The organism is Cellulomonas sp. APG4, from assembly GCF_009996735.1.
In the GTDB taxonomy this organism is placed as follows: Bacteria; Actinomycetota; Actinomycetes; order Actinomycetales; family Cellulomonadaceae; genus Actinotalea.
In genome coordinates this window covers 1-54,352 of record NZ_JAACYI010000019.1, presented here as the reverse complement: position 1 = coordinate 54,352, position 54,352 = coordinate 1, and the positions used below count along the sequence as shown (strand labels likewise).

The window sequence follows — 54,352 nt, the reverse complement described above, 5'->3', positions numbered from 1 at the left end:
ACCCGCTCACCCGGTCTCGCGGGGGTACTCGCCGTCATCGCCGCATTCGTGGCCTACCGCGGCGCGACCAGCACGGCGAAGCTCAACGCCGCGGCTAGCCGGGAGGGCAAGCGTCGAGACCGTTGGTGGGCGATGTACTTGTGGTTCCTCGGCGAGCAAAGACATGTCGAGCAGGACCGTGCGACGATGATGCTGGAAGCGTTGGGGAACGACGCGGAGACCGACTTCGAGAAGACGCTGGTCGCAGCAGCGAGCGACGCGTACCTCAAGGAGGACGAGGGTGGCTGACCTGCCGACACCTCCCCGCCGCCCTACGTCTCGGCCGGTCGACGAGTTGCAGGCGTGGGCCGAGCAGCTCGGGGGGTTCCTTAGGATTACCTACGAACCAGAAGCCCCCATCCGCGTCTTCTTCGGGGCAACACGCGAGGCGGAGCGCGATCAGCAACGGATGAACGAGCTGCGGGCGCGGTTCGCCAGCGATCTGCGCCAACTGGTCTCTACTGAGAGTCGACGGCTGGCGCAGCCAGCCCCACTGAGTCCAGACAACCGTGACCGGCTGACCGCGCTCCGTGACCGGTTGGACAGCGAAGTCCGAGAGAGCCTTGAGCGCAGACGGCGCGCGCCGTACGGCAACAAGCCCAACTTGACACCGAAGTGAGCAGCCGCCGCGTGCCGTGGGTGCTGACCATCGTCATCCGGGAGGAGAGCTGAAGGTGCCTGGTCCTTCGTCAGCCTTCATGCTGCTTCGCGGTACTCCGCCCGGTCCGGCATGAAGTCGTTCGCGACCGCGCCGTGCAGAGCGAGGACGCGTAGGAGTTCCGCGCTCTCGCGCAGTTGCACATGCTCCTCGTTGGGCGTCAACGACCGCCAACCCGTGGCCTCGCGAACGTCGCGGCACAGAACCGTCCGCGTGTCGTCCACGGTCCACCCCGTGGCCTCGCTGAGCGCGCGGATCGAGCCGCGGTTCCGGATCGCGAACGTGGTCACGTCTCGCGCCGACAGGCGCCGTGGGGCGCTCATGCTGCGTGCCCGAGTGCGCGGCTGTGCCCCATCGTGGGGTCGTTGAAACCGGTGACGCGGTAGAGGTGCATCCGCGCCGCCACGACGGCCGTGCCAGTCTGTCCGCGCCGGTGCTTCGCGACGATGACGTCCATCTCACCGGCGCGCGGCGTCTCCGGCTCGAAGACCTCCTCGCGGTGCAGAAGCAGGATCACGTCGGCGTCCTGCTCGAAGGTGGACGAGCCGGCCAGGTCGGTCTTCTGCGGCCGCTTGTCGGGTCGATCGGCGTACCTACGGTTCAGCTGTGAGAGCAGCACAATCGGCACCCTGAGGCGACGGGCGAGGATCTTCAACCCACGGGTGAGCGCTGCGAGCTGCGCTCGGGTGTCGTGGCGTGTGTCATCCATGTCGACGATGAGGCCGGCGTAGTCGATGGTGATGAGAGCCAGATCCCCGCCGTGGAGGCGCTTCACGCGTGCCGCCTCTGCGGCGATCTTCCCGAGCGTGACCTCGGTGTCGTCGTTGACGTGCCATGGAGCGTCCACCAGCCGGTCAGCCGCCTTCGCGATCTTGGCCCAGTCGCCCTCGCAGAGGGTCTTCTGGTCGTCGCCGTCGGAGCGGCGCCGGATGGCGGTGAACTTCCGGGAGTTGATCTCTGCGAGGTCCGCGATCATGCGGGTCGTGATCTCGTCACGATCGACCTCTAGGGTGAATGAGAGCACTGGGCGCTTGCACGTGACTGCGGCGTGGCGAACGAACGCCTGGGCGATCACGGTCTTCCCGACGCCCGGAGCCGCGCCCACGATGACGAGCTTGCCCGGGGCAAGCCCACCGATGATGTCGTCAAGCGGCTCCAGGCCGGTCTCAACGCCAGCTGCCTCGTCGGAGTCGAGCCGTTCGAGAGTGCCCTCAAGGGTGTTGCCAATGGCCGGGGAGGCGTCCTCCCCGAAGCCCGCCTGGACGGTGAGCAGGGTGTCGATCGCTGAGGCGATGAGTTCATCCTGCTCAGTAGCAGTCAGCGCCGCTGCACCGGCCTGCGCGAGCTGAGCTCCCAGGCACTCCAGTGCCCAACCTCTGGCGGCCGGGACAAGCTCGCGCGCCTTGAACGCCGCGGCCGAGGCGACGACCGCCGTCTCGAGGCACGTGAACAGGTAGGTCCCGCCGCCGCTCGGGTCGAGCAGGCCCCTTCGCATCAGCTCGGAAGCGACAGCGACCGCGTCAGCCTTCTCGCCCCTGTCTGCAACCGCCAGGATCGCGTCGTAGATCGCCTGGTGCTGGGGCTTGCGGAACTGCAGACCCTCCAGGATTGGGCGGACCTCGTCGATCGCCGCTGCACTCGTCATGCACGCGCCGAGAACGTAGCGCTCGTTCTCCTCGAGCACGTCCCGATCCCACTGGTTGTCGGCTCGCTCGCTCATGACTGGGGCTCCTCTCGGGCTGCTCGGAGGGCGCGGATGTGTGCGAGGACGTCGCTGCGGCCGTACCTCGCTTCCTGGTCGGCTGCAGGTTGGAGGGCCGCAACGCCGACGGCGTCACAGGCTGTCTGCCACGCGTGTGCGGTGTCGGCGCCGTTGAAGATCGCGAGGCGGTACGCCCGCTCCCACGTGATGACACGGGTGGTGTCGTTGGCGATCACGTCCGGGGGTGCTGGCAGGTTCAGGGCGGTTGGGTCGATGCGGCGGCGCTTCTCGGCGACCCAGGCGTCGAGCAGGTCGCGTTGGTTGGTGTCGCGTCGCTTGCCGTCCGCGCCGTACTGCGCGGGGCGCCGCAGCGTGTCCTTGACCCACTGGTACGCCCAGTCGTCGGGTGCGTCGTGCATAAGGTCGGCGAAGACGAGGATGCGGTTCTTGTGGCTGTCGGCGTCGAGCTGCGGCACGAACGAGGCCACCGAGTCGAGAAGTTGGAGGACCTTCGCTGCACCTTCCGGGGTCACTTGACCTCACCTGCCTGTCGGGTGCCATCGAGCCAGGCGTCCACCTCGGTGAGCCGCCAGCGGAGGGAGCCGGCGACCTTGAACGCGGGCGGTCCCTGCCGGTGGGCGCGCCAGCCGCGGACGGTTTCGACGGAGACGTTCAAATAGGCGGCGAGGTCGTCGATCGTCATCAGGGGATCGGGCTGTCGGGTCTGACGCATCGTGCTGTCCTTCGGGTTGTGTGCGGCGGGGTGCCGCGTCTGTCTATAGAAGACCTTGTATAGACACCAGGGTCAATGGCTAACGGTCGAGATCGACCAAGATTCCGATAGCACACACGGATGGGTGTGCCCGGAGGAGGGTTCAGAGCGCCGGCTAGGCCGTCTCGCCCAGGCCCGCGAGAAAGGACGGGTCGCTGTAGAGCGACGCCGACGTGATCGGGCGCGCGGCACCGACGCGCCCGGAACGCTTCGTCCCGGACCCCGTGACAGGCGCGGCGACGTCCGCCTTGTCGGGCACCTTCCTCACGGTCCGCTGCGCCGAATCAGGCGACAGACGCATCCGGCTCGGCAGGCGACGCAGCGCCGGCATCAACTGGTCCATCTCCTCGGTGATCACCGGGCGACCCCCGCGCCACTGCACGGCAGGCGCTGGTGTCGGCACCACGGGCGTGCCGCTAAGCTCACCAGCCGCGTCCAGCAAGAGGACGGCGGTCTCGACGTCGACCGGCCACCAGTGCGGCCGCGCCGCGCCGCCATAGTCGGCGACGTACTCGAGCCGCACCTTGCGGAGCAGCAGCCGCGCCGTCTCTGCAGGCGTGGCAGGCTCGTGGTGCTCAACCGTCCGGGCATAAGCACCTGTGGCCCGGTCCAGCATCTTCGCGTCAGGCATGACCCCGTCGATGTCGATGACTGGGATCCGGTAGTGGGCGACGTGCTTGGTCACGTCCTGTACCGCGCGCGCAAGAGCAAGGGCCCCCTCAAGCATCTTCGCGAGGGTGTCGTACGCCCACTTCTTCGGTCCTGTGCCGTCGGCCTCGAACTTGGCCGTCGCGCAACCCCACGCACGGGCGCACTCCCGGTGCAGGTCGAACCGCTTCAGCGCGGCCTTCCACTCCCGCTCGGTGTACCAGCCACGCTCGGCGTGAGGTGCGCCCGACCGCACTGCGCTTACGTCCGCGGGGTCCTCGACCGGGCGGTAGCGGGCGAACTCCCAGACCATGGTCGACCGCGGGAAGGGGCAGCGGTACCGGGAATCGTGGATGAGGTCGATGCTCTTGACCGGGTCGCCACCCGGGTGGGGGAACGCGGTGTCGTACTCGTGCACCCACTCAGCGAACGCTGTGACGTAGTCGTGACCGCTGCGCGGCATCTCGGGACGGATGAGCGGGCTGAGATGCAGGAGGGCGTGGGCGAGTTGGCTGCTCATGCTAGGGTTGCTCCAGTCATTGTTGGTGGAGCGACTGCCCGGCCTGCCAGGGTCGTAGGGGCAGTCGCTTCGCTGTTTCTCACGCCGCGTCGCGTCGTGCGGTGTGCGCCTTGAGGACGCGCACGACCCATTGCCGGGTGCATCCGGCTGCTCGCGCGATCTCGGTGCGGGGGATCCCAGCAAGACCGGCACGGATCATGAGGTGCCGGTGTGCGGCATCGGCCTGCGCCTTCGCTTCGGTGGCGCGGTGGAGCCTGCCCAGGAGGTCCTCGCGGATCTCGTGCGCGTACAGCCGGTCAACGATGCCGTCGAAGTGGGCGTCGAGGTCGGTGACGAGCTCGTCGACGGTCTTGCCCCGCTCGCTGGCAAGGGTCTCGAGGCGGCGTGCCAGCGCTTGCGCGGACGCGGTTCCCATCGGCCTGTCCTTCGCTCGGTGATGTGTACGGCACCACACTACCCTCCTGTATAGACAGCCCGGACGGGAACCACAGTCCCCGCGCGTGAACCTGAGTGGTCGCCCTCCCCAAGCTTGGGGAGGCGAGTCCCCAAAGTCGGGGAGGCAAGTCCCCAAACTTGGGGAGCCGAGTCCACAAGTTCGGGGAGCTAAGAGTCTGCAAGAGAGTCTTTGTAGAGGCTGATGAGAGGTGGCGGCGGCTGAGTGGGCGGAACTCACACCTCGAGCGGTTCTCACCGGCGTGCTGACGCACGCAACATCACTGTCATCCTTGAAGGACACGCAGGCGTGCACGTCCGGGAGGCACGGGGCCGTGCCTTCGAGCGTGGAGGCGCCAGGCGCTTCCTGACTTTGGGAGTGCGGGGACACCGGTGTCAGCCAGAAACTCTGGGTGCACCCTTCAGGGCGGGCGGACCCAACTCCCGTCTGGAGCGCAACTAAGGGGACGCCCAGTTTCAGTCGTCGGCGGTGACGCGCTCACCCGTAGCGAGGTCGACCTCGATGGCCTTGGGCACCCGGCGGGGCGGGATGGCGCGCAGCCTCGAGCCCGGAACCGAATCCGCGTACTCCCGCAGGGCGTCCTCGATGACCGAGGTGACGGTGCGTCCCTCCATCTCGGCCTTCGCCCGGACGCGCATGAGGAGTCGGGCCGGTAGCCGGTGCGCGGACTGGATGCGGGTGTCCGGGGCGGGGAGTTCGGTGGGAGCACTGAGGGAGGTGAGTCGCCGCCCGTGGGCGACCTGGACGCGGGCGAGGCGGCGGGCGACGCCGAGGGCTTCGTCGTCGGTGATGGGTGCGCCGCCGCGGCGCATGGGGAGGGGGCCGTCCTCGCCTGGCAGCTGGCTGCTGGTGGTGGTGTCGGCGCTCATGCCAGCGATCATACGCTGTGTAGACACGGACGGGGCCCGCCGTTCGGGTGGCCAGCGCCAACGTGGCCTCTGCGGTCGCGGCTCGTAGAGACGATTCGCCCGCAGGCAGGGGTTTCAGGGTGCGTGGGCACGCGAAAGTGCGTCAGAGCGGCCAGGACGGGCTGTGGCGGCCCGTTTCGAGGCTGGGGAGTGGCGCTCAGAGCGAGCGGCGCAGCGCGAGCAACTGCGGGTCCAGCCAGGTCCGCATGCCCACCATCAAGCCGGCCGCGTCGATGATGTCGGCGAGGTCGTCAGGGTGCGCTCCGCCACGGCGGAGCTCCATCACGCACTCGATGATGGTGGTCGCAGTCGCTGTGTGGGCGTCGACCTCGTGGAGGGCGCACCAGCTGAGCCACGTGCCGGCCGCGGACTGCACCCGTGCCCGTAGTGGTTCAGGGAGTGGTGTGGGCGGGGTGGTCACGCCACGACCGTAGCGTGGGGTGGGGACGTCACAGGGGAGCGTGCCTCTTTGCCTCATCATGGGGCGAGCCAGGGTGAACCCATTACGTAACGTGGCTTGTCGGCGACTAACGGGCGTCCCCGCCAGGTGTGGTCAGAGAGGCGCCGACCCCGCGTCACCCCGGCCGGCCTGGTCGACGCGGAGCTGGGCCATCACCGCGAGCACCGTCGCGCGGATCGCCTCCACGTCCGGCACGGCACCAGCACGCTCGAGCCCGTCGGGCGTGTGTGCGCCTCCCACGCGGCGGTCGCGTCAACCAGGCGCAGGTACACGGCGGCTTCGCGCGGGTCGCGCAGCCAGGCAGCAGCCGCTTCGGCGACGCGCTGGGCGAGCACGTCAGAGCGGGCGTCCCTGGTCATGGTCGCACCGTAGCGGCCTGCTGCCCTTCGGACCTCAGGCGGCCGGGGACGCGGACTTCTCGTAGTAGTCCAGCCAAACCTTGCGCATGGCCGCAGGCGCGTCTGCGATGACCTTCTGCCGCTCGATCGTGAGCCGCAGCAGGCGCGGCACGTCCTCGGGGTCCAGGCCGTCCAGGCGCACGGGCAGCTCCGGTTCGGGCGTGGTGGTGACAGGCTCCGACGGCGGCGTGGGCGGTTGTGGGGCTGCGGGCGGCGCTGCACTGGTTACCGGCGGAGCGGCGGGCCGGTGCGGAGGCTGGGGGGGTGCCACGGGTGGCACAGGTGCGGCCAGCTTCACGACGGGCCGCTTGGGCCGTGGGGTCCCGTTCGTGCGGGGTCGCTCGAGCTTCGCGGCCGCGGCGACGGCGGCCGAGGTGTCTCGCACCTTCCACGCTCGTGCCATCTCGTCGTCCGGGACGACCTCCGCGCGCATCTGCAGGGGCGGTGCCGTCGAGGTCATGAGGTGCTTGCGTTCGGAGGCGGGCAGGGCCACGAGGTCGCCGATCTGCGCGCGCTCACTGGTGACGCGCTGCAGGTACACCGCGCCGCGGGGCATCGCCCCGGCCCGCTTGGGCGCCCACGCATAGGTGTCGTCCGGGCCGCCGTGCTGCCACGTGGCGCCGTCGCGCTCGGCGGCGTCGATGATGCGTTCCCACGCCCTCGGGTTGCTGATGATCCACGCTTGGTCGATTTCGGCGGCCCGGTAGGCCGAGATCACGGCGTGATAGGTGGCAACAGGCTTGCATGCCCGCTCGACTTCGAGGACCAGTTCGTACCCGCCCCGGATGAGGACGCCGTCGGGGTAGTGCGCGCGGCGCAAGTTTGCCTTGGTGTCCTCCTCGAGGATCACGGACCACCATCGGTCGGCGGGGGTGGTCCGGTACCGCTTGCCGGTTTCGTCGGTGCGGTAGATCCGCTCATCCGCACGTTCGGTCGCTCTGACCTCGCGCTCCGTGTGGTACATCCAGCCCCAGCGAGCTGCCCAGGTATAGACCCCGGCGCACGCCAGGGTGTGATCGACCCGACCCATACCCTCGACGGGGGCGAGCTGGGGCTGCCTGCCCGATCCCGGCATCGCTGGAATGACCCGGTCGATGAACTTGTGCCCTGCCTGGGTGGTGTACCAGACGACCGAGGGGGCGGCGACGTCGGGGGTGCCGTCACGGCCGATGCCGCGCACGGTGACCGGCTCCGAGGCCGCCCACTCCCGCTTCGCCAGCTTGGACATCGTGCTCGCGAGGTACTTGGGCGATGCACCGGTGGCGAGCTGGATGTGGTGCATCCGCGCGTACCCGGCGCGGGCGAGGTACAGCAGGATCGTGCGCTCGAGTGCGTTGGGTCCGGGTGTGGGGCTGGTGGTGCGCATCGGTGTGCTCCTCGAGGTCGCAGACGGTCACGATCTAGTCGCTGTCTATACAGTCTACGTACTGCGGTGCACAGTGGAAGAGGAGCCCACCGAGGGGCCGACGAAGGTACCGACAGAGGTCACACAGAGGGGCTCGCCCCCTCTGTCGGGCCCTCCGTGCGCGCCCGAGAACGCCCCCCGCCACCCCAGCGAACTCCCCCTTTCGTAGACCTTCTGTTGGGGAGAGGGCCTTCAGTCGGTACGGGGCTACCTCGCCGGGGTGCGTGACGTTGCGTTGCGTGTCGCGCGGCTCGGGCGTCTCGTTCCGGGTCGGGTTGTGTGGGTGGGGTCGGTCGGCCCAAGGCCGGAACCACCCGCCTCGCTGCGCTCGGCGTATGGCCGCCGGCCAAGGGCCTCCCTTGCTGGGGTGGTGGGTCCGGTCGCCAACGGTCGAACCACCCGCCTCGCTGGCGCTCGGCGTATGGCCGCGACCGAAGGCTCCCTGCCGTTCGGGGTGGTCGGGTTGGTGCGGTAGATGGCGCTAGCTCTCCCTGTGCTGGGGTTGGGTAACCGTGCCGGGTGGGCGAGGGGCGTTCCGTGGCGTCGTGGTCCGGTCAGGGGTGGCGGGTGCCGTACCGCGAGGGGCGTAGGTGACCCCGACGCGCGGCGCGTGACCACCCGGCGTGCCGGTGGCTTGTCGGGTGCACTTCGGTGAGCCGCCCTACGGTCGGGTTGGGCTACGGGAAATGCGGGGCCGGCACTGCCCGCCCTGCCGCAGTCGAGCGGTCAAGGTTGCGTCGCAGGCCCGCCAGGGCCGTCGCGATGTAACCGACCGCGGAGGTGACATGACCGAAGAACCCAGCCATGAGTCGTAGACCCAGCCATGCACGAGCAGGGCAGGTGACCGAGGTCAGGCGCCCTAGCGCCTAGACCGAGGGCACCGCCCGCGACCGCACCCGTTCTCGCAGAACCCGGCCACGGTCCACGACCCCAACCTGCCCTTCCAGCAGAGCGAGGCGAACCCCTCCACGACAGCGCCCCCTGGGGCGCGACTCGTGGAGGGGTGAGACTCGCGGGCCCAACCCCCTGCTCGACCCGTCCGCGTCGTTCGATGCGGTGCGAACCGCCGGCCCGTAGCGATGCGGCGACGGCACCCGTAGGGGTACAGCAATCAGCTGCCGGAAGACCCGCGGACCTCGGTCAACCAGCCACCCCACGGGACACTGCGATGCGGCGGGCAGCAAATCTGGGGTACTTGGTCTTCCGCCGAACAACCATGCCCAAGCCCACCACGACAGCTGGGACGTCGCTGCAAGAGAACGCGGCGCCGGCTCACCCGCCAACGCAACCCAGCACCTAGGCCGACGCTGGGCCGGGGGCGGGGCGGCCGCTGCAGTCGGTCCGCCCGCCGCGCCGCTGTCCGGCCGCCCGCTCGGGCCTCCCCCAGCCCCGGGTGGACTGCCGTCATGACGGCACCCTTGGGGACGCCCGATTCTCCGGCCCCGTGCCGTCGTCCACCCCTCTTCGAACCGTCGCGATGATGGTCACCATGAGCACCCAGCAGAACGCCGACGCCGCCGCCCTTCTCGACGCCCTCGCCCGGCTCCTCGAACACCCTGCCCTCCCCCACGAGCTCGTTACTGACCTCGCTGAGGCCCTCGGTGACACCGGCGGCGCCCGATACGGCCTCGTCGACGGGGTACCGCTCGGGGCGCACCACGTCGCCGAGCTCGCACGGGAGCATGCCGCCCGCCTCCGGGGTAGTGGCTGGGTTGAACGAGCCCGTGAGGACGCCGGGGCAGCGTCCGACGAGGACCTGAACGCCGCCGCCGACGCCTGGTGACGACGAGAAGGGACACGGAAACCCCCAGGTCAGGCGCGCGCGACGCCACACGCACCGCGCTACCGTCACTCCCATGACCGACCCGTGGGAGCCAGGGAGCGCCGCTGAGGTAGCTGCGGCGGCCGCCGAACTCGGAGCAACCGCGGCCCAGGAGCTCGACGCGTTCCCCTGGGTGATCGCCGGGAACGTCGACGGCGCCAGCTGGTCGTTACGGGAACGCGCCGGCATCTACGAGATCCACCTCGAGCTCGGGGATGGCGACCAGGTACTCCTGCGCACCGGCAGCGAGGTCGAGCTGCCCACCCCGAGGGCTGCTGTGCGCCTCGCGATCGCGACCGTCCGCACGCACCTACGCCAAGCCGCCTGCACCCATGACGGGGTGCCCGCGGGCGCGTTGTGGTGCCCGTGGTGCGGGACGCCCACGACCGACCCCGCCCTGCCCGTCTGAGCTACGGGCATGCGCGCCGGCCTGCTCTGGGTGAGCTCGACTGCGACAGGCGCGCGCAGGCGTCCAGGGCGCCGTGACTCGGCTGCGCACCCCTGCTCATGCGCACTTCCTCGGCGAGCACCCGCGCACCCGCCCACGGCCGCTCGTTGAGCACCCGGTCAGGCTGCGCGCCCCGGTGCTCTGAGCGGCCCGTGTGCGCACCCGGCTGCCCCCCGTGAGCACGCCGCGCTGCGCACCGGCCGCACCGCACACCCGCCCTGTGCGCACCGTCACCTGCTGCGCAGCGTGCGTGTGCGCACCCCGGTGAGCGGTCCCACGCTGCTCGTTGAGCACCCCGCCGCCCGCTCACGTGAGCAGTACGCGCACCCCTGCGTGAGCGGCCCGGTGAGCAGGTGTGAGCACCCGTGATGAGCGGGCGTGCGCACCGTGGTGAGCGGCCCTTGAGCGGGCCGGTGAGCACCCGTGGTGAGCGGGGTTGAGCGGGGTTGGTGAGCACCCGCGGGCGGGGACCGGTGCGCTGTGCATCTCTGCCGGTAGCGTCGACACCAGTCATACAGAACTGTTGGACGTTTCTAGAGAGGGGGCCGCGATGAGCGCCGCCCAGACACCCGCCCCAGCCAAGCTCAACCCCGACACCCGCCGCGGCGTGTGGCTCGCGCTCGTGCTCCTCGCCGTCGTCGTCACCCCGAGCTTCGCGATGAGCGCCGAGGCGCTCGTTGCGACTGCCCGCGAGTTCGCCCACCCGACCCTCGCGTGGGGCGCGTTCATCGCGTACGACGTCGCGCTCGTAGCGTTCAGCTTCGTCGCGTCGATCTACCGCCAGCGGGGTGAGCGGGCCCTCGTCGTCCTCGCCTGGCTCGGCATCGCTGTCCTGACCGGCCTGTCCGTGTGGGTGAACCACGCGCACGCGGTCGCGACCGGAGCGTCCGTCGCCGCAGCGGTCATGGCCGCGTCTTTCCCTTCCCTGGTGCTGTTCGGCACGTTCCTGACCGAGCGGGTTCTCATCGCGTCACCCGCCCAGGTCGCCGCCGCCGCCACACGTGCCGCCGAGCACGAAGCAGCCGAAGCCGCCGCTCACCGCCAGCGGCAGCAGGCGCTCCTTGATGACGCCGCCGCTGCACGGGTCGCCCAGGCGAAGGCGGACGCTGAGGCCGAGGCGGCGATCGCGCGCATCCGCGCGCGGGCTGACGCGGAGTCCGAGCTCGCCGCTCTGGAAGCCGCGGCACGGGTCGCCGAGCGCCGCGCAGCCGCGCAGGACGCGATCACCGAGCACACCTCGGCCGAGAACCCTGCCCCGCAGCCCGTTCCAGCGCCTGTGGCCGCACCGGCCGCCGTGGGGGCACCGGCCGCACCCCCGACACCCCCAGGGCCTCCTACGGCCCCTGTGGTCGATGACGCGGCCCGTGATGCGGAGGTGCTCCGGCTCGTCGAGCAGGGCATGACGGACTCGGCGATCAGCCGGCTACCGGGGATGCCGAGTCGTGCGACCGTCGGGCGTGTCCGCGCGCGCGCCGCGGCTGCCGCTGAGGCCCCGACCGGTGGGGACGCCCAGGCAACGCTTGAGCTGGTGTCGGCATGAGCCCCGCCGCGAAGAGCACCCCGAACCCGAACGTCGAGCCCGGCCCGGGCGGGCTCTACACGATCAGGATGCTGGCGGAGCGCCTTGGCCTGAGCGTCAGCACGATGCGCGGATACGTGCACGCCCACCCGCGCCCGGCCTGGCTGCCCGAACCCGAGCGGGTCGGCACCCAGCTGGTGTGGACGGCGGAAGCGCTCGAGCAGGCGCGGATCGACACCGCGCGTCCTCGCCCGGGTCGCCCCAGCCGCACGAAGGCGCCCACCACCCCCTGAACAGCCAGCGCGGGGCCCTGCTGCACCCGGAAACCGGACCGGGGGCCATCCCCTGACCGGGGTCTCGCGCTGGCGCTGGCACGCGTGTCGAGCTGGGCGAGCGAGTTCGGGCGTCCCTGGGCGCCGTTCCTGTGCGGCAGTCCGGCGGCTCTTGCCGCCACCGGCGGTTCTGTACCTGCCTTCACCTAGGCTGTGTCTATACAAGCCCTGAGAGGAAGAGGTGCCCCGTGACTCCCCTCGCCGCCCGGATCTACAGCTGCCTCGCCGTCCTCGCGATCGCCGTCCCCGGCATGGTCGCCGCCGCCGCCCACCACCTCAGCGCCAGGATCGACGAGCACCACGCAGCGTCATGGTTCGACCCATGCATCACCGCGATCGCGGACGATGTCCTCAGCCACCTCAACCTGTCGGGCATCGAGGTACGCGTCAGTGAACTCGAAGCTGGTACAGGCGGGTCCGTGCGGGCCACCCAGCCGCGCGTCATCGTCATGAGCGCGACTTCGGCTTCCGGGTGCGCACACCCCGACACGACCGTCGGCGACATCGACGAACAGATGCGCCCGTACAGGGACTTCCTCGCGTCGACGCTCGCCCACGAGGCCGCGCACGTCGCCCAGAATGACCTGGTCGGGCGCCCCGAGGCCCCTGTCCGGCAGCTGCTGTTCGCCCCTGTTGTCGATCGGCGGGTCGAGCGTCTCGCCAGGGCCCTTGGCGGTACGCGCACCAACACCGCGGGTGTCTCGGTCAGCGCGCTCGAGCGCAGCGCGGACTGCGCCGCCGAGGCGTACGGGTACGCGACGTTCCCCGGCCTGGGCTACGACGTCGAGTGCACTGACGCCGACCTCGCCGCGACGGTCGCCGTGATCGAGGGTCGCTGGCCCACCACCCCTTGACCGCCGTCGGCGGCAGCGTATGGGCCGTCACTTACCATGTGTATAGACACAATCGAAGGAGCTGACATGGCAACGACCGCAACGACCGCAACGACCGCAACGACCGCAACGACCGCAACGACCGCAACGGCCGCAACGACCGCAACCCTGCTCACCGAGGACCTCGACGCCCTCACCGACCTCAACAGCCGGTACCGCACCGCGCAGGCGCACGCTGACCAGCTCCGCCTCGAACGTGGCGCCCTTCTCGCCCGCTTGCGTGAGGACCGGCGCTACACGCTCGAGGCCCTCGCCGACGCGGTCGGTGAACCGCTCACCACGGCGCGCCGGCACATGCGAACCGCCACCCGCGTCATGACCCCCCAGCCCTAACACCCATCCCCACCCTCGACTCGCCCCACCCACCACCTCCGGGGGCACGACCCAGCCGCACAGACGACCCGAGAGGTGCCCCATGACCCCCCAGAACATCCGCTCCCGCCTCCAGCGCCACGCCGCTGACGACCGTGGCGTCACGATGGTCGAGGTCCTGGTCGCGGCCGTGATCCTGATGCCGGTCCTGATCGGCATCGGCATCGGCATCTACCACTTCGCGAACAGCCAGTACGACTTCGCCGGCGACCGTGAAGAGGTCTACACCGGGCTGCAGTCAGCGAACAGCACGATCCGGCGCGACGTCGAGGACGGCGTGGCCATCCGCGTCGCAGAGGCTCAGAGTCTGACGGTCAGCGTGGTCCGCGACGGCACATGCCGCTTGCGCGCTTACGAAGCGACCGGCGGCGAGCTCATCCTGACCGAAACCTTCTACGACGCCGAATCGTGCTCCGGTGGAAGTCGCGACACCGCCCGGACCGTCGTCCCGAACTACACGGCGACCGAAACCTTCACCTACTTCAACGCCGACAACAAGGTCATCCCCACCCCGGTGCAGGACACCCGCAACATCAAGCGAGTCGCGTGGGCACTCGAGGGCACCCCGACCGACCAGCAGCCGATCGACCTCCCCTCCTCGGCCGCTTTCGACGGGCTCGGCGAAAGGGCCGGCACCGGAACTGACGACCTCCAGGCGACCGCGCCGCTGCTCAGCGTGATCACCCCCGTGGTCGGTGCGGGCCAGCCGGTCCTCGAATGGGAGGACCTGACGCCCACGCTGACGGCGTCGTGGGTGGTGTACCGCACCATGGGGCCTGAGGGCGGGACGATGAGCTCTCCTGAGCCGGTCGCCCTCCTGGACGCCACCGTCACGACCTGGACTGACAACGTCGGCTCCGCCCGCCTGCCCGCTGGGTACACCGCCGTGTACTCGGTGCGCGCCGGGCTGCGCGACGGCACCCCTGGCCCGGGCTCGAACGCGGTCGTCACTGGTCTGCGCCCCTCTGTCGTGACGGGGGTCGTCGCGACTGGTGCGCCGACGAGCATCGAGGTCACGTGGGCACCCGTGGTTGGCGCGACGGGGTACGACATCTACCGCGACGGTGAGCTGCGCGGCCGGGTAGGGGCCGTGACCACCTGGACCGACGGGCGCACCAGCGTGACCGGCCGCTCCGGGTGGGGCGGTGCCGACTACGGGCACAGCCACGCGTACCGGGTTGTGGCCGTGAACCGGTGGGAGCAGAAGTTCGCAGCTGGTGATGAGGGGCTGAACCTCCCGTGGGGTGCAGCAGTCGGTGCGACGTACAAGGGCACAACCCGTCTCGCTTCGGCGACCAACGCGGCCGCCGCGGCGTTCACCGCCCCAGCTGCGCCGTCGATCGTGGCGACCCCGAACACGAACTTCACGACGACGGTCGCGCGCACGTACGCCGGCTGGGTTGGCGGCGGTCCGACGAGCAAGGCGAGCGTGTCCCGTGACCGCGGGTGGGAGCTCGAACGCACGCCGCTCAGCACGACGTCGTGGGCTGCGGTCGGAACCGAAGTCGCGACGGCCACGAAGGTCCACAGCGGACGCACGCCTGGTACAACCGACCGGTACCGGGCGCGGGCCTGCAACGCATCGGGGTGCGGACCGTGGAGCGCCCTCGAGAGTGCCTTGCAGCGACCGCCGACGCCGTCGTGCTCGACGAGTGCGGCGACGACCCGGTCGATGGTCGTCACGATGGGCCTGCCCGCGAGCGAGTCGGCGTACACCGCGTACGACGTCGACGCCACGCATTCCACGGCCACCGGGCAGGGCGTGACCGGCTACCACTACCGGACGATCGACCGGCTCCCGCACAACAGGTTGCACGGGTTCACGGTGCGGTCGCAGAACGCGTCCCCGGCGGGTGGTGGCTGGTCTGACACGTCTTCCTGCACGGGGTCGACGCTCCTGCTGGCTGCGTCCACCCCCACGTGGTCGGCGACGACCCGCACGATCAATGCGTCCTTCACCGCGACCCGGGGTGATGACCGGTCGATCGAGCTCGGGAACACGGGCCGCACCGGGACGAGCAGCTCGTGGGACCCGCTGGCCGATGACACCGCGTTCACGCTCACCGCAACGAACAGCGACGGGTTCAACACGGTTAGTTCGTCGACGACGGCCCGTACGGACCGGCTCAACCCGCCCGCTACCCCGACGTGTGGGGCGACCACGACCGACAACACCTCCCCCGGTGCGATCACCATCTCCGCGTCCGGTAGTGGGATCAACCAGGTTCGTCTCGGGTCGTCCGGCACGTGGTACGAGCAGAACTCCCGCTCCTACGGTGGTCTCGGGTACGGCACGTACTACGGGTACGCCCGCTCGTATGCCACCGACGGGTACAACACCGCGTTCTCAGGGACCGACGCCTGCGCGGGCCGGACGATCGCTGAGACCACGACCCGGTCCAACGCGTGGTGCGCCGCGAACGTCGGCCCGTACCTCCCGGTTCTGGACGCCGTGACGAACGAGATCCTCGTCTCTGCCTTCCGCGAGGAGCTGGTGAACGGTGGCTCGTACACCCCGACCACGGGCTCGGCCCCGAACGTGTCCGCCTACATCACCGGGCCGAACTACTCGGTGACGAACGGGCCACTGATCCAGTGGAAGGGGTACTGCAACTACGAACGGCACCACACCGTCTACGACAGGTACGGGAAGTACTTCGGTGAGTTCTACGCCGCCGCGTACTACTACGGCGGGCAGGCGCACGAGCACACGTGGTGGGGTTGGCCCTGACCACAAGAGCGGCCCCGTCACCTGGGAGGTGACGGGGCCGCTCTGTTGTTGGGGTCAGATGGTGGCGTCGATCAGCGTCGCCTCCGGGTTGGCGTCGGTCAGGGGCTGGACCTCAGCGATCGCCTGCTCCTTGGTGTCCCAGCCCTTCGCGCCGCCGTTGCGTGCGGTCCAGAACTCCTTCGCGCCCGGCACGTTCGGGGTGAAGACCGTGTAGCCGGCCTCGAGCTTGACCAGGATGAGCGCGGCGGTCCCAGCGTCCTCGAACTCGCTCATGATGCCGCTGACACTGGCACGGACATCCTGCGGCGACCCGCTACCGGCCTCGGCGCGCACGTGCTCGATCACCTGGTCCGGAACCTCACCCGGAGCGACGATCACAGCCGCCTCGCCCGTCCGCGGGACGTAGACGTGCACACCCTCGGCGCGGAGAGCCTGGACCTGGTCTGCGGGGACCTCGGTACCGACCGGGGAGTCCGCGGTGACGGCTGGGACCTCGGGCTCGACCGGCTCGGGGGCTGGTGCGGGCGTGGCGGGCTGCTCCGTGGCGACCGGCACGGCCGGCTCGACAGGTTCGGCGGTGCAGCCGGTGAGCACCAGGCCGAGGCCCAGCGCGGCGATGGCGGTGCGGGTCGTCAGCTTGGTGTTCATGGTCACATCTCCTTGGGTCGTGCTGTGTGTTCGAACGTCTGTTCGCCTACCACTAGGGTAGGCGTAGGCCCGTACAGGGGTAGAGGGTCTATCGTCAAGTTCGCGTGTTTGGACAGAATCGTGTAGCACCCTCCCCCTGTATCGGCCACCCTGCCGCCCGGCTGAGCCAGCGTATTCGTGCTGGTCAGAGGGGATGGGCAGCCACTCAGGCCCTCCCCCACCACCAGTAGCTGGGGTGGCACCCGCAGCATGCGGTCCGTGAGTTCCCGCCCCACTCGGAATCCGGGCGTCCCCCACTCGCTCGCGCGCACACCGGGCACCCCGGCGACCTGCACGTACGCACCCGCCGCCCTCCCAACCTTTGGTGGCACGTACCCAGCTGAAGAGCCCCTATCCCTGCCTGTACGGGCCTACCTGTACCGTGGTCGGTATGGACCAGCAGATGGCATTGACCCCGGCGCAGCATGTCGCTGCCGCCGTCGACGCCGTCCTCGCGATCCCCGACCTCGCGCAACGCACCCTGGCGCTCACCGATCTCGCCGAGACCCTCGCTGACGCGCAGGCTCGCGCCCGCCAGGGCCGCACCGAGGCGCTCCTCGCACGCGTCGCTCGAGGCGAAACGCGAGCCGCCCTGGCGACCGAGCTCGGGCTGACACCAGCGAGGATCACGCAGCTCCTCGCCGGGAACAAGCCCACCGCACCACTGGTCACTGCTGGAGGGGACGCCCACGTGCATGACGGCTCCACCCCGGAGGAGCGGCTCGCTCAGCGCCTCGCCGCCCGCAAGAACCGCCGCGCGCGCATCGCCGCCCGCCGGCACGAAGTCGCAACGAGCGCGAAGGCCGCCCACCCCGACGCAACAAACGCCCAGCTCGCAAGCATCCTGAACGCGACCCTCGACGAAGGCACGCGCCAAGAACTCGTCCGCGGCGAAGCGGCCAGCGGGACCTCAAGCACGGTCACGCGCCAGCACGTCACCGCGTGGCTCGCTCCGCCCACCACACCGGAGGCCCCATGACCGGCTGCACCCCTGAGCGGCCGTCCCGGTTCGCAGACGACTGGGACGACCCGATCATCGTCCGCCCCGAACACCAGATCGACCCGGCCACCTACGCCGCGGCGATGGACGAGTGGGCGGCGAGCGGTCAAGCCCGGGACTGGGACACGACCGGCAGGTAAGCATTCAGCGCTGGAGGCGTCGAGTGCCTACCTGCGCACAGAGTCCACGACTCTGTCTATACGAGCGTGTACCGTAGGTGTCCTGGGCGGTTCACCTCCCCGCCTGGGTGCTGTGGTGTGGGTGTAGGGCCGGGAGCTTGTGCTGGGCTCCCGGCCCTTCCGCATGCCAACGGCGGGCTCAAGCTCCGGTCGTGAAGAAGACGTTCAGCCGTTCGACGGCCTGGTCCTTCGTCATGCCGGCGATCTCCTCATCGCTCAGGCCGACGTCGGAGCGGAGCTTCATGAGGACACCGAGCGGCACGGCTTCCGCAGGTGGCTGTGGGGCTTCGTGGCCGCGGTCCGGCAGTGTTCCGTCGTTCACGCACGCCCAGAACTCGTCGGCGCTCACTTCGAGCTGGTCCCGAAGGATGTGCCCCCAGGTGGATCGGCCGTACGTCCGCCCGTTGACGGGCTTGCTGATCCGGGTCCGCAAGATCCGGCCGTCCGGCAGCGTGAGCTCGTACGTGCGGTGATGGGTGACGGGCTGACCTTTGGCGCCGCGCGCGAGGGTCCACCCTTCGGTGGTGCAGAACGTGTCGTGGGCGTCCCTTGTGGGGGCGGGGTGCTTCCCGCTCACGCGGCCGTGGCGGTCAGCCAGGTGCGGAGCTCGTCATCGCTCGAGAGGGTGACGAGTTGCACCAGGCCCCACCGGTCAGCGTGGTTCGGAGCGCCCGCGAGCCGGTCGGCCCAGTCTTCGGCGTACTCCCGCAAGGCAACGATCAGGTCGTCCACGGCTTCGTCGAGCGTTGCTCCGGCCGCGGAGATCGGCAGGCCCGGCAGGAACGCCGCCCACTCGCCCTCTTCGTGCACGACAACGGCCCCAGGGTTCGGGATGAGGTGCTCGAGCGTTGCGCGTAGGCGTGCGGCGTCGACGAGTGCGATGCGGTCACTCGTGGTGGAGCGGCGGATCGTCGGGGCGGAGCCGGCGACCGCCCGATCAAAGAGGAGCTTGAGGTTGGTGCGCGCCTGGCTGACGGACACGTCAACCATCGCCGCACGAGCGGTGCGCTCGGTGACGAGAGGCATGGTGCGGGTCACGATGCTCCCTACGAAGGCGGGTTGTTCAGGATGTTCCTGATGTACATAGCGTACATCAGTTCGGGAGGGTCGCGAACAGCCCGTGGCGCTGGTGGCCGGCGCGCTGAGGAGGTGCACCGCGCCGCCGGGGACGCCCACGACGCACTCGAGCCGGTCGCGTCGGCTCATGGCGTGTTCCGCCTGGCGCGGGTAGGCGCAGCACCGAGTAGCCGGTGAGGTGCAGGATCGCGCGCCGCCCGTCGGTGTGCGACGTCGCGCCCTGCGCGCGAATCCGGGCGTCCCTCCTGAGCGCATCATCACGCTCAGGAGGTAGCGGGGGCCGCTGCTCAACCGGTGATGCTGTATAGACAGTCACGTAGGCTTTTCGCATGAGCACGCAGAGCCTCGCAGCCCCCGCACACACCGCCCCCGCGGTGCCCTATGACGCGCGCCTTGCGCTCGCCCCCACCGAGGTCGCGCAGCTCCTCGGGGTACACCCCGCCACCGTCTACCGGCGTCTCGCTGACGGTTCCTTGCCGGCCCGCCGCGACGGCCGTCGAACCCTCGTGCTTCGCGCCGACCTCGACGCGTACCTCAACGACCTCCCCACCAGGGCCACCACCCGCACACACCCCACCCCGCACACGGAAGCACGGTGACCCCGATGAGCACCCCAGCAGCCACCCCAAAGCGGCGCCGGTGGGCGCGCCCCCTCGCCTTGTCCGTGGCCTCCGTCCTCGTTGGCCTTGGCGTCCTCGCCGGGGCGCTCGTCAGTGCCGAACCGGCGTACGCGCTCGGCTGCGACCCCGACCAGACCCTGCCCGAGATCACTGGGTCCGCGCAGTGGGGCACCAGCGCCCAGGTCAAGCGCTACGCCGGCCCGGACGGCGGCGACGAGGGCGTGTACGCGGCCGTCCACCCCGCTGCTGGGGAGGTCGCCCGTTACCCCGCCGGGTTGGGCATGAACTACGGCACTTTCGGGATGAGCTGGTGTGACGCCACCGGCAAGGGCAGCGCGACGATCGCGAACGTCGCGTGGAACTGGCTCGTGGTCACACCGCTGCGATTCGCGGGCGCGGTCATCGATTTTGCTCTCGGTGGGAAGGTTGTGGGCGCGCTGCTGGGCGGTGCGGAAACCCTTGTGAAGGCGCTCCACGGCAGCTTTTTCCTCGAGTGGGCGCCCGCGATCATCGCGCTGGCTCTTTGCGCGGCGATGATCCGCATGGCACGTGGGCGCTCCCAGCAGGCGTGGGGCGGGCTCGTGTGGATGGTCGCGGTCATCGCCGGCCTCGGGCTCCTCTCCACCAGCGCCGGTTTCGGTGTCGTTCGGTCCGTGAACGACACGGTCACGGGCATCACGAAGTCCGCATTTCTCGGGACGGTGCAGGGCACCGGTGGCGGCGACCTCTCCACTGGGGTGCTCGACGCCCTCGTCGGTACGACATGGGGTGGTGGGGCGCTCGGTGAAGCTGGTGACGACCCCGCACCAGACGCGTTCACGATGACGAAGTCCAGTGGTGTGCCGGACATCACCCGCGACTGGACGGTCCCGGTCCCGGTCGCGGCGATCCCCTCCCAGACGGCGGGCCAGCCCACGATGGCTGAGGTGTGGCGGTGGACGGCGGCGTACACCGAGCAGGAAGCGTCCGTCCTGCACCGCCGCGAAGAAGCGCGCTGCGCGGTGTCCGGGCGCTCCCCCGAAACGGTCGACGTCAGCAACCCCGAGTTTGAGGACCTCAACCCCGAAGCCCTCTGCTCCTACAAGTGGGTCTTGCGCACCGCGATGCTGAGGCACCTCGAGGAGAACGACCCGATCACGTACACCGTCGCGCGTGGCGCTACCGACGCTGCGCTGACCGCGACGGGCACCGGGATCGCGATCGTGCCGGCGATGCTCGCCCTCGCCGCCCTCGGGCTGATGGCCGTCGTCGCCGAGATCAGCTTGATTGTCTACATCGCGATCGCGCCGATCGTCGGCCTCGTCGGTCTGGCCCGCCCAACGATCGTGCGGAGGTGGGCGGAAGCGCTCGTTTCGACGCTCATCACCCGTGTCGCGACCGGTGCCGCCCTTGGGGTCGTCCTGTGGGCCCTGGTGCAGGTGCAGCGTCTCGTGGACGGCGGGTACGCCGGGGTAAACCTCGCCCTGCCAGCAGCGCTCCGCCCGATCGCCGTGGGCATCCTCGGTCTCGCCTTGGTGGTCGTCGCCGCGAAGCTCGTCAAGCAGGTCGGCGAATGGATGCACGAAGCTGCTGGGGTCGCCCCAGCGGGCGCCACCGCTGCCCTGGATCGCGTCAGTGGTGCGGGCAAGGCCGCCGTCCTCGGGGCGGTTGGGCTCGCGGGTGGTGCCGCAGGTGCCGGCGCCGGGTCGCGTGTCAGTGGTGCAGCCGCCGGGATGCTTCGTGGCGCCAACTCCCGTGGGCTCGGTGGTGCGGTGACAAGCTCTGCCACAGCGGGGCGGCTCGTCGCGCACTCGAAGGACGCACGAGCGCGGGCCGCCGGGCAGCAGGCTCTACAGGCGCAGGAGCAGGCGCTCCGTGGGCATGACGTCGAGGAACGCGCCGGGCACGCCGAGCAGGCCGTGCGTGACACGACCCGTGACCGTGCCCAGGCGTGGCGTGCGGTGGTGCAGACGCCAACGTTCGCGAAGGCCGCCGAGGCACGTCAGGACGCTGCGATGGCAGACGTCCACACCGCTGACGCCCGGCTGCAGCAGGCGACCGCGCACCGCGACTCGCTCGTGGACGGCCGGGAGTTGTGGGTGGAGGCCCGCACCGCTGACCACGTGAAGGCGGGCATGGCTCCTGCGCAGGCGGGGGTGCGTGCCGCGCACGAGTTCAAGGTCGAGCTGGCGACCCGCACCGAGGTCGTCGACAAGGCGCAGGCGGAGTTCCAGGCCGCGAACGTCACCCTCGAGGACGCCCTTGACGGCGTCGGGGTCGACCTGATCGAGAAGCTCAAGGCCGCCCTCGACAGCGGCAGCAAGACGGCTGACGACGTCGTCCGTGAGCACGGGCTAGGTCCGGCGACCCGTGACGCCCTCCGCGCGTACGAAGACGCGAGCGGTGCACAGCGAGCCGCTGAGCGCGCCGCGGCCAGGCTCTTCTACGACTGGGAGGGCTGAGCTGTGGCGTGGGCTGTTGTCGGCAAGGTCGCTCTGCGCGTTGGTGCGCAGATCCTGTCCACGCCACGTGGGCGGGCGGTGGTCGGTGGGGCGTGTGCGGTCCTCGTCCTGGGTCCCCCGGTCGCGGGGGTCGCGGCCGCGGCGATGATCGCGCAGATCACCGCCGAAACAGCTGCCGCGGTCGCACAGGCCGAGCAGGATGAGTACGACGCGTGTTTCGCCGGGGACACCCCTACCCCAGGGGGCTCGGACGTCACCCTGGACGGGTTGACGTCCGAGCAGTCCGGGCACGCCGTGACGATCCTCGCCGTGGTGAAGGGGTCCGTGGTCGTGCCCGGTGGTGCCGCTGACGCGGTGCAGCGGCAGGCCGGCGTCGTGGCGATCGCGACCGCGATGCAGGAGTCATCCCTGCGGAACCTCGACGGTGGTGACCGGGACTCCCTTGGGCTGTTTCAGCAGCGCCCGAGCATGGGATGGGGCACGACCGAGCAGATCACCGACCCCGTATACGCCACGACTGCCTTCCTCTACGGGGCGACGACGAACCCTGGCCTCGTGGACGTCGACGGGTGGGAGGACGCGGCGGTGACCGTCGCCGCGCAGGCAGTGCAGCGGTCCGGGCACCCGAACGCATACGCGAAGTGGGAAACACTCGCCCGCGCCGCGGTGGACACCCTGTGGGACGACCTGGCCGCGGTGGCACCGCACCCTGACCTGGACCGCCCCGAGCTCGGTGACGACGGTGACCGCACCGTCCCGCTCAGGCACACCCCTGATGACGGGGCTGGGTGCGAACTCCTCGGTGACGACTTCACCCCCATCGTGTGGGACGGGGTGTACCGCAAGCCACAGCCGTGGGGCGGGTACTCCAACGGCAAGATCCCCCTCGCGGCGATGTGCGCGATCCCCTGGGCTCCGCAGCACCTGGCCCGGTGTGACGCGGTGGACGCGATCGTCGCTCTGAACCGCGAGTACAAGGCCGATCACGGGAAGAACCTCGCGATCACGTCCTCGTACCGCTCCTATGAGGCGCAGGTCGCGACGAAGCGAGCGAAGGGACCCCTGGCAGCAACCCCAGGGACGTCGAACCACGGGTGGGGGATGGCCCTTGACCTGGCGAACTTCGGTGGCGTCAACCAGTACAACATGCCGAACTACCTCTGGATGATGGAGCACGGCCCCAAGTACGGGTGGGTGAACCCCCCGTGGGCGCAGGCCGGTGGGTTCGGCCCGCTCGAGCCCTGGCACTGGGAGTTCATGGGGAACCCCACCTCCCCCGCAGTTGCCGCCACCTTCACCGCCACCGCCACGGTGAACAACACCACGCCCCCAGCCGCAGCAACCCGCACGGAAGGAACAGCAGCACCATGAGCAGCAAGCACCGAGCAGCAACCCAGAACCCCACGCCCCCTCGAGCGCCCCGCCGGCTCTCCCCGTTCTGGCGGTCGGTCGCCCACCGGGTGACCCACGGCCAGGCGTGGCCGTCCGACGCGACCGAAGCGCAGGCCGCCGCGTTCGACCGGTACGTGCTCACCACGGCCACCGTCTACGGGGGCCTGCTGGCAACCGCCGCGGCGATCATGGCCGCATCCGCGCTCCTCTGACCTACCCGTAGCGACGCCCCGCACACAGTTCGTGTGCGGGGCGTCGTCGTGTCCGCTGACACGCCCGCCCGAGGCCGCTGGGAGCCATGCCACGCGCCGGGTGCGCTCGGGGAAGGCCCCGGCGTCGCGAGGGCGGGGAACGGGGTCTGACCTGGGCGCCAGCAAGATCGGGCGTCCCTCCGTGCGTGACCGGGACTGCTCCGGACGGTCCAGGTCATGAGCAGCGCAGAGAACGTTCCCCAGTCCCCCACCCCTACGACCCGCTTCGCCACGATCGCCCTCGCCCTCACCGGTGCCGTCTCGCTCCTGCAGGACCTGACCGCCAAGCTCGACGCGCTCGTCGAGGCGCTCAAGGCGCTCGGCTGTGGGTAGGGGCCGCCCGCGGACAGTGTCGGACCCGTCACCTATCGTGTCTATACAGCGGGACGCCCGATCCCGGCGAGGAGGAACCCCCCGATGTGCCGCTCAGGAAGTGAACCCGGATCCCCAGCCCGTCGCCGGTGCGATGGCCGCCACGGTGGCCGGCGCGGCGGGTCCACCAACGTGCAGCGGAAGGCAGCACGTGGCCGGGAGCGCGCCATCGCCCGCCTGACCGCCCACAACCCTGAAGCCGCCGCAGTCTTCGACCGCGTTGACCCCGCGTACTGGCGGGAGGAGATCCGCGATCACGAGAGCGGCGCCCTCCTCGGCACCAGGGCGAGGCGCGGTGACGAACGGGCCGCGTACCTGGCGACCACCAAGGACGTCAACGTGGTCCGACTCGGCCTGGCTGACAAGCAGCCTGAGGTGCGAGCCGCGGCCGCCGCGCACCCGCTCGCTACGCAGGCCCGCGAACCGCTCCAGGTCCCTGCGGGTGACCTGACCCCCACCCAGGCGGCGAACCTAGCGAGGTACCGCGCACACCTGGAGGGCCTGCCTGCCGAGCGGGTCACCCAGGCGCACTGGGACTACCTCGCCGCCGGGGAGGAGCACTACCGGGGTCTGCGCCCACCGGTCCTCTCCCCAGAACAAGAGGCGGCGTGGCAGGCGCACCGTGACCGGCTCACCGGGCGGGCGCAGCAACGCTTCGTCGCCGACCGGTACCGCACTGAATGGCAATGGCTCGCGACGCACGGGAAGACAACGGAGGACTGGGCCACGTGGTGGGCCCGCAAGCGGCGTGCGCTACGGGACGACGCGATCCGGTCGGGGCGCGTCGTCCCCCGGCCCGCGTCCGTACGCATCGACTGGGACACGATCTCCTACACGGAAGCGGACGCGGCAGTGCGCGCCGGCACGATCCCAGTGTCCCAGGTGCCCCTCGACGTGCGCGGGTGGCGCCTACGTGACCGATGGCGGGCTGAGCTTGCCGCGGAGGGCGGCAACGAGGAAGTCGGCCACGCGGTCGACCTCGCCGCCGAGTTCAACACCCGGCCCGGGCGCGCGCGGGTACGGGCGATCCCCCTCGAGGACGGCTCGATCCGGGTCGAGTCGCTGCGCGGTGCGCCCCGCGCGATCGACACCTGGGTCGACCTGCGCGGACTGACTGGTCAGGAAGCCCGTGACCGGTTTGAGCGGGCCGTCGCGGGCTTCTGGGCCAGCGGCACCGCCCAGGCCGCATAACGCCGCGGGAGGCCCCGCCTAGGTGGGGCCTCCCGTTGCTCACGTCAGGTCGCGCGTCGCCCACTATGCAGGACGGCAGTGAGGGTCACCCATGCGCGCTGACGTCGCCGGGCGAGCTCGAACCGTCGACGCCACGCCGCGACCCGTGCCAGGCCCTCCCCTCCCGGCTCCCATGCCGGGTCGCCGTCAGCGCACGCCACCCGGCCCACCCACGCCGGGGTGTCCCGACCCTGCCTCGCGTCCGTGACGAGCTTCCCGCGCGCGGCCGCGACCTGAGCGCGCGTCACCGCGACCCGTGGGGCGGTCACAGGGCGATCCGCAGGTCGAGAAGCCGGGTGTCGCGCCCGGTGCCGGTGGCGATCGCCGCCGCGTCGAGGAGGTCCACGACGTCGTCGACGTCGAGGCCGGCGAGCTGGTGGTCCAGGACCGCGTCCTGAACGTGCCGCACCGTCGCGGCCTGCGGGTCAACCTCGTGCGCGGCGCACCACGCCACCCACCGCGCTTGTGCGGTGACCATCCGATCCTGGAACGTCGCCCGCGAGGTCACTCGCTCACCTTCCCACAACTGGGTCCTGGGAGGCGCGCCCCGGTCATCGGGGACGCCCGAAAAGCAGACGTGTAGGAGACCACTCGTAGACTGTCTATACAACAGCCGAGTCGTCCGTACACAACGGGGCAGGGGCCTCACGAATAGGGAGAAGATCTTGACCAGCACGTACCGCATCGCCCGCTTCTACCGCGACCTCGACGCTCCCCTCACCGGTGAGCTCCGCCACGGCGACGTGGTGTACCTGGCGACGATCACCGACACGAGCACGGGGAAGTCGCACACCGCGCTCTCCCCCACCCCGTACGTGACGAACATGTCCGGCGAGGAGCGCGTGTACGGGTGGTGCGGCACCACGAACAACGTCAGCGTCCACGCTGACGGCCTCGCCGTCGTCGTGCGGCTCCTCGACCAGGTGACCGAGTACGAGTACGGCATGACCACCGAGGGCTACACGAGGGTCCGGGTGCGCCTGGACGCGACCGGCGACCCGACGTTCGAGGTCCGCAAGGACATCGACGGGGCGTACACCGTCCGGGTTGGTGGCCCGGACCGGTACACCCCCGAGGAGGAGGCCGACCTCCGCGCCCGGTACGCGAAGGTTGACGCGGAGTACTGGGAGGAGCGGGAGCGCGACGACGAGGAGCACTTCGCCGCGCTGGAGCGTGAGCAGCGGGCGGCGTGGGAAGCCGAGCAGGCGGCGCGGGCCACGCCCGACCGTGCGGCGCGGGACGCCCGGCTCGCCGCCGAACTCGAGCAGGCTGCGACCGGCCCGGTGATCGGGCCGCGGTGGATCGGTGACGAGATCCGCGCCGAGATCCGCGAGCAGGGCCTGCGCCACAAGAACCTGATCGAGCACATCACCCCGGACGTCCTCCCGGAAGGCTGCTCCCTGCACGTGCGATGGGAACTGGTCGACGGGCAGTACGTCCAGCTCAACTGCGTGCACACCGACCAGTTCCTCAACGGGCAGGGCGACGTCGACCGGCACCTGGTCCAGATCGAGCAGGGCCTGCTGGGCCTGCCGGAGGGCACCCTGGCTGCCCGGCTCACCGCGGGCATGCGGATCGCCCGGTACAACGAGGAGAACACCGCCGGGGTTGTCGCGACAGACGCCGGCGGAGTCGTCGTGTTCCGGGACGCTGACGGTGAGATCGTCTGCACCGCCCGGTACCTGCAGGGCGGGGTCACCCTCCCCCAGCACCTGATCAACGAGCACTGGGACGGTGCCCGCATCGACGCACGCGAGTACACCGCGACTGCCTACTGACGCCCCGGTGACATCGTGGGCGTCCCCCGCGTGCCTCGTCCTGCCCTGTCGGCGGGAGCCTCTACCGTCGAGTGCATGGAGCACGACCCGCGCCTGGTCGCCCGTAGCGAGAGCCACACGGGAACGCGTCGCATCCGCCCTGACGCTGCGAAGCCGATCGAGCCGTCCGCTCGATCCCGCGGCCCCCAGGTGGACCCCGACGAGCTCGTCGCGGCGCGCGACGCGGAGATTGCGTCGGGCCGGTGCTGGCGGGTCCGCCTCGACCACAGCGGCCTGTGGTGGGACTCAATCGGCGGGTACACCCCGCACACCAGCAACGCGAAGAAGTGGACGTCCCGCTGGGACGCCTACAACCACATGCTCGAACAGCGCACCGGTGACCACACGTGGGACATCGAGCTCATACCCCAGCCGGGCGCGGCGTCCCGCGGGCTGACCAGCGGGCTCAAGCGCGACGACCTCGTGCAGGCGTGGACCCGGTCGGTGCCACGTGAGGGACGCCCCGCCCCGGAGGACGGTCTCGTACATGCACTGGCTGGTGTGTCAGTCCCCGGATGGGCGCTCTGCGGGGAGAGCGTCGGGGTCTACACCGACCACCCGTGGCCACCGCGCGGGATGCGGCGTTGCGAGAGGTGCAACTCCCTCGCGATGGGTCTCCCCCGGGACTGACCGGCGGGTGAGTCCACGCGGGTGGTCAGTCCTCGGGGTAACGCAGTTCGTCCCACCCGCGGTCCGGCAGGCGCCACCCTGCGTCGGGGTCCACCGGGCGCCCCACCGGGACGTCCTCGGGCGCTACCTGGCGGATCGCGCGCACGACTCGCTGGACGTGCGCGAGCTGGGCGCGGCCCTCGACGCCTTCAGGGGCGGTGATCCACGCCAGCCGCTCATGCCCGACCCTGATGAGCTTGACCTCGGTGGTGTCCCAGTCCCGGAGTGCCACCAGCGGCACCCAGCAGCCGTCGTGCCGGTCCGGGTCAGCGTCCGGCCCTGGCTGCCGCAGGACCCGAGTGGTGCGGAGGTCGAGGTAGGTGGTGGCCTTCTCGGCCACGATCGCCCACGCCCCGGTCGCCGTGGTGAGGTCGAGCTCGTCGTAGCCAACCTGCGTCACGGGTTCGCGCCAGGGTCATGGAGGTCACGAGTCACGCCACTTAGTGTGCACCGGTCAGCCATCGTGCGGGCGAAGGTCCGCGCTACTGGTCCTCGGGGAACTCCACCTTGAGCATCGAGCCGCGGGGGACGACGATCAACTCGAAACCGCACTCTGCGACGACGTCCAGCACCGTGCCGAGCGAGACCGTCTCGCTGCCACGATCCATCCGCGAGACGGTCGGCCGCGAAGCTCCGATGCGATCCCCGAGCTCGGTCTGGGTCAGGCCCCTCGAGCGCCGCACATGGCGCAGGGCGGCACCAAGCGCCGCGGGCGTACGGGCCCGAAACCATCGCGGGGTGGACTGGTCGGCCATCCGTGAATCGTAGGAGATGCACGCGAAGCGCCGGAACGAAATGTGCGGCCTCGTGACGCAACTCGATCGCGACGGCCCCCAGACGGCTGAGCGCGGAACGCACGTCACGCAGGGACGACGCCCGTGAGGGTCAAGCGAGGCACGCGGCCTTGAGCTCGGCGTAGTCGGTTGCCGCGATGGCGTCGGCAAGGTCCTGCTGCATCGCGACCGCAGCGGTGTGGGCAGCCAACACCTCGTCCTCGCTCGCCGCTCCCGTCATGAGATCCACGACCGGACCGGTCGCGTACGCCTGCCAGTTGTCGCCCGTCTCGCTCGCCTGGGTGAGTAGTGCCTCGATGGCAGTGAATGCCTCTGCGCACTCAGCGGGCAGCTCGGAAGCGACTGGCACGGCGGTCACGGTCACTGTCGGAGCTGGCTCGGCCTCTGGTGCAGCGGCGCACCCTGCCAGGCCAAGGACGGTCAGAGGGGCCAGGAGAACGAGTCGCTTCATGGTCGAGAGGCTAGACCGGCGTGCTTGACCGCTGGGGGACCTGGTGACAACTTCACCCAGCCCTTGGGCGACCCGAATCAGGGTGTGCGCTCCCGAGTGTACTGGCCCGAGACACCCGGCTCCCGGCGGTGGTCGCTCAGGGGGAACCTCCGGTTGGATGGCATGGTGAGCGAGTCGATCGACGTCTTGGACGAGACCCTCTTTCAGCTGACCATGGACGTGGTGCGCGAGATGGACGCGCGGGCTACCGAGTACCTAGCGCGCGACGACCACAAGTTCGTGCCAAAGCGGCGTCGGCGCTCGGTCACGGCGTTCGACAGTGGCTGGCCGAGCGTCGGCAGCGACGTGGGGGCAACGGAGACGGATGCGATCGCGTATGGCAAGTTGTTCGCTAGCACACGTGATGCCATCCACCCGATCGCTTACGAGGATCTCGGAACGATGGCCTCGCTCGTCGCGTACGTCCACGACACGCCTGCCCTCCTCCAGCGAGTAGGACCGACCCTGCGCGAAGACGCACCCGTGGACCTCGCAAGAAGCGTCATCGACATGATCATTCGGAACCTCCCGACCGACATCTACGACCGGGCCAAGGCGCTCGGCTTCGAGCTGGACGGGCCCGACATCGTCAACCTGTACCAGCAGCGGGAGCGGTCGTGGCTAGCCCCCGAGCTGTCCCGCGAACTTGTGGTACCCCTTGTGCTCACCAGCTTGGAACTCGAGGACACCTTCGAAGTCGATAGCCACGCGCGCATCGAGGCGCTAGGCGACGACGACCTGAGAGCGATGGCGTCCGACTACGACATCAGCGGCGTCCCTGGGCCGGTCGCGGACGCGGCCCGCTTCGCGGTCGTCGTCGACATGCCGCCGCTGACCAATCCCGGGGAGGGAAGGCGGTTCCTCAAAGCCGAGGACCCGCCGGACACCGCCGGCGTCGACTTGATCTGTGAAGCGCTGCGGATCGTCTCGTCTGCCGACACCGGTTGGGCGCGCGTGTTCCAGCGGCCGCGCGGGTGGGCGGCGAGGTGGAAGGACGCCCTGCCGGCCTACAGCCTTCTCCAGACGACGCGACGGTACCCGTCCGTGTTCGACGACTTCGGATGGCTCAGGTCGGGCAGGACGGTCACGCGTCACGAGCTTGAGCGCCTCCCCGCCGCGACCAGAGCTCTCGGCTCCGCCGACAAGCGGGTGCGGCTGGCCTCTCGCCGGCTCTCAACCGCGGTGGTAAGGGACGCTGCAGACGACCAACTTGTCGATGCTTGCATCGGGCTCGAGGCGCTGCTCGGGCAGAAGGGTGCAGAGCTGTCGTTCCGCATCGCGATGCGGGCCGCGGCACTGCTGTCTTCCCGTGCGAATACCCCCGTCTCTGCCGAGGAGGTGTTCGATATCGCACGAACTGTCTATGCACGCCGCTCCGAGATCGTGCATGGCAGCACGTCAGAGCGAGCGGCGCGGTTCCCAGTGACCGGAGCCGAGACAACCCCGACGAGCGATCTGGCAGTGTGGCTGCTTCGTCAGATCCTCCAGGAACGCTTGCTGCGCGAAGACCGCTGGAGTCTGACGGATCTCGACAGCCTGGTCTTGCGGAGACTCGAGCCGTCCTGAACCAGCGGGCCCCAGCGACGCTGCCGCCGCCAGCAACACGGTCTACGGGTGGAGAGTCGGGCGGATGATCGGCTCAGCGATCAGGAATGGTGTGGCTGGACGGGCCACCCTCCTGTCGCGATCCCAAAGGCGAAGGGCCTCCTGGAGGATCAGGGTCGGAGCCCCGTACGCCTGGGCGACGTCCTCTGGGGTCGTTGTCGTGCGCCGGACGACACCCGTACCGTCGGGGCTGGGCTCGCTCTCCGCCGGGCGGACATGCAGCGACCACATGCGTGAGTGTGCGGCCGCAGACCCTCGCATCCACTGATCGAGGATCGCCCGACGCAGCCACCGCTCCCGCGGGGCCATCCAACGCGCGACTTCCTTGATCACCTCGGTTGATTCGAACCTTCTGTGTCGACCGCGTTGCTTCAGCTCGGCCTTGACGGTCGAGAGACGTGCCCGGAGCCGCCCGTCGTCGTCCTTCATCTTCTCGACGAGCTGGGGGGTCACATCAGCGGCGAAGGTGGCGTCGTCGAGGTACGCGCGAAGGAACTTGCTCTGCATGTGCGCCTCGTCGTGGACAACGAGGAGACTGCGGATGGCGCGTTCGTCATCATCGCCGGCGAGAATCCAGAGCGCCTGGGCGGCTCCGAGGAGCGCGGACCTAGTGATCGAGTAGAACGCGCTCGGGCGCAGAACTGTCGCGTTCTCGGCCTGCAGTAGGTCAGCGCCGAGGTCCAGGTGGTCGATGGCGGAGTTCATTGCATACCAGGTGACTGTCGACGTCGGCAGGGCTGGGAACAGCTCGTCGTCGCGGGCTAGGCGGCTGCCCGGTTCGGGTGCCTGCACTTGACCGAGCAGCAGCGCGGACCAACGGCGCACCATGTGAACGCTCAGCTCGATCCGCCGTAGCGCGGCGGCCGTGTCTTCGCCTTCAGCGGTCACATCGTCCGACGCTATCGATAATCGAGGCTGGTACGACCAGGACTCGCTGCGTAACGTGGGCACGTCGTCAGTTGCTCGCGACGAGGGTCCTGTGGCCAGGAGGGATGCGGACTTCGTGCTGGGTCAGCCACGGCTCGTCGCCGCTGAACGTGTGGATGAGTAGGCGTGCTGTGCGTGGGCGGCGGGGCTCCCTGCTGTCGATCTCGAGCTGCCACGTCAGTACGCCGCCGGGGGCGAGCACGTCCGTCCCTCGAGGGGCGCGCATCTCCCCCTCCGTGATGGGCTGTGGGGCGCGTGCCTGAACACCGAGCTGGCTCGGTGAGAACACCAAGCCCGGTGCGTCGCGGATCTCTACGCGCACTGCGGTGAGCGGCTCGGGTCCGTCAAGTCGGATGGCGAGGTGTAGATGCCGGCGGTCAACGTCCTGCTTGTTGAGCGGCCGGAGGCCGACCTGGAGACGGGGCTGCCGTTCGTCGTGGCGGCGTGCGCGGTCGATCCGCGTGCTCTCCGCCACCGCGACGGCTTGGCGGTGGGTGTAGAGGACGCTTAACCCCGCCAAGATCAGGGCAACGACTGAGACGACCAGGGCGGCGATCTCGATCACGGTGCTCCTGGGGCTGTGGAGTCGCTCAAGTCCTCAGTGAGGCGTTGCATCACCGGTCCGACGACGTCCTCCATGAGCGCGGCGTGCTTGTCCTCGACATACCAGGCGAACGCGGCCTGGAAGGTTCCGGTTCCGAAGAGCGCGAGGGGCAGCACAACGCCGACCACCCGCACCACCTTGCGGGGCAAGAGATCGGCGAGGAGGTCCACGGCTTCACTTCCACGCATGGCTAGACGATCCCACAAGCCACTGACACGGACATCACTTCGGCGTATCGGGCTCGTGGCCGGTGAGGATGTCACCACTGGTCCGCATCAGAATCGCCGCTGCGACTCCGTCAGTGTTCAGCGATTCCCAGAACAGGGCCAGGATCGCCCGCTCATCCGCCTCGCCGTTGCTGTCGTCGGGCTCGCGCATGCCGTCAACCCTGGGCGCTACAGCCAAGCGGCGGAAGAGTTCTGCGCAGACTGTGGACGAGCATTTGGTCCGCTCTACTACGGGGGTCCGGAACCTTGGTCGCCCGAACTCGATCTGACGGCCCCGCCTGGCCACGCGACGGCCCTCGTTTCTCGGCAGCCCCCTTGGCTCGAGCGCCCCACAGAGGCCGGCAGCCCGATGAGCCCCTGCCCCCAGGCCAAGAGTCTCGAGCTCTGCTGGCGCCGCGGTTCACCCGGCAATCCGCAACGCGTTCACAGCACGGGGCGCCATCTTGGTGAACGGGGCCTTCGACGCCGCTACGGTCGCCGCATGGCCGAGACGCTGCTGGGGTCACTCATCCGGACCGCCAGGACGGCTGGGTGGGCTGTGGGACACGTCCCACGTAGGAACGAGGGCTCGCACTTTCCTGTCGCGACGAACCTCGAGGCCCAGGCCCACGCGCTTGGTCTGATCGCGGTCCCCAACCGGCGGGGTGAGGCACCGGTGAAGGAGCTTCGCCCAACCACTGCGGACACCGCCCAGCCTGCGTCCCTCAGCGCTCAGGTCGGGCTCGGCGAACAGCCCCTGCACACGGACGGGGCCCACCTCCGCCAACCACCGGACTACATCATCTTGTGGTGCACCGACGTCAGCGCCACGCCCACACGCTTGTGGAGGCCGCACATCGCAAAGTTGCTTACATCGCCCGACAGGAATGGCGTGTTCCTCGTCCACTCTGGAAGTGAGACGTGGCTCGCACCTGCACTTGACGGCGCAGCCTTGCGCTTCGATCCAGGTTGTATGACGCCGGCAGACGCGTCGGCGCGGCGTCTGTCCAGTGCGCTGCAGGCACCACCGGAGGGTGACGTACAAGAGGTGCTGTGGGACTCTCCCGGGAAGGTCCTAGTCATTAGGAACCGGCGCGTCCTGCACGGCCGAGCTGCCGTTGTCGAGGGAGACCTGGACAGGCGTCTCTCGCGAGTCGCGTACCTGGAGGCCACACCGTGACCGGATTCAGTGCGGACGGGTACTGGACGAAGACCCTCCTGTTCATCAACAGGGCGCTTGAGCCGGACTCGATCCGCAGCGAGGACGAGCGCCGTCTCTGGGCTTCCCTGGCGCTTGAACAGCTCGCAAAGTGGGCGCTCGCTCGGACGTCACCGACCTTGGTCGCGGATCCAGTACGTGCCGACGGCGACCAGCTGTTCCGTGCCCTCGGGCTTCGTGAAGGCGGACCGTACGTCTCGATCACCGCATCAACGGCGTTCAAGCGATGCGCAGCCATCTACCGGCCGTTCAGCGACACGGAGGCGGCCAAGTTCGCGAACGCTCGAAACGAGTACCTGCACGGCACGGAGGTCGCCCTCCTCACGCTACCTGCGGAAGCATGGTGGTCACGGTTCTGGTCGCTGGTGAACGTGTTGCTGTCCGCTCACCAGCTCGGACCGGACTCACTCGTGGGGAGCGACCGCGCCACCGAGGTTGAGGAGCACCTCAGCCGAAACGCCCAGCACATCAAGCACCGGTTCGAAGCCTTGGTCGACGCGGCACGTCGAACCCTGAACCGCTATGAGGCCGGGCTGATGCTTGCCGATGAGGCGGCTCGCTGGAAGCGAACCGTGGATCTGGCGGCGTGGTTGAAATACAAGGGTGAGGCGGAGTGCCCGGCGTGCGGGGCGGTCGGCACAGCCGAGAGTGACATCGAGGACAGCAAGGACGTCGTGTGGTCGGGGGACCCTGACGTCTCCCCGTACATCGAGGTGACCTTCACACCCGACTACTTCAGCTGCCCGCAGTGTCACCTCGTGCTCGACAACTACGAGCTCGTCGCTGAGGGGGACCTCGCCGACCAGATCACGATGGCGACGGACGACCCGATCTACGAAGAGGGGGACTACGGGAACGACTAGCGTCAGGGCCTCCCGAGACTCCCGCGAGCGCCACGCTCCCGACGCGTTGTCTTGTCCGAGCCTCAACCTGCCCTAGCCTCGTCTGTGTGTCGAGCGCTCCTGCCTGGGTGAGTTACGCGGCGTTGGCCCTATCCGCCGGGTCGTTAGTGGTCGCGGCGCTCTCGTACCGCGCGGGCGGACCGCGCCTCAGGCTGCAATCCTTGCGAATCCCAATGGACTCGGCGGACAACCCGTTCCCGAGCGGCGCGCCCGTGCAGCTCACGGTCGTGAACTCGGGACGGGCAGCCGTCACGATCGAGGGGTTCCACGTCACGTACCCCGCGGGTCACGAGCCGCTGGCGTACGTCCAGGACAACGACATCCACGGCCCGGCGCTGCCAGTCCGGCTCGAAGCGCACTCGAGCGAGAGATGGATCGTCGACGCGTTGCCGGCTGCCCGCGCCGTCGACCACGAAAGCGGCACGGACGACCCGCTCGGGGGCCCAGCCCAGTTTCGATTTGTCACCCGTGCGGGGAACGGCCGGTCCGCGAGCGAAGGATTCACCTACACAGCGGTTCGGCTGATCGCCGACGCCCGGCGACGCGACTAGCGACACCGGGGGCCAGGTCTTCCTGTCCCTGACTAGTGCGCACATCCTGTAGAGGTCCGTTCCTGGGCAGTGCACAGCCGCGGTACGGCATCCGAGCCTGGCCCCCCGGGCCGCCCGCCCGGGTGGCGACGGCCGCGGGCAGTCACGCCTCGGCAGCTCTCGGAATCCGCGTCTCGCGGCGTAGCGTCGGGGAACGCCCCGCCCGGTAGGTCTCTACCGCGAATCGGGCTTCTCCGGTGTAGTGCGCCTGTCCACCCAGTCACGGAGGCTCGCCATGGCAGCGTCCGGATCGGGGGCGGTGGCGTACACCACAAGTTCCGTGTAACAGGGATGCTCGACGTCGAGTGCGGCAAGCGGATGCTCTCGGAGCCTCGCCAAGACATACCCTGCGGCAAGCAAGTCGCGGGACTTGGCCGCGTCGACATCTCGCTTGCCGGCATGCCAGTAGGCACCGTCATACTCCACGATGAGCACCCGCCCGTCGTCGAGGTCGATGGCGATGTCGGCAGTCCAGGCTGCACGGTGCGTGAAGGTGCTGTGGCGGAGCGACCGGCCCGAGCTTGCGTTGCCGAAGGCGCGTTCCGCGGCTGCGTAGTGGTCCAGTTCAACCTGGGACTTTCCGTGCTCTCTGCACTCCGGACAGCCGCTGCCGTTGGTTCGTGAGGTCAAGCTCGCCTGCCACACGTGCGTCGCGTTGTTGCTGCACACCCACGTCGGCACGAACGGGGTTGATCCGGAAGGTCGAACGTGCCACGCGGACAGCGGGTTGCCTTCCGCCCACTCGGTCGCGAGGTCCGGGAAGTGGATGTCGACGACGCCTGAAAACTGACCCCTGAGCGTCGGCTGAAAATGGACCCCCCTCGGCCACGCTGAGGAGGGTGATGACCGTGGAGGACTGGGCGGAGATCCGCAGGCTGCACCGGGTCGAGGGGATGGCGATCAAGGCGATCGCTCGCCGGCTCGGTGTCTCGAGGAACGCGGTGCGTCGGGCGTTGGCCCGTGACGTGCCGCCGAAGTACGTCCGGGCGCCGAAGGGCTCGATCGTCGACGCGGTGGAGCCGGCGATCCGCGAGCTGCTGCACAAGACCCCGGACATGCCGGCGACGGTGATCGCTGAGCGGATCGGGTGGACCCGGTCGATCACGCTCCTGAAGGACCGGGTCCGGGAGATCCGCCCGTACTACCTGCCGCCGGACCCGGCCACGCGCACGACCTATGACCCGGGGCATCGGGCGCAGTGCGACCTGTGGTTCCCGCCCGCGGAGATCCCGCTGGGGGCGGGGCAGGTCGGGACGCCGCCGGTGCTGGTGATGAGCGCGGGCTACTCGCGGATGCTGTTCGCGGTGATGATCCCCACCAGGCACGCACCGGACCTGATCCTGGGCCACTGGGAGCTGCTGACCCAGATGGGCGCGGTCCCCCGCGAGCTGGTCTGGGACAACGAGGGCGCGGTCGGGTCCTGGCGCGGCGGCAAACCCAAGCTCGCCGAGGAGTTCGAGGTCTTCCGCGGCATCCTCGGGGTCGGGGTGCACCAGTGCCGGCCGCGGGACCCCGAGGCCAAGGGCCTGGTCGAGCGCACCAACGGCTACTTCGAGACCTCGTTCATGCCCGGACGCACGTTCACCTCGGTCGCGGACTTCAACACCCAGCTGACCGAGTGGCTGGTCAAGGCGAACCGTCGCCATCACCGGTCGCTGGGCTGCAAGCCGGCCGACCGGTGGGCCACCGACGCCGCGGCGATGGTCCCGTTGCCGCCGGTGACCCCGGCCCTGGGCTGGCGGGTGACCACGCGGCTGCCGCGGGACCACTACGTCCGGTTGGACTCCAACGACTACTCGGTGGACCCTGTCGCGGTCGGCCGCAAGGTCGAGGTGATCGCGGACCTGACCACGGTCACCATCACCTGGGGCGGGCGCCTGGTCGGACGCCACGAGCGGTGCTGGGCGAACCACCAGACGATCACCGACCCCGCCCACCGGGCCGCGGCACTGGCGATGGCCGCCGCGCATCATCGACGACCGACCGCCCCGCAGACCGATGAGGTCGAGCAGCGGGACCTGGGCACCTACGACGCCGCGTTCGGGCTGGAGGAGGTCGCCTGATGGCCACGACCAAGGCCCGGGACGTCACCGCCGAGATCGCGTTCCTGACCCGGGCGCTGAAGGCCCCCACGATGCGTGAGGCCGTCGACCGGCTCGCCGACCGCGCCCGCACCGAGTCCTGGACCCACGAAGAGTTCCTCGCCGCCTGCCTGCAACGGGAGGTCGCCGCCCGCGAGGCCCACGGCGGCGAAGGCCGGATCCGCGCCGCCCGCTTCCCGGCCCGCAAGTCCCTGGAGGAGTTCGACTACACCCACGCCCGCGGCCTGCGCCGCGAGCAGATCGCCCACCTGGGCACCCTGGACTTCATCACCGGCCGGGAGAACGTCGTCCTAATCGGCCCGCCCGGCACCGGCAAGACCCACCTGGCAACCGGCATCGCGATCCGCGCCTGCCAGGCCGGTCACCGGGTCCTGTTCGCGACCGCCGCCGAGTGGGTCGACCGCCTCGCGACCGCTCACCACGACGGGCGCCTGCAAGACGAGCTGCGCCGCCTGGGCCGCTACCCGCTGCTGGTCATCGACGAGGTCGGCTACATCCCCTTCGAACCCGAAGCCGCCAACCTGTTCTTCCAGCTCGTCTCCGCACGCTACGAACGCGCCTCCCTGATCGTCACCAGCAACAAGCCGTTCGGGCGGTGGGGTGAGGTCTTCGGCGACGACACCGTCGCCGCCGCGATGATCGACCGCCTCGTCCACCACGCCGACGTCATCGCCCTCAAGGGCGACTCCTACCGGCTCAAGAACCGAGACCTCGGGCGCCCACCAGCGGCCCCGACCGACTGACCACACCACGAGAGGGGTCCATTTTCGCCCGCCGCCAGGGGGTCCGTTTTCGGCCGTCGTTGACAGTGGAAAGCGAGGGAGTCAAGGATCGTCCGGCAGACCGGGCACCGCAGCCTCTGACCCTGGTCTCTGCGCGTTGGCGTTTCCTCCCACTCGTGACCACACAGCGGGTCGCGCCACCAGAACGCCTTTCGCGATCCCGGCGACACGGTTGACACGTCACGGTCGCCGTTCTTGGTCGGATGCCACTGGGCCGCGATCTCGGGGGGCATGCCCGCCGGCGAGACGTGGGCGTCGGAGGTGGCAATGCGCTCAGCGAGGGTTGCCTGCCCTCTGCAGGACGGGCACCCGGATTGCAGGTACGTCAGGGGGCTAAGCCGAGGGTGGTGTCCTCGGGGACACCGGAACCTGCGCAGCCGCCAGTCCCCTGCGACCGCGACGAACCGGGGGTCGGTATCGTCAGCCCACGCGGCCGCCAGGGCAGGCACGTCAGCCACGTGTGTCTGCCTGTACTTCGCGACCAAGGCATCCCAGGCCCGCTGACGTTCCACCTCGCAGACTGGGCACTTCGGCCGGCGCACCATGTCCAGGACGCGTGCCGTGAACGGGACCGCGCAGTCGGGGCACCGCCACGCCACCTCTCGGCGGGCCGCAACCGTCACCGTCGCCCAAAGCGCCGGGGCGTTCGCCTCGTGGTCCCACCACTGCACCGCATCAAGGTCGCTGTCGCGCAGGAGCTGGCGCTTCGACTTGCCGGCCTCCCCTGTCGGAGCAGCGTCGCCGCGACGCGGGTTCCTTTGGCAGGAGCACCCCCAACCGATGTCACCGAACCGCTCGGCACTGAGCCTTCCGCAGTGTCGGCAACGAACGTGATGCGGATCATCCGGGAGGGAAGGGTCGGTCAGGGCCCCAAGGTAGTCGTACCCGTGCTTCTCGGCATGCTGGCGGGCTTTGTCCAGGGCGGTAGCCGTGACATCTGCGTAGACCCCTCGCATCTGGCGGGTCTCAGTCGCCCATGCGCGCCAGTAGCACGCGCGGCACGTGGGCTCCTTCCTCGCGTTCTTCTCGATGGTGTACTCAAGCCGGTAGTGCGCTTCGCACCCGCAGGTGAGACACCGCGTACGACGCCATGCCTTCGGGCCCGGGAACGGCTCAACCGGCTCCACGCCACCCTCGCGGAGGATCTCAGTGATGTGGTCGTCGCACCACGTCGGACGGATCCGAGTCCGGAAGGCCGCTGGTGCGGTGCAATCCGGTGCTGAGCACTGCAGAGGTGCTGCGTTCATAGCCCCGCCAACCGCCTAGCCTGAGCCACCGTGCGCCCAGTGCCGACACGCGCGTTCAAGATCAAGCCCAGGACTCGGTCAATCTTGGAACTCGCCACGGCGACACGCCCGATCTCGCAGAGGGACGTGTCCGAGACGCTGGCTGTCATGCCTCAGATGGTTCCAGAGCGTCGCGAGTAGGCCGGCCCGAGTCACCAGGCACCAGGCACCAGGCACCAGGGACCAGGGACCAGGGACCAGGGACGCCGGGGCGGTCTGGGCTAGCGGTGCATGCGCTCAGTGACGGAGGGACTCACTGAAATGTCGCTTCCCGCAGGTGTCGTATCGCTAGGTGTTGTCGGTCTCGCCGGCTAGCGTCGACAAGTCGAAGGAGCAGCACAGCGCGGCTCCCTGAACGAGGAGCTGGTGAACACGATGAGCACAGGCATCGTGACCTCCACAGCCGCGGACCCCGGTGACGTCGAGCTCGTCGAGTCCCTGCCTGTCCTGACTGACCGGCAGAAGGCGCTCATCACCGAAGCGCTCGAGCACAGGGTCGCGTCCGGAACCTTCAAGTCCTACTCGTCGTCGTGGCGCACGTGGGTCGCGTGGTGTGAAGACCCGGCCGTCCACCCCGACGGCCAGCCGCACACCCCACTGCCCGCGCACCCGCTGTCGGTCAGCGCGTGGGTGACCGAACGCGCCGACGCAGGGATGTCCGTCTCTACGATCACCAAGGACCTCGCCGCGATCCGGTTCTTCCACGAGCAGGTCGACCTCGACGACCCCACATCGAACCGGGGCGTCCGGATGGTCATGGCTGGTCTGCGGCGCAAGGCCATCGAGGAGGCGAGGCCGACCAAGAAGGCGCACCCGCTCACGACCGTCGAGATCCGTCGCATCGTCGCCAAGGAGCACATCGACCGGCGCACCCTGCGCGGCAAGCGTGACGTCGCGATCATCCTGACCGGGTTCGCGGGCGCTCTGCGCCGCTCGGAGCTTGCCGGCCTGCACGTCAGCGACGTCGAGTTCAAGGGCTCCGACGCCCTCATCACCCTGCGCAAGTCCAAGGGGCAGCGCACGTCCACGACGAAGAAGGTCATCGTCGGCATCACCGCCGGCCACGACCCGCAGACCGACCCTGTGCTCGCACTCCGCCGGTGGATCAGGGCCGCGGGCATCTCCGGCGAGGACTTCCTCTTCCAGCGGATCGCTCCCGGCGCCGAGTGGGTCACGATCCCCACCGGGGTCGAGGAGGACGGGACGCCCAAGGTCAACCGCATGACCGGCCAGGCGATCGCCGAGATCCTCACCGCGCGCGCCAAGGCCGCCGGCCTCGACGACATCGGCATCACCGGACACTCCCTGCGTCGCGGTCACGCCACCGCCGCCGGTGAAGCCGGCGTCGACCCCGTCCGCCTCGCGCGCACCACCCGGCACAAGAACCTCGAAACCCTCGCCCAGTACATCGAGCCGGCCCAGGTGCTCGGTGATACGACGGCGAGAGAGCTCGGACTGTGACCACGGGCGAGCCGATCCCTGCGCTCGCGCACGGTCTAGTCGACCTCGCCGTGGAGCGGTTCGTGTTGCGCGGAGCCCCGGCGCGCGCATCTGCCGGGGTGGTCCGTGTCGAAGCTGAGCCGGTCGAGGTCGAAGCGCGCCCGGCCGTTGCCAATGTGGCGTGGGCAGCGGCCACCGGGGACGCCCACGCGGCGTAACCAGCCCCACCTCCACGAGGCCCGTCACCAACCGCGGTGGCGGGCCTTCGTCATGCCCGCCTGCATTCGGCGGCGTCCGCGTCGAGTGGTCCGGGTGCGGGGACACGGATTCAAACCGGGGGGGCCGTCTGCTCGATGGCCCTGTCGTGTCCACTCCGAGTCCGGAGCAAGAAGTGAGGGAGCGATCCCCCGCACATCCACCAGTCGATGCAGCAGCAGCTCACCAAACCCTGGAGGCCCCTATGACCACCACGCCCACCCGCCGCACGAGAGCGCGACGTAAGCCCCGCCGGTCCGTCAACGTCCGCACCATGACATGCACACGTCGTCTCTCCGCCCGTCTCTACACCTTCGCCGTCGACCCGGTCACGTGGTCCCGCCTCGAGCAGGCCCTCCGCATCGCCCGCCAGCTGTTAGTCCTGTGGGAGATGCTCACCCGGTAAGCCTGTGCGTTAGTCGAGGCCGACGGCGTGCAACGTCGCGGCCGTGACGGTCGCGTCGTCCGCACCGGCCGCGATGAGGTCGTCCACCGCGGGTGAACGTCAACGGTCATCACGGAGGGCATCGAGGGCATCCGCGGTCGGCTCCTTCCCTTGACGCCGGGGCAGGTCGGCGAACGTCGTCAGGTCGGCGCGGTCGCGCTGGAGGGCAAGGTCGACGTCGGCAACGCTGGTCAACGGCGCAGCGCGTCGGGGTGCGCGTTGCGGGTTGGTGGCGGGCGTGACCAATCCCGCGGCGATGAGCGGCCCAAGCGGACCAGAGGAGGTCGGCCCGGTGACGTCCAAGGTGGTCACGGGTGCCGCGACCACATCGACCCGCTCCCCCGGCCACGCGACGGTGAGAGCCCGCCGGAGCGCGGCGGCACCGTCCAGGGTGAGGCGGTCGACGTCGAGGGCTGCGACGACCCCGGCGCCCGGGATCGGCCCGATGATGTGCACGACGGTCGCTCCCATGGTGGCGGCGGCGGCACGGATCGCGTCGAGGGCGTCCCGGTCGGTCATGGTCCGATGATCCCACCGGAGGTACCGTCAGGGCATGAGCGTGAGCGACCGCCCCGATCACCGGAGATGGTTCGCCCCACGTGGCGGCGGATACGTCGGGCTATCGCGGACGGGGCAGGTGGTGCGTCGCCCGTCTGTGCCACCGAAGGTGCCGGCGTCGGTGTCGCCTCCGCGCGAGGACGACGCACGAGAGCGCCGCTAACGCCCGCGGCGGCGGCAGTGCAGGCGACACCACCACGGGCGGCCCGCAGCAAGGAGTTCCTGCACTAGCGGCACAGCGGCCGGTACCACGGCCACGTCACCAGCTGCCCACGCCCGCGCGATCGCGCGTTGCGCCCGCCGTCGGCTAGACGGAAGCCCGTCAGCCGGCAGCACCAGGCGCGGATCCAGGGTCAACACACCCCCATGCTGCCACCGGGCCACGAGAGAGGCCCCACCCGACCGGGTGGAGCCTCTCTTCAGCGGTGTTCCTAGCGGGCGGCGAGGTCACCAAGCTCGGCGAAGTCGGCGGCCTCGAGCGCTTCGATCGCGTCCCAGAGTGCGTCCAGGTCGGTCGGGGTCACAGTGTCACCTCCACGTCGAGGAGCTGGGCGGCCGCGATCTCCAGGGGGCCGGCGGTGCGCACCCAGTAGGCGACGGTGCGCGCCCCGGTGCGGGGGTGCTCGACCCGGTGGCTGCGGAGGATCGTCACCCAACCGCGTGGGCCGTGGACGGTCAGGCCCAGCTGCCAAGCCGGGTCGGCGTCACGCTCGTCGGCGCTCAAGAGGTACCGCTGGGCGTCGGTGCGTTCGCAGTCCCCAGGTAGGTGGACGATGCTCCACTGGTCGTCGACCGGCTGCGTCAGGCCCTCGCCGGGTTCGACCGTCCCGCCGCAGAGCGCGCATCGGGCGTGGAGCTTGTTGGCGGCCACAGAGTTCACCGCCCCGTGCGGGGACGCCCACGGTGTAGTGCGTGGCGGTCCACGCCCGCCCGGCGCTGTTCACGCCACGGGAAGTGCCAGTCACGGTGAACGGGCAGCCGTAGAGCTCGGTGAGCGCGTCGGGGCTGAGCGGGCCGTGCGCGACATCGGCGGTGAGGACCATGCCGCGAGCGTCACGAACCACGATCGTCGTGCGGTCACCGACGCGGTACACGGTCAGGGTGTTGAGGGAACGGGTGTGCTGGGTGCGGGGAACCATCGCCTCTCGTCCTTCCAGAGCGTTGTGCTGTTGCTCCTGGTGGGAAGTCCGAGCTGGTCGTCGGGTGGGCTGTGGCGGCCCTTGGTCTAGACCCAGCTGGGCGGCAGCGCTAGATCGGGGATGCCGCAGTCACGTCGAGTAGAGCGGGTGGGAAGCCTGGTGGAACCGCGGCGGGACCGGGAGGATGGGCTGACCGTCGAACAACGAGGGGGACGACATGGGCGTTGACCTCCGGCTGCTTAGCGACTCCGAGCGCCGCGAGCACGACCGTCTGCAGAACATCGCCTACGGCGGCATCAAGTCGGGGAAGTTCACCGAGCTGGGCGGGAAGTGGCAGGCGCGGACCTGCCGGTGGAGCTACACGCTGCTTGGCCTGTGGGGCGCATGGGCGCTGTACGAGATGTTCGCCTTGGCGCTGCGCACACCAGACCTGCCCGACGGGAGTGTGCCCGCGATCGTCTGGGTGCTGCTGGGCTCGATCGTGCCGATGCTTGCCGTGGTCGTGCCGATGCGGCTGCGAGAGCTCCGTGCCGGGCTGGGCCGTTTGGTGCCGGACTACCTGGCCACCCTCGATCTGCGCCACCGGGAACTGGACGTCCCGTTCCCGTCCGATGGTTACGACTCCCAGAGCCGGACCTACCCGGTGACGGACGGGATGTACGATCCGCACCTGTATGCCTCGCGTGGCGGGCGGGACACGTTCAACCGCATGAGCGACCTTGGTATCGACGACTACCGAACGTATGAGAACAACGTCCTCGAAGCGGACTAGAGCGTGTCTCCCAAGATGAGCGGGATGTGCGCGCGATGCTGGCCGGGTGAATCGAACGCAGGAGCTCAGTGATGTTCAGTGGGCGCGGATCGCGCCGTTGATGCCGCAGGTCAGGGGTCGTTCACGGCCGTATCGGGATCATCGGCAGGTGGTCGAGGGCATCGTGTTCCGCTTCCGCACGGGGTGTGCGTGGCGGGACGTGCCGGAACGGTTCGGGCCGTGGCAGACGGTCTGGAAGCGCCACGCCCGGTTCAGCCGGGACGGCACGTGGGACAAGATCCACGCCGCGTTGCTGGCCCAGGCCGACGCCGCTGGTGACATCGACTGGGCAGTGAGCATCGACTCCACCGTCAACCGGGCTCACCAGCACGCCACCACCCTGCCCCGGGTCACAGGGGGACCTTCCGAATCACACGAATCTGCGCGTCGAGCCGGCTGACCATGCGATCGGGCGGTCCCGCGGCGGGCTGAGCACGAAGATCCACCACGCCGTGGACGGCAAGGGTCGGCCCCTGGCGGTGCTCATCGGCCCTGGTCAAGGCGGTGACGCCCCCATGTGCTTGCCGGTGCTGGACATGATCCACGTCCCGCGTCTGGGACCAGGCCGCCCCCGGACCCGACCGGACGCACTGCTGGCGGACAAGGCGTACTCCTCACGCGCCATCCGCGCCGCCGCGGCATCGTCTCGGTCATCCCAGAACCGCGCGACCAGCAAGGCCACCGCAAGCGCCGCGGCTCCCGCGGCGGCCGCCCGGTCACCTACGACCCCGACCGGTACAAGGGCCGCAACGTCGTCGAACGCGCCTTCTGCCTGCTCAAGCAGTGGCGCGGCCTGGCCACCCGCTACGACAAGCACGCCGTGACCTACCGCGGCGCCGTCGTCCTCGCCGCCATCATCACCTGGCTACGGACATAGGAGACACGCCCTAGGTGGAGGTCCCTCCCGCCCCTGTGTGTACGTCACGGGGCGGGAGGGGTCGTCTCAGGCGGTGCAGTCGCGCTTGTGGGCGCGGGCCCAGGCGAGCACGTCGTCGGCCTCGTCACGGTCGAAGCACCCGCCCTCGTTCGCCGGGTACACGTCGTCGCAGCGGGTGCACGACCCGACCCAGTACGCCATGCCCTCCTCCGCCCACGCCTCCACGGTGATGCCGAGTGCGGCGGCGTCCGCGACAAACTGCGCCCCCTCGCCTGCCTCCTCAGCCTCTTCCTCGGCAAGGTCGCTCAGCAGGATGTCGAGAGCTTCACGCAGCGCGGTCGGAGCGTCCTCGTCGTGCGCGTCGAAGCGGTGCACCTTGCCAGAGACGATCTCGGAGGTGCAGCAGTTGAACTGCTCGAACACTGCGCCGTCGCCACGGATGACGCCAAGGGCGTCGAGGGCGGTGAACGCGGTCGCCTCGGGCCGCATGTTGCAGCACCGGGGCACGCGCACCTCCCGCCAGAGGTAGACGGTGGTGCCGTGGATCTCGAGGTGGACCTGCTCGGGCAGGTCGCGGGTCAACTCGTCCACGAGTTCCTCGATGGTGACTGTCTGGGTGCTCATCGTCGTGCTCCTCTGCGCGGTACTGCTGTGTGCTGTCTGGCTACAGCCTATACCGTTGTCTATACAACCCGTTTAGCGTTAGGGCGGCGTCGCCACCGGTCGGGTTGAGCGAGCACGCCAAGGTGCTAGAAGTGGGCGGATCGGCCTCGCATCGGCCCGATCCAGCCTCGCCAACGGCCAGAGAAACCGGGCGTCCCCTCCCGCATGGCCCGTCACCCCGCTGCCCAACACGAAGGGCCGCACCCGTTCGGTGCGGCCCTTCCCCCAGGGGGCAGGAGGAGCGAGTCAGGCCGCCATCCGCCGCCCCGCCAGCTGGGTGACCCGCCCAGGTGAGACCGCCAAGGTGCGGGCGATCCGGCTCGGCGGCACTCCCGCTGCGACCGCGTCCCGCACCGCGCCCTCGAGCGCCACCCGCTCCACCCGCCGGCGCCGCCTGCGTGTCAGCGGTGGCAGCCCACCGAGGCCGTCAGCGCCCTCGCCCGCGTACGCGTCATAGGCACGCGCGACCGCGTCCAGGGCTGCCTGGTGCGCGGCCTCGGTCGCCACGTGCGCCGCGAGCCGCTCCGTCGCGCTCATGCCGGCACCGCCAAGGGGGTCCGCTGCGCTGCGGCGAGCATCGCCACGTACGCGTCCACGACGTCGGTCTCGACGTCGGCGTCCGCCCACCAGAGCACGACCGGCTCTGGGTGATAGCCGTGGTCGACGTGACCCGCCCGCAGGAGCGCGAGATCGTCCTCCACGACAGGCTCCACGACCCACCCACCGTGCCGGGCCGGGTCGTGCAGCGCCACGACGTGCTGAGCGACGACGACCGCTGCGGCGCGCTCACGGGCCGCCCGAGCCTCCGCCCACACCGCATCCCACGGCTCGGCCACGGTCGCACGGGCCACGTCGAGGCGATCCCACGCGAGGCGGATCGCGGTCACGATGGCCTCGCGCAGCACCAGGGAGTGCGGGGCCTCGATGAGCCGGCGCGCCAGCGGGGCGACCCACTCGAGAATCGCGTCGACGTCAGCGTCCAGGATCATCACCGGCCGGTCGATGCCCATCAGGATCGGAAACGCGATCCTGCGGTCGCTGGCCGCGGGCGGGGTCGCACCCGCGTTGGCATCCACAATCAGCTCGCGAGCAGCAGTGTCGACGACGACGGCAGGCGTGGCGTCGGAGGCACGTAGGGCATCCAGCGGTGCGCGCTGAACCGTCAGCTGGCTGGTCATGGGGTGCTCCTTATGTGTCGGGCGCATCCCAATCTTACGGTGCCGTCTATACAGTGGTTTGGGGAAGCGACCGTCCTCGGCCGTGTGGACAGGAGCGGAGTTGCCACCCCGTAGACACGATCCGAAGTGCCATCGCGAACCGGGTCAGTCGCTAGAGCGGTTTGACCGCGCCGACCGCGCCTTGCTGACGAACCGGCCGCTGGCAGCGCTCTTCGTCACGCCCCGGCTGGTCTTCGCACCACGGGGCACGACGCGAGCACTGCCCTTCGTCGCACCCTTGCCCAGGAGGTACCGGCGCACGCGCTCGGTGTCGTCACGATCGCCCTCCGCCGCACCCTTGCCCAGGAGGTACCGGCGCACGCGCTCGGTGTCGTCACGATCGCCCTCCGCCGAACTCACCAACGTCGGGTCAGCGAGGGACGCGGCGAACGAGATCGCAGTGTCGTTGCCGTTCACCCGTCCACCTCCTCATCTGGTGTGGGACCGATCTGCTCCGTGGGAGCGGTCGCCTCATGGTCGGCGTTGACCGCATCCAGCGTAAGCGTTAGGAGCAGGACCGCGATAGCACCCACGAGCAGCCCGCCGGCGGTGCTGAACCACCAGCGCTTCTTGCGCAGCCGTTCGGCGCGGTCCTCGTGGAGGAGGGCAGCTGTAGCGAGCACCGCCACCTCAGCCTCCGCCCTGGGCGTCCCTTCGAACCGCTCGAGGAGCGCGACCGGGCGCAACGTCGCCGTCGTCCGGATCGCCATGGCGCGCACCCCGCACACCGCCGAGAGTGCAGCTAGCACCGCGGCTATCAACGTCGGCCACCCGTCACCACCCGCGAGCACACTCACGACCACACCGGCGAACCCGGTCGTGATCCCAGCGACCTGGTCCAGCGCGGTTCCGGCGCCTTCCTGGAGGTCTTCGGCGCGACGGGTCTCCTCGAGGAGCAACTCAGCGGCGCTCGGCCCATCGTCGCCCCCGTACGGTCTCTGGCCTGCGATCCGCCGCATCCGCCCAGTGTGCCGCCGTGCGGTTCGCCCACGAGGTCAAGCTTGGCGCGTGTCGCTGCGCCACAGTCGACCCTTGCCGCCTGCGGGCTGGGAGCCCTAGGAACGATGGCCGGTGACGGCGCGCGACGAAGGGCTAGGTGTCGCGACTCGGCGTGGCCGGGCCAGGCGCCGGACGGGGGTCGACGTCGCGAGACACCGTGGACGGTTCCGGCGGGGCTCCGCGCTCTGTCGGCAAGGGCGCGTTGAAGCCCTCCTGGTGCAGAGCCTGGCGGCGACGACGTGTTGCCTCTGCTCGAGAGCTCTCATTCGGCACAGCGACAGTGTGCCAGCAGGCGCTCCAGACAAGCGAGGCTAGGGGAGCGACGCCAACAGCTCGCCTACCTGCGCACCAGGGGCCAGGTGCATGATGTCCAGCGCCCAGTTGTAGACCTCGATGCTCCCGTCTGAGGGGAACCCGGGCTGGGTCGTCAGCCAGGCCATGAACTCGGCCACCCGCTCAGGGTCACCTTCGACGCCCAGGCCGTGACCGGCCCGCAGGCTCGTGACGTCGAGGAGCCGGTTGTCGGCGCCGACGTGCTGCAACTGTCCGTCCCCGGAGCCTGCGCCGTCGAATCGGCGCATCCCCGGCCACCGCGACGATGCTGCGGCTTGGAGCGCGTCGATGTCGAACCGGTAGGACCCTGTGCTGGCGATCAGAACGTCACTCATCTCACTCCACGATCCGTACGTAGCCGGTGATGTTCAACGCGCTCATGCGCGCCTCCATGTACGCGGCCGCCCTCGGGTTGTTCGTCGTCATCTCCACGATCCCATCCCCACCCGAAGCCAGCGACGCCTGCGACAACCGTGTGAGGGTGTTGTCCATCTTGGTCTCCGCGATCGTCTGGATACCGGGGCTCGACATCGTCTCCGGGATGTAGAACGACGACGTCTGGCCCTCGTGGACGAACTTCGCGTCGCCCACCGCCCCGTAGGTTGGGTTGAACCCGTCCGGGCGGACCTCTCGACCGTTCGGCAGGAAGATCGCCCGCTCCGCTTCGCCGTACTGGGCCACCTGGTAGTCCAGGGCCTGACCTCGGGCGGACAGTGGCACGACCTTCTGGTCGAGGTACTGCGCTGCAGCTCCGGGCTGCGCGGCCGCGTCAAGAGGTGTGATGAGGTCCCCGTTGGCTGCGGTGATCGGGTCGCGTCGCATGAACGCGGAGAAGTCGACCGCACCCCGGTCACCGGCTGCCATCGCGTTGCTGAGCTCTCCGGCGTAGACGTGCGGGTGCCTGACGGCCTGGGAGATGCCGTGCCGTGCACCCGTCCCCAGGACCGCTCCGCCGAACGCTCCCGGTCCGAACGTCAGCGCCGCTTCGCCCACGTGTAGGGCGGTCGCGGCAGGTGTGGTCGTCTCGAAGTACGACTGGGTGGCCGCGACGGGGTCGTCGTTGAGGTCAGCGAGCCCGTGGGCGTGCTCAAGCCCATAGGACGCCACGCCACCGACGCCGATCGCCACCCCGAGGGACCCACCGGACAGGGCGGTCGCCCCGGCGACGGCCACACCGACGAGGATCTGCTGCCACAGCTCGAGCCCGTCCCACCAGTCCCCAGCGCCACGCAACGCCTCGGAGATCCCGCTCGTGGGGGAGGGCAGGAAGTTCGAGCACGCACCGAGACCCACCCGCAGGTCCTCAGCGGCCTGGTCCAGGGTGTGCTGGATGCCGTCGATGGTCACGTGCCGGGCCGTGGAGTCCGACCACACGGCCGGGTCTTCCATCGCGGCCGCGAGCTGCTGGTACCCGGCGCGCACCGCGGACGCGTACGTCTCCAAGACGACGGCGGCGTCGTTGAACGCGTCCGCGGCCCCCAACGCGGCCCGCCACAACCCGTCACGGGTGAGCTCGTACCGTTCACCGGCCAGGCCCTGCCACGCGGGTGTCGTCGCGGTCCGCAGCAGCGGGGCGATCTCGTACTCGAGCCGCACAGCGAGCCCGCGCAGGTCACCGGCGTCGTCGTCCACCAGGGCAGGGTCAGCCGCGTGAAGCAACACTGCGGGACTGGTGGCCCCGTACGTGGGGTGGGGCGCCACGATCAGTTCCGCCCGTCCAGGGTGCGCATGTCCCAGCACACCAACCCGTCGCGGTCCTCGTACGCGACCCGGGACTGCTCAACGTTCGTCCCGGTGTCACACATCGCCTGGGCGAGCTGGGTCAGGGTGTGCTCCCACCGGTCAGCGAACGAGTCCAGCACCGTCGCAACGTGCGGTGGCAGCTCAGCCCGGTAGGACCCACGGGAGTCCAGCACCCGGTGCTGGGCGTCGAGGGTGTCCCCGGCGTCGTTCATCCGCCTCGTCGCTGCGCGCATCTCCTCGAAGTCCGCAACAGCCTCACCGCTCCCCACCGCGCCCCCTGTACCCATTCCCGCTTCCCCCTGGTTCGTCCCGATCCAGGTTGCAGGTTAGCGATGCCGAGGATTCATGAGCGCCACACGCGCGAGCCTGGGGATAACCTCCGCGACCGGCGTCGCATGCTCCTCGGCGAGTGGAACGCGCGGCCCTCGACGCATCGGTGGCCGAAGCAGTTCCCATCGGCGAGCGTCGATTGGTCGACGCTCGCATACGAGTGCGGCCACGCGCGTATGGTCGCGTGCGGACCGTCGCCAGGTGAGCGCACAGGAGCCCATCCCGCCGAGGTGATGGCGGCCCGCCGGGCACAATGACGCGCTGCCGTGCCTACAGTCGGCTGCCTTGGGCCAGGTCCTCGAGGACGGCGTAGTTCGCCAGTCGCGCGACCTCATCCACCGGGGGGTACATGGTGTCTCTACTGATGGAGTCACCCAGAGAAGCCAGGCGGCTACGGAGTTCTGGCTTCCAGGCGTGATCGATCTTGATGGTCCATCCGGACGCGGGCCAAGAGCCGTGCGGCCGGCGGGAGATCCTCGTCGTGAAGTTGACGCCCAGGGACGTCACGTCGGCGTAGAGCGTTGGCGCGAGTTCTCGCCCCGCTCGGCCTCCAGGGGCCGCCGCGTAACGCATGCTGCGCCCCGCGGACCGCCGGTTGAGTCCGCCCACGAGGAAGACGCCGCGCTGAGCGACCATTCGCGGATCGAGGTCCTTCGGGTCAACGAGGGCGACTGTCTGCGTCCACGGATCCTGCGCGCGCGTGTTACCCCGGGCATACGAGGCCCACGGCAGGGCGGGGTCGCCGTGAGTCGACTCGAAAGGCATCTCTGTCGCAACGGATGTCGGCCTTCCGTCCACGCGAACCACGAACATGCGACCGTCGATGCCGTCGCGTCCTTCGACGGCGAAGTAGAGCGCTTCAAGAGGACCGCGCGAGAAGTCGATGAGCCGCGTCGGAACGCCGTGATGCTGGAGCACGGAGAGCAACTGTCCATCGCTCATACGCCTGCCGAGCCCTTCACTACGCATGGCCGCGAGCACCTTCGCCTCGACCTCAGCCAAGCGCTTCTCCGCCACTCCGGACGGCAGTGCCTTGCGACAGAGCCGGTACAAGGACGAGGTCAGCCCAAAGTCAGCGTGGGACTGCCCGCGGTACACGACCTTGTCGCCCACAGGCAGTCCGCCAGCAGAGCCGCCGCCGACCGCCCAGTCCCAGAGGTCGTCCACGCTTGTCATGCCTAGAGCGCGGCGCACGTCGAGGCGGTCAAAGAACGTCGCGGGCGCCGTCTCCGGTGACAGTGTGGCCATACCGGAAGGTACCGGGCCCAGTGGCGCGATGTCCCGAGCGGGATGCTGGCTCTTGTTGCTGAAACCGCCCTTCCGCAGGAGGCCCCTGACCCTCCAGGACGTAGGCCCTAGTTGGGGCTGGCGGCATCAGGCTCCGATATGTTCGCGGACATGTCGACGCCGCTCGTTGTGCTCGAGTACATCAAGGTGTTCATCTGGCCGTTGACGGTCCTCGCCCTCGCCGTGGGCTTCCGTGCGAGGATCAGCGCCCTGCTCACCCGGATGACGCGGCTCGAAGCTCTTGGAGCCAGCGCAGAGTTCGAACAGGCTGTCGCGCAGGCCGGCACTGAAGACGCAGCGCCACAGACCGCTCGCACATCAGGGCTCACCTGGGTCGACGTGAGGTCGTACCAGGACGCCCGAGCCATCGGCGAACTGCTGCGCCAACATGGGACCGTCGGTGTCAATCTCGAGGCTCTCGACGATGCCGACGCGAAGCGCATCGTCGACTTCATGGCTGGCCTGGTCTTCCACGCCAGCGGCCAGATTGAGCGGCTCACGTCGCGCAGATTCCTAGTCAGTGACGCCAACTAGGTGTGCTCGGCCACCCGTTGATAGCGGTTGGCTGGAGATCGCGACCCGCTTCGACGGACACCGTTGATGAGGTCTGCAGCTACGCTTGCCCGAGAGGATGAAGCACGCCGAGGCCCTTTCTGCCGCAGTCTCGCCGTAGCGCGCCCGAGCTGGTTGAGCGAGCGCACCGACGAGGGTGGCATCGACTAGTCCGGGCGTACCGTTCGTGACGTTGCCCGCCCGCTCGGGATGGCCGAGTCCGCGCTGCTCCAGGCCGGCCGAAGAACGTTGACCAGACGTAGTAGCGCTGCCGTGGCGGTGTCGTCCTTGGCTGCCGCGCGCCGCTCCATTACGCTCCATACCGAGACGTCACGAGGTGTCGCTCGCTGTCGCAAGTTGGCACCTGTGCTGGCTCTGACCTGTAGCGATGGCCTCGCGGCGAGTGGCTAGAACCGGTTCTGTCAGTTTCCCAAGCTGACAGCGCGGGTTCGATTCCCGTCACCCGCTCCCTTGGTTTCCGTAGGCCAGGGCTTCATCGAGGCCAGGTCAGACCTACCCGGCACCATCGTGCTGGTCGGCTCGTGCCATGGCGAAGAGGTCCGACCATGGCCACGGCGACGGCAGCCCGACACCATCGGGCGCTCCCCTCGCCCGCACGCGCGCTCCGCGCCTCGAGCGACAGCAGAGTGTCAGCGTCGAAATCCGCAGGCCGCAAAGGCAGCAGTCTGCAGACTGTAAACGTTGAGGCCTGCAGACTGTAAGCGGTCGGGTCTGGGAGGCTGCGCAGGAAGCGCGACGTCGACGCGAGAGTCGCCCGAGGAGACCTCGGTCATCTCACTCCCCCCTCGCGCCTCGACGGCTCGACCGAAGTTCAAGCCTGACGCGAACGGCGTCGGCGCGACCACGCGGAGGCCGCCACGACCACCGCTCCGGCGAGGGCGAGGCCGGCAATGGTCCACCAGGGCTCGTCACGCGTCTCGGGCCAGACGGTCCAGAGGACCGCCGCGGCGACTGCGCCTCCGAGCGGCCACGACCATGCGGCGATCCGGCTGGACGTCCGGCGCTCGTCGGGCGCGGCCACGGGTCGTAGGTGGGGGTAGGCGAAGAGCGGTGCCGACGTGAAGGCGAGCTCCCCCGTCGGGCCGGGCGCGAGCAGCAACGCCTGCTCGCGCTCCGCATCAGCGACCTCGACGCCGGTGACCTCGAAGCCGAGGACGGCGTGCTCGTACGGGCACGCGGCGAAGACCGCCCGAGCCACGCCCTGGAGCCATGCGTCGACCGGCGCCCGCCATGACTCGTCGCCGCCGGGGACGAGCGGGAAGGCACCCACCCGGCGGTCGAGCCTCCCGAGCGAGCCGAGGGGCAGGCCCAGGTCGAGCCAGTCCACGCCAGGGACGCCGTCGGGATCGCGCGGCACCTCGCGCATCGCCGTCACCGAGCACAGCGCCTCTCCCGTCCCCGCGATCGGGGCGACGGTGCCCAAGGCGCCTGAGAGCACGGACTCGGCCGAGACGTCGACCGCCTCCGCGCCGATGCCGCCGGGGCCGCCCCGGCCAGCTCGCCGGTCTGGAGCTGCGCCACCGTCAGCACGCCCGCGTCGAGGACCGCATCCGCCAGGCCAAGGCCACCGGGTTGCGGAACCTGCCCTGCCGGGGCTGGGCAGAGAACAACGCCTGGCTCGAGGTCGTCCTGATGGCCACCGACCTGATCGCCTGGACCAAGCTCATCGCCTTCGCCGACCACCCGGTCCTGGCCAAGTGCGAGATCGCCGCGTTCCGCTACCGCGTCCTGCATGTCGCCGCCCGCGTCACCCGCGGCGGCCGCCAGATGCGGCTGCGCATAGACAAGGCCTGGCGCTGGGCCGCCGCGATCGCCACTGGCTGGGGCCGATTACGCACCGCGTTCGGCTGACCCGCCGACACCCTGTCCCGACGACCCGAGGACCACGGAACCCGCCCACCCGGCGCGACAGCCGGGCCTCACCGCTGCCCTGACACCTCAGCGAACGCCAGAACCCACCGATTCCCGGCGAGCCGGTCCCCATCACCGGCCGCATGAAAGACCGGGAGCCTGACCCGGTTTCCCGGACAGTTCGGGTTGGGTGATCATGCCGCCGCGGTGGCGGCGGTGTGAAGGTCCTCGAAGTCGTTCGGGGACCGGTAGTCCAGGCCGGAGTGGCGCCGGAGAGGGTTGTAGAAGCCTTCGATCCATTCGAAGATCGCCGCGGCGAGCTCCTCGCGGCAGGCCCAGGAGCGGCGGTCCAGGAGCTCGCGCTGCATGGTCGACCAGAAGGACTGTGAGACTCGCCAGCATGCTGCGCGGCAAGGTGGTGCCGGCTGGCGTGACCCACAGAATGACCGACCCTGCCGGTGTCCTCATTGAGAGATCTGTCCGCCTGCCGCACCGCCGACCCTGATGG

The 54,352-nt window shown here is 69.8% G+C and carries 63 protein-coding genes, 1 tRNA gene and 3 pseudogenes (1 of these 67 cut by a window edge); 32 read left to right on the top strand and 35 right to left on the bottom strand.

Annotated features, from left to right (window positions below):
* Together GXB85_RS13695 and GXB85_RS13690 are read left to right on the top strand one after the other, a co-directional pair.
* On the top strand, positions 1–288 hold the 3' portion of the coding sequence (locus tag GXB85_RS13695) for a hypothetical protein (protein WP_161918221.1). The gene continues 87 nt to the left of window position 1, outside the view; the window shows 288 of its 375 coding nt (coding positions 88–375); the start codon falls outside the window, past its left edge; it ends in the stop codon at positions 286–288.
* On the top strand, positions 281–658 hold the full coding sequence (locus tag GXB85_RS13690; protein ID WP_161918220.1) for a hypothetical protein: 378 nt from the start codon (positions 281–283) through the stop codon (positions 656–658). Before GXB85_RS13695 ends, GXB85_RS13690 begins: the two co-directional genes overlap by 8 nt.
* A 77-nt stretch (positions 659–735) precedes the next feature.
* Here the strand turns inward: GXB85_RS13690 and GXB85_RS13685 are convergent, their stop codons facing one another.
* The 9 genes from GXB85_RS13685 to GXB85_RS13645 all read right to left on the bottom strand — a co-directional run bounded on the left by GXB85_RS13685 (position 736) and on the right by GXB85_RS13645 (position 7,925).
* Entirely contained in the window at positions 736–987 is a 252-nt protein-coding gene (locus GXB85_RS13685) for a hypothetical protein (RefSeq protein ID WP_161918219.1), read from the bottom strand.
* Between the two features lie 29 nt (positions 988–1,016).
* Positions 1,017–2,417, bottom strand: coding sequence for a DnaB-like helicase C-terminal domain-containing protein (locus GXB85_RS13680; protein WP_161918218.1), 1,401 nt, complete (start codon positions 2,415–2,417; stop codon positions 1,017–1,019).
* Positions 2,414–2,932 carry a hypothetical protein gene (locus GXB85_RS13675; protein ID WP_161918217.1) on the bottom strand — a complete coding sequence of 173 codons (519 nt, stop codon included), beginning with the start codon at positions 2,930–2,932 and terminating at the stop codon, positions 2,414–2,416. The genes GXB85_RS13680 and GXB85_RS13675 overlap by 4 nt, the downstream gene beginning before the upstream one ends.
* Positions 2,929–3,102 carry an AlpA family transcriptional regulator gene (locus GXB85_RS13670; RefSeq protein ID WP_202627970.1) on the bottom strand — a complete coding sequence of 58 codons (174 nt, stop codon included), beginning with the start codon at positions 3,100–3,102 and terminating at the stop codon, positions 2,929–2,931. Before GXB85_RS13670 ends, GXB85_RS13675 begins: the two co-directional genes overlap by 4 nt.
* Before the next feature lie 184 nt (positions 3,103–3,286).
* Positions 3,287–4,132: a hypothetical protein gene (locus GXB85_RS13665; RefSeq protein ID WP_161918215.1), complete on the bottom strand. Its 846-nt coding sequence runs from the start codon at positions 4,130–4,132 to the stop codon at positions 3,287–3,289.
* Positions 4,133–4,418: 286 nt separating this feature from the next.
* Positions 4,419–4,754: a helix-turn-helix domain-containing protein gene (locus GXB85_RS13660; protein ID WP_161918214.1), complete on the bottom strand. Its 336-nt coding sequence runs from the start codon at positions 4,752–4,754 to the stop codon at positions 4,419–4,421.
* A 494-nt stretch (positions 4,755–5,248) separates the two neighbouring features.
* Complete coding sequence (locus GXB85_RS13655) at positions 5,249–5,662, bottom strand: hypothetical protein (RefSeq protein ID WP_161918213.1); 414 nt, start codon at positions 5,660–5,662, stop codon at positions 5,249–5,251.
* A gap of 196 nt (positions 5,663–5,858) precedes the next feature.
* The gene (locus GXB85_RS13650) at positions 5,859–6,122 is read right to left on the bottom strand and encodes a hypothetical protein (protein WP_161918212.1); all 264 of its coding nucleotides are present in this window, start codon (positions 6,120–6,122) and stop codon (positions 5,859–5,861) included.
* A 432-nt stretch (positions 6,123–6,554) separates the two neighbouring features.
* Complete coding sequence (locus GXB85_RS13645; RefSeq protein ID WP_161918211.1) at positions 6,555–7,925, bottom strand: hypothetical protein; 1,371 nt, start codon at positions 7,923–7,925, stop codon at positions 6,555–6,557.
* A 1,528-nt stretch (positions 7,926–9,453) separates the two neighbouring features.
* Between GXB85_RS13645 and GXB85_RS13640 the strand changes: the two genes are divergently transcribed.
* From GXB85_RS13640 to GXB85_RS13615, 7 genes are all read left to right on the top strand, one after another.
* Entirely contained in the window at positions 9,454–9,747 is a 294-nt protein-coding gene (locus GXB85_RS13640) for a hypothetical protein (RefSeq protein WP_161918210.1), read from the top strand.
* A gap of 73 nt (positions 9,748–9,820) precedes the next feature.
* Positions 9,821–10,195, top strand: coding sequence for a hypothetical protein (locus tag GXB85_RS13635; protein WP_161918209.1), 375 nt, complete (start codon positions 9,821–9,823; stop codon positions 10,193–10,195).
* Between the two features lie 589 nt (positions 10,196–10,784).
* Positions 10,785–11,774: a hypothetical protein gene (locus tag GXB85_RS13630; RefSeq protein ID WP_161918208.1), complete on the top strand. Its 990-nt coding sequence runs from the start codon at positions 10,785–10,787 to the stop codon at positions 11,772–11,774.
* Positions 11,771–12,046, top strand: a complete 276-nt coding sequence (locus GXB85_RS13625) for a hypothetical protein (RefSeq protein ID WP_161918207.1) — start codon at positions 11,771–11,773, stop codon at positions 12,044–12,046. The genes GXB85_RS13630 and GXB85_RS13625 overlap by 4 nt, the downstream gene beginning before the upstream one ends.
* A 290-nt stretch (positions 12,047–12,336) precedes the next feature.
* A complete protein-coding gene (locus GXB85_RS13620; RefSeq protein ID WP_161918206.1) occupies positions 12,337–12,939 on the top strand; it encodes a hypothetical protein in 603 nt (200 codons plus the stop codon).
* A gap of 66 nt (positions 12,940–13,005) precedes the next feature.
* Complete coding sequence (locus tag GXB85_RS17890; protein WP_202627969.1) at positions 13,006–13,311, top strand: hypothetical protein; 306 nt, start codon at positions 13,006–13,008, stop codon at positions 13,309–13,311.
* An 82-nt stretch (positions 13,312–13,393) separates the two neighbouring features.
* Positions 13,394–16,081, top strand: coding sequence for a hypothetical protein (locus GXB85_RS13615; protein ID WP_161918205.1), 2,688 nt, complete (start codon positions 13,394–13,396; stop codon positions 16,079–16,081).
* 54 nt (positions 16,082–16,135) lie between these two features.
* Here GXB85_RS13615 and GXB85_RS13610 read toward each other — a convergent pair whose 3' ends face one another.
* The gene (locus GXB85_RS13610) at positions 16,136–16,729 is read right to left on the bottom strand and encodes a hypothetical protein (protein ID WP_161918204.1); all 594 of its coding nucleotides are present in this window, start codon (positions 16,727–16,729) and stop codon (positions 16,136–16,138) included.
* Positions 16,730–17,159: 430 nt separating this feature from the next.
* On the opposite strand from GXB85_RS13610, the gene GXB85_RS13605 reads away from it, so the two are divergent.
* Together GXB85_RS13605 and GXB85_RS13600 are read left to right on the top strand one after the other, a co-directional pair.
* Positions 17,160–17,747 (top strand): hypothetical protein, encoded by a 588-nt coding sequence (locus GXB85_RS13605; protein WP_161918203.1) that lies wholly within the window; start codon positions 17,160–17,162, stop codon positions 17,745–17,747.
* Positions 17,744–17,908, top strand: coding sequence for a hypothetical protein (locus GXB85_RS13600; protein WP_161918202.1), 165 nt, complete (start codon positions 17,744–17,746; stop codon positions 17,906–17,908). Before GXB85_RS13605 ends, GXB85_RS13600 begins: the two co-directional genes overlap by 4 nt.
* Positions 17,909–18,086: 178 nt before the next feature.
* On the opposite strand, the gene GXB85_RS13595 is transcribed toward GXB85_RS13600, so the two are convergent.
* Together GXB85_RS13595 and GXB85_RS13590 are read right to left on the bottom strand one after the other, a co-directional pair.
* Positions 18,087–18,524: a cytotoxic translational repressor of toxin-antitoxin stability system gene (locus tag GXB85_RS13595; protein WP_161918201.1), complete on the bottom strand. Its 438-nt coding sequence runs from the start codon at positions 18,522–18,524 to the stop codon at positions 18,087–18,089.
* Positions 18,521–18,985 (bottom strand): hypothetical protein, encoded by a 465-nt coding sequence (locus GXB85_RS13590; RefSeq protein WP_202627968.1) that lies wholly within the window; start codon positions 18,983–18,985, stop codon positions 18,521–18,523. The genes GXB85_RS13595 and GXB85_RS13590 overlap by 4 nt, the downstream gene beginning before the upstream one ends.
* Positions 18,986–19,353: 368 nt before the next feature.
* Here GXB85_RS13590 and GXB85_RS13585 point away from each other — a divergent pair, with 368 nt between their 5' ends.
* The 6 genes from GXB85_RS13585 (at position 19,354) to GXB85_RS13560 (ending at position 25,291) form a co-directional block, all read left to right on the top strand.
* A complete protein-coding gene (locus GXB85_RS13585) occupies positions 19,354–19,623 on the top strand; it encodes a helix-turn-helix domain-containing protein (RefSeq protein ID WP_161918200.1) in 270 nt (89 codons plus the stop codon).
* 5 nt (positions 19,624–19,628) lie between these two features.
* Entirely contained in the window at positions 19,629–22,085 is a 2,457-nt protein-coding gene (locus GXB85_RS13580; RefSeq protein ID WP_161918199.1) for a hypothetical protein, read from the top strand.
* A 3-nt stretch (positions 22,086–22,088) separates the two neighbouring features.
* Positions 22,089–23,456 carry a M15 family metallopeptidase gene (locus tag GXB85_RS13575; protein ID WP_161918198.1) on the top strand — a complete coding sequence of 456 codons (1,368 nt, stop codon included), beginning with the start codon at positions 22,089–22,091 and terminating at the stop codon, positions 23,454–23,456.
* Entirely contained in the window at positions 23,453–23,689 is a 237-nt protein-coding gene (locus tag GXB85_RS13570; RefSeq protein WP_161918197.1) for a hypothetical protein, read from the top strand. The genes GXB85_RS13575 and GXB85_RS13570 overlap by 4 nt, the downstream gene beginning before the upstream one ends.
* Before the next feature lie 216 nt (positions 23,690–23,905).
* Positions 23,906–24,061, top strand: coding sequence for a hypothetical protein (locus GXB85_RS13565; protein ID WP_161918196.1), 156 nt, complete (start codon positions 23,906–23,908; stop codon positions 24,059–24,061).
* 171 nt (positions 24,062–24,232) lie between these two features.
* Positions 24,233–25,291, top strand: a complete 1,059-nt coding sequence (locus GXB85_RS13560; protein ID WP_161918195.1) for a hypothetical protein — start codon at positions 24,233–24,235, stop codon at positions 25,289–25,291.
* A 304-nt stretch (positions 25,292–25,595) separates the two neighbouring features.
* On the opposite strand, the gene GXB85_RS13555 is transcribed toward GXB85_RS13560, so the two are convergent.
* Positions 25,596–25,838, bottom strand: a complete 243-nt coding sequence (locus GXB85_RS13555; protein WP_161918194.1) for a hypothetical protein — start codon at positions 25,836–25,838, stop codon at positions 25,596–25,598.
* Positions 25,839–25,995: 157 nt separating this feature from the next.
* Between GXB85_RS13555 and GXB85_RS13550 the strand changes: the two genes are divergently transcribed.
* Positions 25,996–27,108 carry a hypothetical protein gene (locus GXB85_RS13550; RefSeq protein WP_161918193.1) on the top strand — a complete coding sequence of 371 codons (1,113 nt, stop codon included), beginning with the start codon at positions 25,996–25,998 and terminating at the stop codon, positions 27,106–27,108.
* Between the two features lie 75 nt (positions 27,109–27,183).
* Positions 27,184–27,777, top strand: coding sequence for a hypothetical protein (locus GXB85_RS13545; protein WP_161918192.1), 594 nt, complete (start codon positions 27,184–27,186; stop codon positions 27,775–27,777).
* A 25-nt stretch (positions 27,778–27,802) separates the two neighbouring features.
* On the opposite strand, the gene GXB85_RS13540 is transcribed toward GXB85_RS13545, so the two are convergent.
* The 3 genes from GXB85_RS13540 to GXB85_RS13530 all read right to left on the bottom strand — a co-directional run bounded on the left by GXB85_RS13540 (position 27,803) and on the right by GXB85_RS13530 (position 29,061).
* On the bottom strand, positions 27,803–28,216 hold the full coding sequence (locus GXB85_RS13540; protein WP_161918191.1) for a hypothetical protein: 414 nt from the start codon (positions 28,214–28,216) through the stop codon (positions 27,803–27,805).
* Between the two features lie 82 nt (positions 28,217–28,298).
* Positions 28,299–28,571: a helix-turn-helix domain-containing protein gene (locus GXB85_RS13535; protein ID WP_161918190.1), complete on the bottom strand. Its 273-nt coding sequence runs from the start codon at positions 28,569–28,571 to the stop codon at positions 28,299–28,301.
* Positions 28,572–28,701: 130 nt separating this feature from the next.
* Positions 28,702–29,061: a hypothetical protein gene (locus GXB85_RS13530; RefSeq protein WP_161918189.1), complete on the bottom strand. Its 360-nt coding sequence runs from the start codon at positions 29,059–29,061 to the stop codon at positions 28,702–28,704.
* A gap of 165 nt (positions 29,062–29,226) precedes the next feature.
* Here GXB85_RS13530 and GXB85_RS18925 point away from each other — a divergent pair, with 165 nt between their 5' ends.
* Positions 29,227–30,666 (top strand): HEPN domain-containing protein, encoded by a 1,440-nt coding sequence (locus GXB85_RS18925; RefSeq protein ID WP_161918188.1) that lies wholly within the window; start codon positions 29,227–29,229, stop codon positions 30,664–30,666.
* A gap of 42 nt (positions 30,667–30,708) precedes the next feature.
* Here the strand turns inward: GXB85_RS18925 and GXB85_RS13520 are convergent, their stop codons facing one another.
* From GXB85_RS13520 to GXB85_RS13505, 4 genes are all read right to left on the bottom strand, one after another.
* On the bottom strand, positions 30,709–31,593 hold the full coding sequence (locus tag GXB85_RS13520) for a hypothetical protein (RefSeq protein WP_161918187.1): 885 nt from the start codon (positions 31,591–31,593) through the stop codon (positions 30,709–30,711).
* Between the two features lie 67 nt (positions 31,594–31,660).
* Positions 31,661–32,197, bottom strand: a complete 537-nt coding sequence (locus GXB85_RS13515; RefSeq protein WP_161918186.1) for a hypothetical protein — start codon at positions 32,195–32,197, stop codon at positions 31,661–31,663.
* A complete protein-coding gene (locus GXB85_RS13510; protein ID WP_161918185.1) occupies positions 32,194–32,406 on the bottom strand; it encodes a hypothetical protein in 213 nt (70 codons plus the stop codon). Before GXB85_RS13510 ends, GXB85_RS13515 begins: the two co-directional genes overlap by 4 nt.
* A gap of 52 nt (positions 32,407–32,458) precedes the next feature.
* Positions 32,459–32,614: a hypothetical protein gene (locus tag GXB85_RS13505; RefSeq protein WP_161918184.1), complete on the bottom strand. Its 156-nt coding sequence runs from the start codon at positions 32,612–32,614 to the stop codon at positions 32,459–32,461.
* A gap of 330 nt (positions 32,615–32,944) precedes the next feature.
* Here GXB85_RS13505 and GXB85_RS13500 point away from each other — a divergent pair, with 330 nt between their 5' ends.
* The 3 genes from GXB85_RS13500 (at position 32,945) to GXB85_RS13490 (ending at position 35,114) form a co-directional block, all read left to right on the top strand.
* The gene (locus GXB85_RS13500; RefSeq protein WP_161918183.1) at positions 32,945–33,622 is read left to right on the top strand and encodes a hypothetical protein; all 678 of its coding nucleotides are present in this window, start codon (positions 32,945–32,947) and stop codon (positions 33,620–33,622) included.
* Complete coding sequence (locus GXB85_RS13495; RefSeq protein ID WP_161918182.1) at positions 33,619–34,524, top strand: hypothetical protein; 906 nt, start codon at positions 33,619–33,621, stop codon at positions 34,522–34,524. The genes GXB85_RS13500 and GXB85_RS13495 overlap by 4 nt, the downstream gene beginning before the upstream one ends.
* A 251-nt stretch (positions 34,525–34,775) precedes the next feature.
* The gene (locus GXB85_RS13490) at positions 34,776–35,114 is read left to right on the top strand and encodes a hypothetical protein (RefSeq protein ID WP_161918181.1); all 339 of its coding nucleotides are present in this window, start codon (positions 34,776–34,778) and stop codon (positions 35,112–35,114) included.
* A gap of 213 nt (positions 35,115–35,327) precedes the next feature.
* On the opposite strand, the gene GXB85_RS13485 is transcribed toward GXB85_RS13490, so the two are convergent.
* Positions 35,328–35,921, bottom strand: a complete 594-nt coding sequence (locus GXB85_RS13485) for a zinc-ribbon domain-containing protein (RefSeq protein ID WP_161918240.1) — start codon at positions 35,919–35,921, stop codon at positions 35,328–35,330.
* A 71-nt stretch (positions 35,922–35,992) separates the two neighbouring features.
* On the opposite strand from GXB85_RS13485, the gene istA reads away from it, so the two are divergent.
* The gene (gene istA / locus GXB85_RS13480; protein WP_161918180.1) at positions 35,993–37,216 is read left to right on the top strand and encodes an IS21 family transposase; all 1,224 of its coding nucleotides are present in this window, start codon (positions 35,993–35,995) and stop codon (positions 37,214–37,216) included.
* A complete protein-coding gene (gene istB / locus GXB85_RS13475) occupies positions 37,216–37,998 on the top strand; it encodes an IS21-like element helper ATPase IstB (protein WP_161918179.1) in 783 nt (260 codons plus the stop codon). The genes istA and istB overlap by 1 nt, the downstream gene beginning before the upstream one ends.
* Here istB and GXB85_RS18920 read toward each other — a convergent pair.
* Positions 37,944–38,993, bottom strand: a complete 1,050-nt coding sequence (locus GXB85_RS18920) for a zinc-ribbon domain-containing protein (RefSeq protein WP_370524245.1) — start codon at positions 38,991–38,993, stop codon at positions 37,944–37,946. The genes istB and GXB85_RS18920 overlap by 55 nt on opposite strands.
* 705 nt (positions 38,994–39,698) lie before the next feature.
* Here GXB85_RS18920 and GXB85_RS13465 point away from each other — a divergent pair.
* Positions 39,699–40,784 (top strand): tyrosine-type recombinase/integrase, encoded by a 1,086-nt coding sequence (locus GXB85_RS13465; RefSeq protein WP_161918177.1) that lies wholly within the window; start codon positions 39,699–39,701, stop codon positions 40,782–40,784.
* A 508-nt stretch (positions 40,785–41,292) separates the two neighbouring features.
* The gene (locus GXB85_RS18580) at positions 41,293–41,424 is read left to right on the top strand and encodes a hypothetical protein (RefSeq protein ID WP_255465825.1); all 132 of its coding nucleotides are present in this window, start codon (positions 41,293–41,295) and stop codon (positions 41,422–41,424) included.
* Positions 41,425–41,523: 99 nt separating this feature from the next.
* Here GXB85_RS18580 and GXB85_RS13460 read toward each other — a convergent pair whose 3' ends face one another.
* Positions 41,524–41,982, bottom strand: a complete 459-nt coding sequence (locus GXB85_RS13460) for a hypothetical protein (protein WP_161918176.1) — start codon at positions 41,980–41,982, stop codon at positions 41,524–41,526.
* A gap of 559 nt (positions 41,983–42,541) precedes the next feature.
* Entirely contained in the window at positions 42,542–42,892 is a 351-nt protein-coding gene (locus GXB85_RS13455) for a hypothetical protein (protein WP_161918175.1), read from the bottom strand.
* Between the two features lie 485 nt (positions 42,893–43,377).
* Between GXB85_RS13455 and GXB85_RS13450 the strand changes: the two genes are divergently transcribed.
* Together GXB85_RS13450 and GXB85_RS13445 are read left to right on the top strand one after the other, a co-directional pair.
* Complete coding sequence (locus GXB85_RS13450) at positions 43,378–43,932, top strand: hypothetical protein (protein ID WP_161918174.1); 555 nt, start codon at positions 43,378–43,380, stop codon at positions 43,930–43,932.
* Between the two features lie 46 nt (positions 43,933–43,978).
* Positions 43,979–44,862 (top strand): annotated as a pseudogene (locus GXB85_RS13445) (IS5 family transposase).
* A 52-nt stretch (positions 44,863–44,914) separates the two neighbouring features.
* Here the strand turns inward: GXB85_RS13445 and GXB85_RS13440 are convergent.
* From GXB85_RS13440 to GXB85_RS13400, 9 genes are all read right to left on the bottom strand, one after another.
* Positions 44,915–45,472 carry a hypothetical protein gene (locus tag GXB85_RS13440; RefSeq protein ID WP_161918173.1) on the bottom strand — a complete coding sequence of 186 codons (558 nt, stop codon included), beginning with the start codon at positions 45,470–45,472 and terminating at the stop codon, positions 44,915–44,917.
* A 285-nt stretch (positions 45,473–45,757) separates the two neighbouring features.
* Positions 45,758–46,048, bottom strand: a complete 291-nt coding sequence (locus tag GXB85_RS13435; RefSeq protein ID WP_161918172.1) for a hypothetical protein — start codon at positions 46,046–46,048, stop codon at positions 45,758–45,760.
* A complete protein-coding gene (locus GXB85_RS13430) occupies positions 46,045–46,689 on the bottom strand; it encodes a hypothetical protein (protein WP_161918171.1) in 645 nt (214 codons plus the stop codon). Before GXB85_RS13430 ends, GXB85_RS13435 begins: the two co-directional genes overlap by 4 nt.
* A gap of 144 nt (positions 46,690–46,833) precedes the next feature.
* A complete protein-coding gene (locus tag GXB85_RS13425; RefSeq protein WP_161918170.1) occupies positions 46,834–47,145 on the bottom strand; it encodes a hypothetical protein in 312 nt (103 codons plus the stop codon).
* Positions 47,142–47,687 carry a hypothetical protein gene (locus GXB85_RS13420; protein ID WP_161918169.1) on the bottom strand — a complete coding sequence of 182 codons (546 nt, stop codon included), beginning with the start codon at positions 47,685–47,687 and terminating at the stop codon, positions 47,142–47,144. Before GXB85_RS13420 ends, GXB85_RS13425 begins: the two co-directional genes overlap by 4 nt.
* Positions 47,688–48,038: 351 nt before the next feature.
* The gene (locus GXB85_RS13415; protein WP_161918168.1) at positions 48,039–48,395 is read right to left on the bottom strand and encodes a hypothetical protein; all 357 of its coding nucleotides are present in this window, start codon (positions 48,393–48,395) and stop codon (positions 48,039–48,041) included.
* A 1-nt stretch (position 48,396) separates the two neighbouring features.
* The gene (locus tag GXB85_RS13410; RefSeq protein ID WP_161918167.1) at positions 48,397–49,692 is read right to left on the bottom strand and encodes a restriction endonuclease fold toxin-2 domain-containing protein; all 1,296 of its coding nucleotides are present in this window, start codon (positions 49,690–49,692) and stop codon (positions 48,397–48,399) included.
* Positions 49,693–49,763: 71 nt separating this feature from the next.
* Positions 49,764–50,015, bottom strand: coding sequence for a hypothetical protein (locus GXB85_RS13405; RefSeq protein ID WP_161918166.1), 252 nt, complete (start codon positions 50,013–50,015; stop codon positions 49,764–49,766).
* Between the two features lie 388 nt (positions 50,016–50,403).
* Positions 50,404–51,381, bottom strand: a complete 978-nt coding sequence (locus GXB85_RS13400; protein WP_237728259.1) for an FRG domain-containing protein — start codon at positions 51,379–51,381, stop codon at positions 50,404–50,406.
* 150 nt (positions 51,382–51,531) lie between these two features.
* Here GXB85_RS13400 and GXB85_RS13395 point away from each other — a divergent pair, with 150 nt between their 5' ends.
* Positions 51,532–51,954: a cell division protein SepF gene (locus tag GXB85_RS13395; protein WP_161918164.1), complete on the top strand. Its 423-nt coding sequence runs from the start codon at positions 51,532–51,534 to the stop codon at positions 51,952–51,954.
* A gap of 417 nt (positions 51,955–52,371) precedes the next feature.
* A tRNA-Ser gene (locus tag GXB85_RS13390) sits at positions 52,372–52,440 on the top strand.
* Between the two features lie 364 nt (positions 52,441–52,804).
* Here GXB85_RS13390 and GXB85_RS17885 read toward each other — a convergent pair.
* Positions 52,805–53,416: a hypothetical protein gene (locus tag GXB85_RS17885; RefSeq protein ID WP_202627975.1), complete on the bottom strand. Its 612-nt coding sequence runs from the start codon at positions 53,414–53,416 to the stop codon at positions 52,805–52,807.
* Positions 53,417–53,484: 68 nt separating this feature from the next.
* Between GXB85_RS17885 and GXB85_RS13380 the strand changes: the two are divergent.
* Positions 53,485–53,844 (top strand): annotated as a pseudogene (locus GXB85_RS13380) (transposase); the annotation flags it as partial.
* Between the two features lie 194 nt (positions 53,845–54,038).
* On the opposite strand, the pseudogene GXB85_RS13375 reads toward GXB85_RS13380, so the two are convergent.
* A pseudogene (locus GXB85_RS13375) lies at positions 54,039–54,230 on the bottom strand (IS3 family transposase); the annotation flags it as partial.
* Between the last annotated feature and the right edge of the window lie 122 nt (positions 54,231–54,352).

What these genes read in the sequence shown, in the direction of transcription:
- GXB85_RS13430 (WP_161918171.1), bottom strand. Translation starts at nt 46,689, where the DNA reads ATGACCAGCCAGCTGACGGTTCAGCGCGCACCGCTGGATGCCCTACGT.
- GXB85_RS13680 (WP_161918218.1), bottom strand. Translation starts at nt 2,417, where the DNA reads ATGAGCGAGCGAGCCGACAACCAGTGGGATCGGGACGTGCTCGAGGAG.
- GXB85_RS17890 (WP_202627969.1), top strand. Translation starts at nt 13,006, where the DNA reads ATGGCAACGACCGCAACGACCGCAACGACCGCAACGACCGCAACGACC.
- GXB85_RS13570 (WP_161918197.1), top strand. Translation starts at nt 23,453, where the DNA reads ATGAGCAGCAAGCACCGAGCAGCAACCCAGAACCCCACGCCCCCTCGA.
- GXB85_RS13625 (WP_161918207.1), top strand. Translation starts at nt 11,771, where the DNA reads ATGAGCCCCGCCGCGAAGAGCACCCCGAACCCGAACGTCGAGCCCGGC.
- istB (WP_161918179.1), top strand. Translation starts at nt 37,216, where the DNA reads ATGGCCACGACCAAGGCCCGGGACGTCACCGCCGAGATCGCGTTCCTG.
- GXB85_RS13660 (WP_161918214.1), bottom strand. Translation starts at nt 4,754, where the DNA reads ATGGGAACCGCGTCCGCGCAAGCGCTGGCACGCCGCCTCGAGACCCTT.
- GXB85_RS13635 (WP_161918209.1), top strand. Translation starts at nt 9,821, where the DNA reads ATGACCGACCCGTGGGAGCCAGGGAGCGCCGCTGAGGTAGCTGCGGCG.
- GXB85_RS13405 (WP_161918166.1), bottom strand. Translation starts at nt 50,015, where the DNA reads ATGAACGACGCCGGGGACACCCTCGACGCCCAGCACCGGGTGCTGGAC.
- GXB85_RS13665 (WP_161918215.1), bottom strand. Translation starts at nt 4,132, where the DNA reads ATGGTCTGGGAGTTCGCCCGCTACCGCCCGGTCGAGGACCCCGCGGAC.
- GXB85_RS18920 (WP_370524245.1), bottom strand. Translation starts at nt 38,993, where the DNA reads ATGCGAGGGGTCTACGCAGATGTCACGGCTACCGCCCTGGACAAAGCC.
- GXB85_RS13440 (WP_161918173.1), bottom strand. Translation starts at nt 45,472, where the DNA reads ATGAGCACCCAGACAGTCACCATCGAGGAACTCGTGGACGAGTTGACC.
- GXB85_RS13600 (WP_161918202.1), top strand. Translation starts at nt 17,744, where the DNA reads ATGACCGGCTGCACCCCTGAGCGGCCGTCCCGGTTCGCAGACGACTGG.
- GXB85_RS13565 (WP_161918196.1), top strand. Translation starts at nt 23,906, where the DNA reads ATGAGCAGCGCAGAGAACGTTCCCCAGTCCCCCACCCCTACGACCCGC.
- GXB85_RS13460 (WP_161918176.1), bottom strand. Translation starts at nt 41,982, where the DNA reads ATGACCGACCGGGACGCCCTCGACGCGATCCGTGCCGCCGCCGCCACC.
- GXB85_RS13630 (WP_161918208.1), top strand. Translation starts at nt 10,785, where the DNA reads ATGAGCGCCGCCCAGACACCCGCCCCAGCCAAGCTCAACCCCGACACC.
- GXB85_RS13605 (WP_161918203.1), top strand. Translation starts at nt 17,160, where the DNA reads ATGGACCAGCAGATGGCATTGACCCCGGCGCAGCATGTCGCTGCCGCC.
- GXB85_RS13615 (WP_161918205.1), top strand. Translation starts at nt 13,394, where the DNA reads ATGACCCCCCAGAACATCCGCTCCCGCCTCCAGCGCCACGCCGCTGAC.
- GXB85_RS13580 (WP_161918199.1), top strand. Translation starts at nt 19,629, where the DNA reads ATGAGCACCCCAGCAGCCACCCCAAAGCGGCGCCGGTGGGCGCGCCCC.
- GXB85_RS13620 (WP_161918206.1), top strand. Translation starts at nt 12,337, where the DNA reads ATGGTCGCCGCCGCCGCCCACCACCTCAGCGCCAGGATCGACGAGCAC.
- GXB85_RS13535 (WP_161918190.1), bottom strand. Translation starts at nt 28,571, where the DNA reads ATGGCCGACCAGTCCACCCCGCGATGGTTTCGGGCCCGTACGCCCGCG.
- GXB85_RS13530 (WP_161918189.1), bottom strand. Translation starts at nt 29,061, where the DNA reads ATGAAGCGACTCGTTCTCCTGGCCCCTCTGACCGTCCTTGGCCTGGCA.
- GXB85_RS13645 (WP_161918211.1), bottom strand. Translation starts at nt 7,925, where the DNA reads ATGCGCACCACCAGCCCCACACCCGGACCCAACGCACTCGAGCGCACG.
- GXB85_RS13500 (WP_161918183.1), top strand. Translation starts at nt 32,945, where the DNA reads ATGGCCGAGACGCTGCTGGGGTCACTCATCCGGACCGCCAGGACGGCT.
- GXB85_RS13670 (WP_202627970.1), bottom strand. Translation starts at nt 3,102, where the DNA reads ATGACGATCGACGACCTCGCCGCCTATTTGAACGTCTCCGTCGAAACC.
- GXB85_RS13505 (WP_161918184.1), bottom strand. Translation starts at nt 32,614, where the DNA reads ATGCGCGAGCCCGACGACAGCAACGGCGAGGCGGATGAGCGGGCGATC.
- GXB85_RS13435 (WP_161918172.1), bottom strand. Translation starts at nt 46,048, where the DNA reads ATGAGCGCGACGGAGCGGCTCGCGGCGCACGTGGCGACCGAGGCCGCG.
- GXB85_RS13655 (WP_161918213.1), bottom strand. Translation starts at nt 5,662, where the DNA reads ATGAGCGCCGACACCACCACCAGCAGCCAGCTGCCAGGCGAGGACGGC.
- GXB85_RS13420 (WP_161918169.1), bottom strand. Translation starts at nt 47,687, where the DNA reads ATGCGGCGGATCGCAGGCCAGAGACCGTACGGGGGCGACGATGGGCCG.
- GXB85_RS13395 (WP_161918164.1), top strand. Translation starts at nt 51,532, where the DNA reads ATGTCGACGCCGCTCGTTGTGCTCGAGTACATCAAGGTGTTCATCTGG.
- GXB85_RS13545 (WP_161918192.1), top strand. Translation starts at nt 27,184, where the DNA reads ATGGAGCACGACCCGCGCCTGGTCGCCCGTAGCGAGAGCCACACGGGA.
- GXB85_RS13465 (WP_161918177.1), top strand. Translation starts at nt 39,699, where the DNA reads ATGAGCACAGGCATCGTGACCTCCACAGCCGCGGACCCCGGTGACGTC.
- GXB85_RS13400 (WP_237728259.1), bottom strand. Translation starts at nt 51,381, where the DNA reads ATGGCCACACTGTCACCGGAGACGGCGCCCGCGACGTTCTTTGACCGC.
- GXB85_RS13640 (WP_161918210.1), top strand. Translation starts at nt 9,454, where the DNA reads ATGAGCACCCAGCAGAACGCCGACGCCGCCGCCCTTCTCGACGCCCTC.
- GXB85_RS13585 (WP_161918200.1), top strand. Translation starts at nt 19,354, where the DNA reads ATGAGCACGCAGAGCCTCGCAGCCCCCGCACACACCGCCCCCGCGGTG.
- GXB85_RS13610 (WP_161918204.1), bottom strand. Translation starts at nt 16,729, where the DNA reads ATGAACACCAAGCTGACGACCCGCACCGCCATCGCCGCGCTGGGCCTC.
- GXB85_RS18580 (WP_255465825.1), top strand. Translation starts at nt 41,293, where the DNA reads ATGACATGCACACGTCGTCTCTCCGCCCGTCTCTACACCTTCGCCGTC.
- GXB85_RS13450 (WP_161918174.1), top strand. Translation starts at nt 43,378, where the DNA reads ATGGGCGTTGACCTCCGGCTGCTTAGCGACTCCGAGCGCCGCGAGCAC.
- GXB85_RS13415 (WP_161918168.1), bottom strand. Translation starts at nt 48,395, where the DNA reads ATGAGTGACGTTCTGATCGCCAGCACAGGGTCCTACCGGTTCGACATC.